Raw genomic sequence first — 56,689 nt, 5'->3', positions numbered from 1 at the left:
CGATTCGACGGCCTGGACGGCGGCGGTGACCACCCGCAGCGCACCCCTGACGACCTGCCGCGGCCCGATCAGCACGAACATGGCGTCTCCCCGGGTCGGCTGCCGCCTTCCTACCGCGTCCGTCCGCGCTGGTCGCGGCCGGGGTTCGCGGGTGTTACGGGTGTGACGGAACGGCTTTCGTGGTGCTGCTGAGGTAGGTCGCGGGCTCGCGGGAGGCGATCAGCGCGGCGAGGATCGTCGTCACCGGGACGGCCGCCACGATGCCGACGCTGCCGGCGAGCGTGCGGACGATCTCCTGCGCGATCTCCTCGCTGCCGAGCAGCGAGCCCAGCCCGACGCCGGAGATCGACGAGTACAGCAGCACCGGCAGCGCGGCCCCGGCGTAGGCCATCACGAGCGTGTTGACCGCCGAGCCGACGTGGTCGCGGCCGATCCGCAGGCCCGAGTGGTACAGCTCGCGCCAGGTCAGCTCCGGGTTCGCGCGGCGCAGCTCCCAGACCGCGCTCGTCTGGGTGACGGTGACGTCGTCGAGCACACCGAGCGCGCCGATCACCACGCCGGCCAGCAGCAGCCCGCGCGAGTCGATGCCGTGGCCGAGCGACCCGATGAGCGTCGACGTGCTGTCGTCGAGCCCGGTCAGCGAGGCCGCGGCGGAGAAGATCGCCGAGAGGACGCCGATGAGGGCGAGGCTGACAAGCGTGCCGAGCACGGCCGCGGACGTTCTCGCGGACAGCCCGTGGGTCATGTACAGGGCGATGAACATGATCGCGCCGGACCCCGCGATGGCCACCACCAGGGGGTTCTCGCCGGCCAGGATGGCCGGGAGGATGAACAGGGCGATCACGACGAACGACAGGCCGAGCGCGACGAGCGCGGCGACGCCCTGCCAGCGGCCGAGCACGAGCACGGCGACGGCGAAGAGCGCGGCGAGCACCAGCAGGGGAGTGCCGCGCTGGAAGTCGACCAGCTGGAAGCTCGCCGGGTCGCCCGCGTTGCCGCCGTTGTAGGCGAGCACGACGGCGTCTCCCGCGGAGAAGCGCGGGGTGCTCGGCTCGATCGGCACGGTCAGCTTCAGCGGCTTCCCGGCGGCCGGGCCGTCGGTCATCGTGAGGTCGACGGTCAGGCAGGGCTTCGCGTTCGGGTCCTGCTGGTCGCCGACCTGGACCTGGCCCTGCGCGAGGCAGGGGCCGGTGTTCGTGGTCTTGATGTCGGCGGCGACCGGGGTGCCCTGCGGGACGACGCTCGTCGGCGACGCCTTGCCCCACGGGTACAGCACGATCATGCCGACGACGGTCGCGACGGCCAGCGGCGCGAGCAGCCAGATCAGGAGGAGCCGGACGCGGCGGGAGGCCGGGGCGGCGGGGCCGTGCCCGTGTCCGTGGCCGTGCCCGTGGCCGGTTTCCGGTTCAGGCTTCTTCGCGGGCCGCTTGACGCCGTTGGCGGGCACGCGCTGCCGCTGGGGTCCGGTGTCGGTCCGCTTGTCCCCGGGGACGCGCTGGGCGCCCGGGACCCGCTGGGGCCCGGTGCCGTCGCGGCGGCGGGCGGGGTCGGCGGCGCGCCGGGCGCCGTCGGCGGGCGGCCGGCGGACAGGCTTGCGGGGCGATCCCGGCGCACCCGGCGTTACGGGCGTTGCGGGCGTTCCGCGGGCCGGAGAAGGGGACACCTCGTCCGTGACCCGGCGAATCGGTCCGGTTTCGTCGTCGGCGAGGTCGGGGCGGTCCACCCGCACATCCTGACAGCGGGTTTTCCCTGGCCGCACGAGGGGCCGCCGACGGCCCGGTTAGTCCGGATGCCCCGTGTCGACCCTCAACGCCCGGTGGTCGTGTGATCGGGGGGTCGACACGCGTGATTGGGGGTCGACACGGTGTCAGCCGTAGGCCTGGCGGACGTGGACGCGGCGGTAGGCCGACGGCGGGGTGTCGAAGTGGTCGAGGAAGGCTTGGCGCAACGTCTCGGTCGAGCCGAAGCCGCAGCGGCGGGCGATCGTGGCGAGGGGGAGGTCCGTGCCGGAGAGCAGGCGGGCCGCGTGCTCGGTGCGGACCGTCCGGACGTACTTGCCCGGTGTCGTGCCGAGGTGGGCGTCGAACAGGCGCGTGAGCTGGCGGGTGCTGATGCCCGCCCGCGCGGCGAGGGCCGGGGTGCCGAGGTCGTCGTCGAGGTGCTCGGCGATGTACGCGGTGAGGTCGCGGACCTCGCGGTGTTCCGGCGGCGGGCCGGCCAGGAACAGGCTGACCTGGGCCTGGTTCCCGGGCCGCTGCAGGTAGGTGACCAGCGCCCGGGCGGCCTCGCGGGCCAGTGACGGGCCGTGGTCGGCCTCCACCAGCGACAGGGTCAGGTCGAGCCCGCTCGTCACGCCCGCCGCGGTGTAGACGTTGCCGTGCCGGACGTACAGCGGCACCGGGTCCACCGTCACCGACGGGTAGTCGCGGGCAAGCCGGGCCGCGTAACGCCAGTGCGTGGTCGCGCGACGGCCGTTGAGCAGCCCGGCGGCGGCGAGCACCTCGGCGCCGGTGCACACCGACGCGACGCGCCGGGCCGACCGGGCGAGCCGCCGGACGTGGGCCAGGACGCGCTCGTCGGCCGCGGCGGCGGTGCTGCCCCAGCCGCCCGCGACGACCAGCGTGTCGAGGTCCCCGGCGACCTGGTCGAGCCGCAGGTGCGGCTGGAGCGTCAGACCCGAGCCGGTGCGGATGCCGTGGCCGTCGACCGACGCCAGCTGGAGGTCGTACGGCGGCCACGCGCCGAGCCGGTTGGCGGCGTCGAACACGTCGGCGGGGCAGGCGATGTCCAGCAGCTCGGCGTCGGCGTATCCGACGATCGTGACCCGTCTGGGTGAGCCTGGCATGATCGCACGCTAACACCCGGCCCGGCGCTCGGACGCGGTTCGCAGGATTTCGGACATCCGGGTCTTCGCCGCGCGCGGCTCCCGCCAGGGTGAGGGCCATGACCGATGAGCAGAAGACGATCGCCTTCGTCGTTTACCCCGGACTGACGCCGCTCGACCTGGTCGGCCCGCTCCAGGTCCTGAGCGGGCTGGCGCAGATGGTGCCGGGCTACCGGACCGTCGTGGTGGGCGCCTCGAAGGACACCGTGGGTACCGACACGCCGCTGAGCGTCGCGCCGAGCCACACGTTCGACGAGGTGCCGTCGCCCTTCGCGGTGCTGGTGCCCGGCGGGACCGTGCCGACGCTGCGGGCGATGTCCGACGAGCGCCTGCTCACCTGGCTGCGCAGCGCGGCCGCCGGCGCCGAGCTCGTGACGTCCGTCTGCACCGGTTCGATGATCCTCGGGGCCGCCGGGCTGCTCGAGGGCAAGCGCGCGACGACGCACTGGATGTTCCGGGACCTGCTGCCCGGGCTGGGCGCGACGCCGGTGGCCGAGCGCTGGGTCGAGGACGGCCGGGTGATCACCGCGGCGGGCGTCTCGGCCGGCATCGACCTGGCGCTGCACCTGGTGGAACGGCTGGCCGGGCGGCAGGTCGCGACGAACGTCCAGTTCGCCATCGAGTACGACCCGGAACCGCCGCAGGGCGGCCTGGACTGGGCGAACCAGCCGTACGGCGACCTCACACCGCTACGGGAGCACACGTTGCGGGAAGGGCTGGCCGCGAACCCGGAGCTCTTGGCGCAGCTGCTCGCGCACGCCTGAACCAACGGCGTCGGCCATCCGGGTGATCGAGGGAAAAGCCCAGCGCGCGGCAGCTAGATTCACCTCGCTCGATCAGGTGATCTCCCGGGTGGGTGAAGCCGTGCGTTTCGATGTCCTCGGTCCGCTGACGGCGTCGGTCCCGCTGCCGTCGGCGGCCCAGCCGCGGCGGCTGCTCGCCGTGCTGCTCGCGCGGGCGGGCCAGTTCGTCGGCCGCGACACGCTGGTCGACGAGCTGTGGCCGGACGGCGCGCCGTCCAGTGCCGCGGCGATCGTGCAGGTCACCGTGTCCAAGCTGCGCAAGACGCTCTCGCCCGGCCTCGGGGCCGCCGAGGCCGGGCAGCGCCTGCGCTCCGGGCCGCGCGGCTACGCGCTGGCCCTCGAACCGGGTGAGCTGGACGCCGACGAGTTCCTGACGCTGCTGTCGTCGGGCGCCGACGACCGCGCGCAACGCCGCCGCGCGCTGGAACGGGCCCTGGCGTGCTGGCGCGGCGACGCGTTCGACGACGTCGCGGGCGGGCCGCTGCTCGAGGCGCACAAGCTGTGGCTGGAGGACCGGCGGTCGGCGGCGCTGCTGCAGCTCGTCGAGCTGGAGCTGGCCGACGGCGACGGCCGCGCCGTCGTCGAGCGGCTCGACCCGGTGGTCGCCGCCCGCCCCGCCGACGAGCGCTTCGCGGCGCGGCTGGCGTCCGCGCTCGGCGCCGTCGGCCACCGCGAGTCGGCCCTGGAGGTGCTTCGCCGGACGCGGCGGGCGCTCTGGGAGGAGGCCGGCGTGTGGCCGGGGGACGACCTCGTCGCGGTGTACCGCCGGATCGCGGGCACCGAGTGGACGACGCCGGGGCCGCCGGCCCAGCTCCCGCCCGCGGTGCCCGACTTCACCGGGCGCGCGGCCGAGCTCGCCGACCTCGGCCGTGCCTTGCGCGGTCCGGCACCGATCGTCCTGCACGGGGCCGCCGGAGCCGGGAAGTCCGCGCTGGCCGTCCAAGCGGCCTGGCGGGCCCGCCGCCGGTTCCCCGACGGCCAGCTGAGCGCTTCCCTGCGGGCGCCGGACGGCGCGCCCGCCGACCCGGCGACCGTGCTGACCGGGTTCCTGCGCCTGCTCGGCGCGGCGCCCGCGGAGCTGGCCGACCGCGCCGGCCTGACCGGGCTTTGGCGCAGCTACACCGCCGACCGGCGGCTGCTCGTGCTGCTGGAGGACGTCACGGCCGAGGCGCAGGTGCGGGCACTGCTGCCGAGCGGGCCCGGGTGCGTCACGCTGGTCACCGCGCGGCGGGAGCTGCCCGGCCTGTGCGGGGCGCGGCCGGTCCCCGTCGCCGCACTGTCCACAAAGGACGCCGAAGCGCTGCTCGCGGCGATCGCGGGGGAGTCGCGGCTGCGAGCGGAACCCGAAGCCACGCACCGGCTTCTCGGCCACTGCGCCGGGCTCGCGCTCGCGGTGCGGATCGCCGGGGCGAAGCTCGCCGCGCGGCCGAGCCTGCGGGTCGCCGAGCTCGCCGTGCGGCTGGCCGACGACCGTCGCCGGCTCGACGAGCTGACCACCGGCGACCTCGGCGTCCGGGCCGTCGTGACGTCGGCGCTGCGCGAGCGGCCCGCGGCCGACCGGTCCCTGCTGCGGCTGCTGGCCGCGTTCGCCGGCCCGGTCCCGGACTGGGGTGCCGCCGCCCTGATGGACCGCCCCCTCGACGAGACCCGCGACCGGCTCGACGCGCTGGCCGGCACCCACCTGCTGGAGCCGGCCGGGACGCAGTGGGTGGTGCCGCCGTTCACCCGGCTCGTGCTGACCGAGGGCCCGGAGCCGGACGCGGTCGCGCTGCGCCGGGCGTGCGAGGTCACCCTCGCCGTCGCCGACCACGCGCGGGGGTGCCTGGCCGAAGGGGCACCCGGCCCCGATCCCGCTGTCCTGCGCCGGATCGCGGCCGACCCGGTCGCCTGGGCGGCCGAAGAGACCGGCCACCTCGCCGCGACGGTCCGGCTGGCCGGGGCGCACGGCTGGCACGAGCTCACCGAACGCCTCGCCGACGCCTGCACCGAACTGGCCGGCACGCCGTGGCTCGGCCACACGGCCCGCGCCGTCTCGGTGCTCGGGCTGGCCGCGGCCCGGCGCCGCCAGGACCCGCGCGCGGAGGCCGAAAAGCTCTACAACCTCGGTTCGGTGCACTGGCAGCACGGCCGCGCGCGGCAGGCGCGGACCTACTTCGTCATGGCGGAGAACCGCTTCCGCCGGCTCGACGACCCGCACGGGACCGGCGCGGCGCTGGCCGCGCTCGCCGACGTCCACCTCGACGGCGGCGACCCGCGGGCCGCCGAGGCCGAGCTGCGGGAAGCCCTCGGCCTGCTGCGCGACTGCGGGGACCGGCGCGGGCAGGCGGCCGCGGCGGCGCAGCTGGGTTCCCTGGCCGAAGACGTCGGCGACGTGCGGCGCGCGGTCGAGAGCTTCGAGGTCAGCATGCTGCTCGCCCAGGAGTGCGACGACGGCCGCTGGCACGACCAGGCCGCGAAGCGCTACGCCGACGTCCTGCGCCGCCACGGCGGGATCGACCAGGCGGCCGACCTGCTCACCGGCGCGCTCGGCGGCGCCGTCCGCACCCGCGAGCGGCACTGGGAGGCGCACGTCCTGCGCAGCCTCGGCGACCTGCACACCGAGGCCGGGGAGCTCGCCGACGGCGAACGCTGCCTGCTCCGGTCGCTGGCGCTGTTCGAGCAGATCGGGCACCGGCACGCCGCCGCTTACACCCACCGCTCCCTCGCCGAGGCCCGCCGCCGCGCGGGCGACCCGGCCGGCGCGCGGTGGCACCTGCGCGCCGCGATGGGCGTGTTCCGGGAGCTGCGCGACCGCCGCGGCGCGGGATACGCCCTGCTCAGCCTGGGGCGGACGCAGGCGGAGGACGGCGCCGGGCCGGAGGCCGCGCGGGTGCTGCGGACGTCGGCCGACCTGTTCCGCGAGCTCGGGTTCCCGCTGTGGGAGCTGCGCGCGCTGCGGGAGCTCAACGCGGTCAGCAGCACGTCGCCCGAGCGCGACCGGACTCGTGAAGTCTTGACGAAGATCAGGACCTGACCCCGGCTCCGGCGCGTCCCGCGGCCGCGGCGTTTGGCGAAGTTATGGCCGCCCCGATTTGGCTGCCGCCGTTCGGATCGTCGCAGGACAAGGAGTCAAGGCATGCCGGGACAACGAATGCTCGCGCGCGTGGCGCTGGGGCTGACGGCTGCGGCCGCGACGGTGGTCTTCGCGACCATCGGCACGGCGTCGGCGAGCGTCGAGGTCACCAAGCTCAGCCAGTCGGCCGCCGCGTCGCAGCTGTCGGCCGCCGGGGTCACGCACTCGTCGAGCGGGAACTGCACCACGCGGTCGAACTCGACCTGCACGTCCTACGAGCAGATCAACCAGAGCACGGTCAGCGGCGTGATCACCCTCAAGCGCGCGAGCGGCTGCGCCATCAACATCACCGGCGGCACCGAGGTCGGCCACGCGTCGGGCACCTACAGCCACTACAACGGCTACAAGGTGGACATCTCGCACAACAGCTGCATCGACGCCTACATCAAGAACAACTTCAGCTACATCGGCCTCCGCGGCGACGGCTACCCGCAGTGGAAGGCCGGCTCCGGCAACCTCTACTGCGACGAAGGCAACCACTGGGACATCACGTACTACACCTGCGGCTGCTGAGGTTCCCGGTCCGGGGCCTGCCCGTCTCGAGGGCTGCGGGCAGGTCCCGGTTACCGGCTGCGACAGCCGGGTACCCCTCCGCGTGGAGGTGACGAGATGACTTCGCACAGCACCCCGGCCGGGCAGCGGACAGCGGTGATCGGCGTCGCCGCCGGACTCGTCCTGCTGGCCGGCCTCTACCTCGTGCTCGCCCCGTGGATCGCCGGCTTCGGCGGGGCGGGCGTGCTCGCCCTGAGCAACACCGTCGTCGGCCTGGTCCTGGTCGCGCTGGCGATCGCCCGCGCCGCCACCCGGCGGATCCGGCTGCTCGGCTGGGTCGTGCCCGTGCTGGGCGCGTGGGCCGCGGTGTCGCCGTGGCTGCTGCGGACCGCGGGGGAGACGCAGCCGTCGACGGCCGCCCTGGTGGGCAACGTCGTCGCCGGCGTGCTGGTCGCCGTCGCGGGTGTCGCCGTGGCGTCCCGGGGCTGAGCACCCTCCGAGTGGACACCCCGGGGCCGGCGCGGAAGGCTGCTCTTCGAGGCCGAAGCGGCCCGGCGAGGGAGGCCCGGTGGACCCCGACGAGATCAAGACGTCCAACCCGGACAAGATCTACTACCCCGAGGCCGGGCTGACCAAGGGCGACGTCGTGGGGCACTACCGGACCGTCGCCGACGTGATGGTGCCGCACCTGCGCGGCCGGCCGCTGACCCTGCGCCGCTACCCCAACGGCATCGCCGGCCAGACCTGGTACCAGAAGGAAGCCAGCCCGAAGCTGCCGTCGTGGATCCGCGTCCAGGCCATCCCGCAGCGCACGACGAGCGACGTGCGGCACGTGCTCTGCGACGACGCCGCGACGCTGGTGTACCTGGCCAACCAGGCGGCCATCGAGTACCACATCTGGTCGTCCACTGTGGACGACCTGGAGCACCCGGACATGGTGATGATCGACATCGACCCGCCCGGCCACGTCACCGTCGCGGACCTGCGCGACATCGCGCGGCTGGTGCGGAAGGTCTACGAAGCCGCCGGGCTCACCGCCTACCTGCAGGCCACCGGCGGGCGCGGCTTCCACGTCGTCGCCCCGATCGAGCCGGCCTACGACTACGAACAGGTCCGCGACCTGGCGAAGGCCGCGGCGGAGGTGCTGGCCCGGCTCGACCCCGACCGGCTGACCACCGCCGTCCGCAAGGCCCAGCGCGGCGACCGCGTCTACCTCGACATCCTCCGCAACGGGTACACCTCGACGTTCGTGGCGCCCTATTCGCTGCGGGCCCGGCCGTCGGCGGGGGTCGCCACGCCGATCGACTGGCACGAGCTCGGCAAGGCCGAGCCGGACGGCTGGACGCCCAAGCGCATCAAGGACCGCTTGGCGCGCAAGGGGGATCCGTGGGCGGACATGGCCGACCACGCGGCCTCCCCCGCGAAGGCGATGAAGCTGCTCGAGACGCTCTGATCACGAACCGGCAGGCAGCGCTCCGTATCCGGTCCCGAGCTGCGCGTGTCCGGGTTCCCGCCGATCCCCAGGATCGCATTCGGGAAGAAATCCCTGTGCAATCCGGAGGAAGGAAGCGGCCCCTCCTTCTTCGTACGGTCGACGCAGACCCACGGACCGCGGAGGATCGCCCGGCACCCCCGGCCGGCTCCGCTCGAAGGAGAGAGCTGTGAACCTCGCCCAAGCAGTCCCCACCTCGGTGGCGTCGGGCCTGGACCCGCGCCGCTGGAAGGCACTGATCCTGTTGTGCACGGCCAACTTCATGGTGATCCTCGACGCCCAGATCGTCATCATGGGGCTGCCGTCGATCTCGGCCGACCTCAAGCTGTCGCCGGTCGCGGCGCAGTGGGCCCTCTCGGCCAACCTGCTGACCTTCGGCGGGCTGCTGCTGCTCGGCGGCCGCTTGGCGGACCTGCTCGGCCGGCGGAAGGTGTTCATCGCCGGCACCGCGTTGTTCCTGGCGGTTTCGCTGCTGTCGGGGCTCGCCTGGAACGCCGAGGTCCTGCTGGTCGCGCGGGCGCTGCACGGCGTCTCGGCTGCGCTGATGGCCCCGACCGCGCTGTCCATCCTGACCAACACCTTCCCCGAAGGCCGTGAGCGCAACAAGGCGTTCGCCGCGTGGTCGGGGATCGCGTCCATCGGTGCCACCGTCGGCCTGCTGCTCGGCGGCACGCTCATCGACTGGCTGGGCTGGCAGTCGATCTTCTTCGTCAACGTGCCGGTCGCGATCGTCATGCTGGTGCTGAGCCCGGTCCTGCTCCGCGAGAGCAAGGACGCGGTCAAGCAGCGGACGTTCGACTTCGCGGGTGCCGTCGTCAGCACGGCCGCGCTGGGCCTGCTCGTCTACGTCCTGGTCGAGGCGCCGACCCGCGGCTGGGTCAGCTTCCACACGATCGGCCTCGGCGTCGTGTTCCTCGCGCTCGTCGCGCTGACGCTGGTGATCGAGAAGCGCTCGGCCGCGCCCCTGGTGCCGCTGCGCCTGTTCCGCTCGCCCGCGCTGGTCGGCGGCAACCTCGTGACGGCGATCGTCGCGATGCTCGCGTTCGGCATGTCGGTCGCGATTTCCCAGTACGCGCTGGGAGTCCTGCACTACACGGCGCTCGAGTTCGGGCTCAGCCAGTCGGCGATGCCGATCGCCGCGGTGTTCAGTGCCTACCTCGCCCAAGCGGTGCTGAACCGGCTCGGCATCCGGGTCGTCGCGGTCACCGGCGTGCTCCTGCTCGGCGCCGGCGTCTTCTTCCTGACCGGCATCTCGGCGACGGCGAACTACTGGGGCGACGTGTTCCCGGGCCTGATCCTGTTCGGCCTGGGCCTCGGCGGCGGCCCGGTCGCCCTCGCGGCGGCGGCCCTCAACGGCATCGCCAAGCGCGACGCGGGCATCGCGTCCGGCTTCAACACGGCGGCGTTCCAGGTCGGCGGCGCGATCGGCGTGGCGATCGTCTCGACGATCATCGCGTCCCACATGGCCCAGGCCGCGACGAACCCGGCCGCGGTGATGGACGGCTTCACGCAGGGCTTCGTGGCGTGCGTGATCTTCGCGGCGGTCGGCCTCGTCCTGGCGGTGGCCTTGCTGCGCAAGCGCGGCGGCGGGCAGCTGCAGGTGGTTCCGGAGCAGCGGACGCCTTCGGCGCACTGACGTCCGGTTCCGCGACGAGCGGCCTTCCCGGTCCGGGGAGGCCGCTTCGTCGTCGTCAGACCGGGATCCGGAGCCAGTCGCCGTCGGCCTTCCCCGGCCGGTAGCCGCTGTCGGCCCGCTTGGCGTAGACGCCGCCGAAGCCGTGCTCCCGCGCCGCCGCCAGCACGGCCTCCCCGTTGCCCCGGAAGTACTGCGGCGCCTGCCAGTTGCCGCCCGAGAGGCCGAGGTCGGTGAGCATGTCGCGGCGCTCGACGTAGGGGAGGTCCAGCGTCGGCCGGCCCTCGAAGTGCAGCAGGTCGTAGGCGAAGAAGAACGCCGGGCAGTGCCGCATCATCCGCTTCGCGTCGTACCCGTCCAGCCGCAGGCGCTGCTCGAGCCCGGCCGGGTCCGGGCGGCCGTCGCGGACCACGACCATCTCGCCGTCCAGCAGGACCTCCGTGGACCCCAGCGTCTCGCCCACCTTGTGCAGCTCCGGCCAGCGGCCGAAGACGTCCGCGCCGGTGCCGTCGTGGGCCGTGACGCGGCCGCCCGACACGCACAGCATCGTCCGGTCGCCGCCCCAGTCGAACTCGTACGCCCAGTCCTCGTCGCGGGTGGCCGGCGGCAGCTCGCCGGGGACCGCCGTCATCGGCTCGAGGAACTCGGGGGCCTCCTCGTGACCCTCGGGGGCCGCGTCGAGGCGCCGGAGCGTCCAGTCGCCTTCGTCCTCCGGGTTGTGGCGGTTGAGGAACAGGTACTTGCCGCTCGCCCGGGCGCCGTGGAAGACCACCTCGACCTTGTGGTTGTTCCAGTGCAGCGTTTCGTAGCGGCCGGTGTCCCAGATCGCCATCCACCCGCCGCCGTACTCGCCGGCCGGGATCTCGCCCTCGAAGTCGAGGTACTCCATGGGGTGGTCTTCGGTGTGCACGGCCAAGCGCGTGACGCCGGGGGAGAGCGGGAGCCCCTTCGGGACCGCCCACGACACCAGCACGCCGTCGCGCTCCAGCCGGAAGTCCCAGTGCAGCCGGCTCGCGTGGTGCTCCTGGATGACGAACAGGTCGTCGTTGCCCGGCTCCGGCGAGCCTTCCGGCCACGGCTCGGGCGTCCGGGAACGGTCACGCTTGCGCCGGTACTCGTCCAGTCGGTCGGCCATCGCGGGACCGGCACCCCCACTTCACGTCGAGACGCACCAGCCTACCCGGGGCCCGGTGCGGCCGGACCTCCCGGCGTGCCAAGCCGAAACGGCCCCGGCGCGTGCTGCGCCGGGGCCGTTTCGGGCGGGGATATCAGTCCGTTTCCGCCATCGCTTCGGCGAACTGCGCCGCGTACAGCCGCGCGTAGGCACCGCCGCTGCCCAGGAGCGTCTCGTGGTCGCCCTGCTCGACGATCTGCCCGTGCTCCATCACCAGGATCACGTCCGCGTCGCGGATCGTCGACAGCCGGTGCGCGATGACGAAGCTCGTGCGGCCGGTGCGCAGCGAGTTCATCGCCCGCTGGATCAGCACCTCCGTGCGGGTGTCGACCGAGCTGGTCGCCTCGTCGAGGATGAGGATGACCGGCTTGGCGAGGAACGCCCGCGCCACCGTGATCAGCTGCTTCTCGCCCGCGCTGACCGTGCCGCCTTCGTCGTCCAGCACGGTTTCGTAGCCGTCCGGCAACGTCCGCACGAAGCGGTCCACGTGCGTCGCCTTCGCCGCTTCGACGATCTCTTCGCGGGTCGGGTTGTCGGCGCCGTAGGCGATGTTCTCCGCGATCGTGCCGCCGAACAGCCACGCGTCCTGCAGCACCATGCCGGTCTGGTCGCGCAGCTCTTCGCGGTTCATCTTCGCGATGTCGACGCCGTCGAGCGTGATCCGGCCGCCGTCCAGCTCGTAGAACCGCATGAGCAGGTTGACCAGCGTCGTCTTGCCGGCGCCGGTCGGGCCCACGATCGCCACCGTCTGACCGGGTTCCACCGTCAGCGACAGGTCGTCGATGAGCGGCTTGTCCGGCAGGTAGCGGAACGAGACGTCCTGGAACTCGACGCGGCCGCGGATCACCGACGGCCGCTCCGGGTGCTCCGGCTCCGGCGCCTGCTCCTCGGCGTCGAGCAGCGCGAACACCCGCTCGGCCGAGGCGACACCGGACTGCAGCAGGTTCGCCATGCTGGCGATCTGCGTGACCGGCTGGCTGAACTGGCGCGAGTACTGGATGAACGCCTGCACCTCGCCCAGCGTCAGGCTGCCCGACGCGACGCGCAGCGCGCCGATGACCGCCACCAGCACGTAGCTCAGGTTGCCGATGAACATCATCGCCGGCTGGATCATCCCGGAGATGAACTGGGCCCGGAAGCTCGCCTGGTACAGCGTTTCGTTCTGCTTGTCGAAGATCGCCGCGGACTCCTCGCGGCGGCCGAACACCTTGACCAGCGAGTGGCCGGTGTACATCTCCTCGACGTGCGCGTTGAGCTTCCCCGTCGTCGACCACTGCTTGATGAAGTTCGGCTGTGCCCGCTTGCCGATCTTCGCCGCCACCACCGCGGAAAGCGGCACGGTGAGCAGCGCGATCACCGCGAGCAGCGGCGAAATCAGGAACATCATGATCAGCACGCCGATCACCGTCAGCAGCGACGAGACGATCTGCGACAGCGTCTGCTGCAGCGACTGCGCCAGGTTGTCGATGTCGTTGGTGACGCGGGAAAGCACCTCACCGCGGGGCTGGCGGTCGAAGTACTTCAGCGGCAGCCGCGCGAACTTGTCCTCGACGTCCTGGCGCAGCCGGTAGACCGCGTGCTGCACCAGCGTCGTCGTCAACCGGGCCTGGACGAGCCCGAAGAACGAGGCGATGACGAACAGCGCCAGCACGACGAGCAGGATCTGCCCGACCTTGTCGAAGTCGATGCCCACGCCGGGCACGAGGTCGACGCGGCCGTAGATGTCGGCGAGCGTGCCGTCGCCGCGGGCACGCAGCCCGGCGACGATCTGCTCCTTGGTGACCCCCGGCGGCACCTGCTTGCCGAGCACGCCCGCGAGGATCGCGTCGGTGGCCTGGCCCAGGATCTTCGGCCCGATCACGGTCAGCGCGACGCTCGCCGCGCTGAGCACGAGCACGCCGATCAGGATGGCCCGCTGGGGCGCCAGCAGCCGCAGCAGCCGCTTGAGCGAGCCCTTGAAGTCGAGGGCCTTCTCCGGCGGCGCGCCGGCGCCCATCCACCGGCCGGGCCCGGCGGTCGCCGCCCCGGTGTTCTTGTGCCGCTCGGCGGTGGGCCGTTCCCCCGCGTCGGTGACGGCGGCCTTCGGCGATTCCGTCGTACTCACGCCGCCTCCTGCTCGGTGAGCTGGGACAGCACGATCTCCCGGTAGGTTTCGTTGCCGTCCATGAGTTCGTGGTGGGTGCCGGTGCCGACGACGCGGCCCTCGTCGAGGACGATGATGCGGTCGGCGTTGCGGATCGTGCTGACGCGCTGCGCGACGATGACGACCGTCGCCTCTGCGGTTTCGGACACCAGCGCGCGGCGCAGGGCCGCGTCGGTCGCGTAGTCCAGCGCCGAGAACGAGTCGTCGAACAGGTAGATCTCCGGCTTGTGCACCAGCATCCGCGCGATCGCGATGCGCTGGCGCTGGCCGCCCGAGACGTTCGTGCCGCCCTGGGCGATCGGCGCGTCGAGACCCTCCGGCATCGCCTGGACGAAGTCCTTGCCCTGCGCCACCTCCAGCGCGTGCCAAAGCTCTTCGTCGGTCGCGTCCGGGTTGCCGTAGCGCAGGTTGCTCGCCACCGTGCCGGCGAACAGGTACGGCTTCTGCGGCACCAGCCCGACCGCCCGGGCGAGCACCGCCGGGTCGAGGTCGCGCACGTCGACGCCGTCGACCTTCACCGTGCCCTGCGTGGCGTCCATCAGCCGCGGGATCAGGTTCAGCAGCGTCGTCTTGCCGGTACCCGTCGACCCGATCACGGCGGTGGTCTCACCCGGCCGCCCGATCAGCGAGATGTCGCACAGCACCGGCTTTTCCGCGCCGGGGTAGCGGAACTCGACGCCGGAAAGCTCCAGGTGGCCGTGCACCGCGCCGGGCCGGACCGGCGACACCGGCGGGCGGACGCTCGACTCGGTGTCGAGCACCTCGCTGATCCGCTCGGCGCTGACCTCCGCGCGCGGCACCATCATGAACATGAACGTGGCCATCATGACGGCCATCAGGATCTGCAGCAGGTAGGACAGGAACGCCGTCATGGCCCCGATCTGCATGCTGCCGGAGTCGATGCGCTGCCCGCCGAACCACAGCACCGCGACGCTCGAGGCGTTCATCACCAGCATGACGATCGGGAACATCAGCGCCATCAGTCGGCCGACGCGCAGCGACACGGTCAGCAGCTGGTCGTTGGCGGCGTCGAAGCGCTCCCGCTCGCGGGAGTCGCGGACGAACGCGCGGATGACCCGGATGCCCATGATCTGCTCGCGCAGCACCTGGTTGATCCGGTCGAGCCGCTCCTGCATCAGCCGGAACGCGGGGCGCATCTTGGCGATGATCGTGCCGACCGCGACCGCCAGCACCGGCACGATCACCAGCAGCAGCGAGGACAGCGGCACGTCGAGGTTCAGCGCCAGGATGATCCCGCCGACGCACATGATCGGCGCGGACACCATCAGCGTCAGCGTCATCACGACGAGCATCTGGATCTGCTGGACGTCGTTGGTGGTGCGGGTGATCAGCGACGGCGTGCCGAACTGGCCGACCTCGCGGGCCGAGAAGTCCTGCACGCGGTGGAAGACGCCGGCACGGATGTCGCGGCCGACGGCCATCGCCGTGCGGGCGCCGTAGTACACCGCGCCGATCGAGCCGGCGATCTGGGCGAGCGTCACGGCGAGCATCACCGCGCCGACGCGCAGGATGTAGCCCATGTCGCCCTTGATGAGCCCGTTGTCGACGATGTCGGCGTTGAGGGTCGGCAGGTAGAGCATGGCGATCGTCTGCACGAGCTGGAGCAGCACGATCACCCACAGCGTGCTCCGGTACGGGCGCAGGTGGCTGCGCAGGAGCTTGACTAGCACAACGGTTCCCCCAGTGGTGTGGACGTGGTGGTGGTCGGTTCGGGTTTCGGTGCGGTGCCGCCGGTCAGCGTCGGCATGCCGGTGGCCAGCTCGTCCAGCAGCCGCTCCAGCGTCGGCAGGAACGGTTCGCCCTCGGTCATGAACCAGTTGACGAAGGCGACGCGGACAGCGCTTTCCACCGTGGAGGCCATCAGCCGGCACAGCAGGTGGTCGGCACCGCCCGCCCGCTTCGCGATGGTCTCGGCGAGGACGCGCTCGACCGCCGCGTGGGCGTTGAGGAACTCGCCGCGCAGCATGAGCTGCCCCATGAGGTCCCGGATACGCGCAACATACGCGCGATCCGGCTCGCCCTCACGCGAATATTGGTGGATCACGGCCTGCTTGACCGACTCCCAGAGCGGCTCGCCCTCGGGCCGGGCGAGCAGGGCTTCGCGCATCCCCTCGTGGCGGTCGACGACGACCGAGCAGACCGCCTGCTCCTTGCTGGAGAAGTAGTTGTTGAATGTGCGGGGCGAGACGCCCACCTCGGTGGCGATGTCCTCGACCCGCACGTTCTCCAGCCCGCGCTCCAGCGTCAGCCGCAATGCGGCCTGCGCGAGGGCGCGGCGTGCCTCGCGCTTCTTGCGTTCGCGCAGCGTGAGCTTCGGGGGCGGTTCCGGCGGCATGAACAGAGTGTAGCGAAAAACTTGCGTGCCCCGCAAAAATTTGCGTGGCACGCAATATTGGGGGCGAACCGGACAGGGCTCCGGTTTTCGGCGTGCGAACCTTCGCTGCCTGCGGTATTGGCGACCGTGCGCGCTCCGTCGCGGGAGGCAAATTGCAAAATTGAGCCGAATGGCCTAGTGCACTGCGCTCACCAGGAGCGACACTTCGCGTACGCGCTCACGAACCGCGCTCGCGCGGGGACGGGTTGTGGACACATAACGAGCCTTTCTGCTTGCATGTCCGTCGTCGCCGCCCGGGGGTCGTCGGCACGTCGCACCGAATCCGCACCTGCGCAAGGAAGAAGAGGGGCCACATGGCGAGCCGGGCCCGGGAACTCCTGGATCGATCACGCGTCCTGCTGGACCGCTCGCGGGTCGCCGCCGCGCAGTTCCTGACGGCGCCGCCGAAGCACCCGGGGTACGCGCCCCCGCCCGGCCCGGCGCTCGCGGAGCTGACCCCGCCCGTCGAACCCGCGGCCGCGCCGCCGGCCGGCGACCCGGTGCTGGCCGAGATCTGCGCCAGCGTCGCCCTGCGCGACCTCAACCTGCTCGACCAGCTCCTGTCCCGGCTGGAAGAGCTGGAGGCGGGGGAGGAGGACCACCACCGCCTCGCCGAGCTGTACCAGCTCGACCACCTCGCGACCCGGCTGCGGCGCAACGCCGAGAACCTGCGCGTCCTGGCCGGTCAGGAGACCGCCGACGACGCGGCCCGCGCGACCTCGGTGCTCGACGTCATGCGCGCGGCGATGTCCTCGATCGACCACTACGCCCGGATCACCATCGGCCGCGTGGTGAACCTCGGCGTCGTCGGCTTCGCCGCGGAGGACCTGGGCCGGGTGCTGGCCGAGCTGTTCGACAACGCCGCCAACCAGTCGTCGCCGAGCTCGCCGGTGAACGTCAGCGCCCACCTGACCGAGCAGGGCAGCGTGCTCGTCCGGATCGAGGACGAGGGCATCGGCATCCCGGCCGACCGCGTCGACGGCCTCAACGCACGGCTGGCCGCCGGCGGCGACCTCGACGACGCGGCCGCGCGCCACATGGGCCTCGCGGTCGTCTCCCGGCTCGCCGCCCGCCACGACGTCACCGTGCGCCTGGACCGGCGCAGCCCGCACGGCACGGTCGCCACCGTGCTGCTGCCCACCGGCATTGTCACCGAGCTGGCCGAGAACGCCTGGTCGGGCACCCGCACGGTGACCGTCGAGCCGGTCAAGGCGGCGGCCGGCGAACCGGTCGGCGTCGGCGGGCTCCCGCGCCGCCGCCCGGGCGCCTTCCCACGGGAGGAGCCGCTCACGCCGGTGCCGCGCAAGCCCAGCCCCCGCCCGCGGCCGATCGAGCAGACCGGCGGCACCACGGCGAACGGCCTGCCGCGCCGGGTGCCCGGCAGCATCCGCGGCGCCGCCCCGGAACCACCCCCGCCGCCGCCGGCGAGCGACGGCGGCTCCGGGCACGACCGGCTGCTGGCCGACCTCGGCGCGTTCGCCGACGGCGAGCGGGCCGCGCGTGCCGAGAACAACCACTCCCAGCACGACGAGACGTCCGGAGGAACCGCCTTGTGAGCGCCCCGCACTCCGCACCGGCGAACTTCGCCTGGCTGCTCGACGACTTCGTCCGCAAGGTCCACGGCGTCAGCCACGCGCTGATCATGAGCGTGGACGGCTTTCCCCTCACCGCGTCCGACTCGGTCGCCGAGGCCGAAGCCGAGCAGCTCGCGGCGATCGCCAGCGGCCTGCTCTCGCTGGCGGGCAACAGCGCGGCGCTGTTCGGGAAGGGCGCCTGCGAGCAGATCATCATCCGGCTCACGCACGGGTACTTCCTCTTCATGGGCATCGGTTCCGGTGCCGGGCTCGCGGTGCTGACCTCGGGCGAGGCGGACATGAAGGTGGTCGCCTACGAGATGACCCAGTTCATCACCAACGCCGGCCACGCGCTCACCCCCGAGGTGCGCGCCGAACTGCGCCAGGTGCTCACCGCGCGCCGCCCCCGGGTGTGATCGGCGTGCCCGAGCAATCTTTCGGGGGGCTGGGTGGCGGGGCCCCCAGCCCGGGGCGAAGCGCCGGAACGCAGGACGAGGATGTGATCCCCGTGTCCACTACGGACACCCCCTTGCCGCGGCGCAGCCGCCGCATCCGGGCGTACGCGCTCACCGGCGGCCGCACCAGCACCCGCCACCAGCTGCTCGTGGAGACGCTGGTTTCGGTGCCCCAGTACGACCCGGCGCTGAGCGACGCGCTCATGCCCGAGTCGCGCTCGCTCTACGAACGCGCCCGCGTGCGGAGTTCGATCGCCGAGCTGTCGGTCGGGCTGGACCTGCCGCTGGGCGTGGTGCGGGTGCTCATCGGCGACCTCGCGTCCCAGGGCGCGGTGTTCGTCCACCCCACGGCGCACGCCTACCACCACGACACCAACGTCCTCGAGAGGATCCTTGATGGGCTCAAGCGGCTCCCCGCCTGAGGGCGAACTGCTGACGATCTCCGCGAAGATCGTCGTCGCCGGGGGCTTCGGTGTCGGCAAGACCACGTTCGTCGGGGCGGTGTCCGAGGTGCCGCCGATGAGCAACGAGGCGTGGATGACCGAAGCCGGCGAAGGCGTGGACGACATCCCGCCCGGCGGCAAGTCGACCACGACCGTCGCGATGGACTTCGGCCGCATCACGCTGCGCCCGGACCTGCTGCTGTACCTGTTCGGCACGCCGGGGCAGGCGCGGTTCTGGTTCCTCTGGGACGATCTGAGCCGCGGTGCGCTCGGCGCGGTCGTGCTGGTCGACACCAGCCGCATCGACGAGTCGTTCGCCGCGATCAACTACTTCGAGAACGACTCGGAGCTGCCGTTCGTGGTGGCGGTCAACCAGTTCGAGGGCAAGCCGGTGCACGACCTCGAGGAGGTGCGCGACGCGCTCGCGCTCGACCCGAGCGTCCCGCTGGTCACCTGCGACGCGCGTGACCGCGCCTCGACGATCGCCACGCTGACCGAGCTGGTCGGCCACACGCTGTCACTGGCGGTGCTGTCGGGTCCGCGCGAGCTGGCCGGCAGCGTCCCGAACACCTGAGAAGGAGAACGAGCTTCATGCGCAGGGTTCTGATCGTCGGCGCCGGGCAGTCCGGCCTGCAGCTGGCCCTCGGGCTGCAGGGCAAGGGCTACGACGTCACGGTGATGTCCGCGCGGACGCCGGACGAGATCCGCGGCGGGCGCGTGATGTCGACGCAGTGCATGTTCCACAACGCGCTGCAGCACGAGCGGGACCTCGGCCTGAACCTCTGGGAAGACGAGACGGTCCGGGTCGGCGGGCTCGGCGTGTCGGTGGCCGGGCCGGACGGCGGCCGCGTCATCGACTGGGTGGGCGAGCTGGACGACTACGCCCAGTCGGTCGACCAGCGCGTGAAGATGGCGGGCTGGCTGGAGCTGTTCGAGGACCGCGGCGGCAAGCTCGTCATCCACGGCGTGATGACGTCCGAACTGGACGCGCTGGCCCGGCTCTACGACCTGGTGATCATCTCGGCCGGCAAGGGCGAGCTGGTCCAGCTGTTCGACCGGGTCCCGGAGCGGTCGCCGTTCACGAAGCCGATGCGCGCGCTTTCGCTGGCTTACGCCCACGGCGTCGGGCCGCGGCCGGAGCACCCGGACATGGCGGCGGTGCGGTTCAACATCGTCCCCGGCGTCGGCGAGCTGTTCATGATCCCGGCCTACACGACCAGCGGGAACTGCGACATCCTGTTCTTCGAGGGCGTCCCCGGCGGGCCGCTGGACTGCTTCGACGACCGCCCGGCCCCGGCCGAGCACTTCGTGCGCATCCTCGACCTGATGCGGCAGTTCGTGCCGTGGGAGTACGAGCGCTGCCGCGACGCCGAGCTGACCGACGGCAAGGCGACGCTGGCCGGCGGGTACACGCCCGTGGTGCGCAACCCGGTCGGGACCTTGCCCGGCGGGGCGACCGTGCTGGGCATGGCCGACGTCGTCGTGGCGAACGACCCGATCACCGGCCAGGGCTCGAACAACGCGAGCCACTGCGCCGCGACCTACCTGGACGCGATCGTCGAGCGCGGTGACCGGCCGTTCGACGCGGAGTGGATGGACGCCACGTTCGAGCGCTACTGGGAGTACGCCCGGCACGTCACCGACTGGACCAACGCGCTGCTCCAGCCGCCGCCCCCGCACGTGCTCCAGTTCCTCGGGGTCGCGGGTGAGAAACCGGCGGTCGCGCGGCGGTTCGTCAACGGTTTCTCGGATCCGACGGACTTCCGGCACTGGTTCATGGATCCGGCACTTTGGGAGAAGTACCTGGCAGAGGTGTAGATCGCACTGTCGCCGGGGGACGATTCGGGCTACGGTGGTCACGTAGCGTGAAGGCGACCTCGGAGGTGCGTGGCATGCGGGCGATGTGGAAGGGCTCCGTGTCGTTCGGGTTGGTCAGCATCCCGATCCAGCTGTACGCGGCCACCGAGAACAAGAACGTCTCCCTGCGCCAGGTGCACGAGGCCGACGGCGGCCGCATCCAGTACAAGCGGTTCTGCACGATCGACGGCGCCGAGGTGCCCTACGCCGAGATCGCGAAGGGCTACGAGCTGCCCGACGGCGAGATGGTCGTCATCACCGATGCGGAGATGGCCGAGCTGCCGCTGCCGACGCAGCGCACGATCGACGTGCTGGAGTTCGTCCCGCTCGAGTCGATCGACCCGATCCAGTACGACCGGACGTACTACCTGGAGCCGCAGAAGAACGCGGTGAAGCCGTACCTCGTGCTGCGGGACGCGCTGCACAAGTCGAGCCAGGTGGCGATCGCCAAGGTCGCCGTGCGGCAGCGGGAGAGCATGGCGGTGCTGCGCGTGCACTCCGACGTCCTGGTGATGACGACGATGCTGTGGCCGGACGAGGTCCGCGAGCCGGACTTCCCGTTCCTGCGCGACGACCCGCCCCAGATCCGCCCCCAGGAACTGACGATGGCCGGCTCGCTGATCGACTCGCTCGCCGAGCCGGTGTTCGAGCCGGAGAAGTACAAGGACCACTACCGCGAGGCCCTCGAGGAGATGATCGAGGCCAAGGTGGCGGGCGACGAGACGACCAAGCCGGCGGCGGTGACGGCCAAGGCCGACGTGGTCGACCTGATGGCGGCCCTGCAGGCGAGCGTGGACGCGGCGAAGAAGTCCCGCGGCGCGGCGAAGTCCGCTTCGGACGACTCCGAAGAGGACGAGAAGCCGGCGGCGAAGAAGAAGCCCGCGACCCGGAAGCGCGCACCGAAGTCCGCCTGAAGCGCGCCTTGCGTGGTCCGCCACGACCTCGGATGGGTGGTCGTGCCGACACGCCGTCGTGCCGGTCCCGCGTTCGCGTGCTTCGCGGTGGTACCAAGGGGTGCGAGCACACCGGACACGATCGCGGAAAGGTGGACCGGTCATGGAGTGCGCCTCCTGTGACGCGGGAATCGACCACTGCCACGGCACGCTGGTGGTGCACCCGGAAGGCGGGTTCACGGAATGCACGGACGCGGCCTGCGCGGACGGTGACCGCGTCCGGCACGCATTGATCGTCGACTGCCAGGCGCTCGGCAGCGGGTGCGGGTGCGCCGCCGCGGCCGCGAAATCCCTGCTGCGCCAAGCTTCCTGAGCCTCCCGCCAGGACCCGTGAAGGCCTTTCCGGCCGGCGTCACCGTCGGCGGGGGAGGCCTTCCCGGGTTAGGAAGAGGTAAGGAGATAACCCGATCGTGTATGCAGCTGTGTACACGGGCAGGGCGATGTGCTAACACTAACGGGGTCCTTCGGCTCTCCCTCCCCCTCGGAGCCGGAGGACCCTTTACGTCCGGTCCGTTGTGGATCGGCCGAACGGCCTGGCGCGAGCGGCATCGCCGTCGCGCCAGGCCGTTCGAGGGTCACGGATCAGTACCAGTGCGCACGCCCGCCGATCCGGCGGCCGGTGCCGCCCAGGATGGCCAGTGCCACGCCGGCCACCGCGAGAATGATGCCGATGGTGTAAAGCACCGGGATTCCGACGATGAACCCGATGATGAGGAGAATTACACCGAGAACGATCACTTTGCACACACTCCTTCGCATGGGACCCGTCCGGCGTGCCGGCCGGGCGGATGCGCTGTCACCCGGAGGATGGCCAGTTTCCCGGGGCTCCAAACTGCGTCAAATGGAGCAACCCTGCGTCAGTACCGGTAGTGATCGAGCTTGTACGGACCTTCGACGTCGACGCCGATGTAGTCCGCCTGGGCCTTCGTCAGCTTCGTGAGCTTCACCCCGAGCGCGGCCAGGTGCAGCCGGGCCACCTTCTCGTCGAGGTGCTTCGGCAGGCGGTGGACGTCGGTGGCGTACTCGCCGGGCTTGGCGAACAGCTCGATCTGGGCGATGGCCTGGTTGGTGAACGAGTTCGACATCACGAACGACGGGTGGCCGGTCGCGTTGCCGAGGTTCATCAGGCGGCCTTCGGAAAGCACGATGATCGCGTGGCCGTCCGGGAACGTCCATTCGTGCACCTGCGGCTTGATTTCCTTCTTCACGATTCCGGGCAGTTTCGCGAGACCGGCCATGTCGATCTCGTTGTCGAAGTGCCCGACGTTCGCGACGATCGCGTTGTGCTTCATCCGGCTCATCTGGTCCGCGGAAATGATCCCGAAGTTCCCGGTCGTGGTGATGAAGATGTCGCCGTGGCCCACGACGTCGTCCAGTTCGACGACGTCCAGGCCGTCCATGGCCGCCTGCAGCGCGCAGATCGGGTCGATCTCGGTGACCGCGACCCGGGCGCCCTGGCCGCGCAGCGCCTCCACCGCACCCTTGCCGACGTCGCCGTAGCCGCAGACGACCACGCGCTTGCCGCCGATCATCACGTCGGTGGCCCGGTTGAGACCGTCCACAAGGGAGTGCCGGATGCCGTACTTGTTGTCGAACTTGGACTTCGTGACGGAGTCGTTGACGTTCATCGCGGGGAAGAGCAGCTCGCCGTCGCGGGCCAGCTTGTAGAGCCGCTTGACGCCGTTGGTCGTCTCTTCGGTGACGCCGCGGATTTCCTTGGCCATGCGGGTGAAGCGGTCACCGTCGGCCGCGAGGCTCGCGCGCAGCGTGTCGAGGATGATCCGGTACTCCTCGGGGTCCTCTTCGGACGGTTGCGGCACCGCGCCGGCCGCCTCGAACTCGGCTCCCTTGTGGACGAGCAGGGTCGCGTCGCCGCCGTCGTCGAGGATCATGTTCGGCGCCTTGCCGCCCGGGAAAGCGAAGAGCTGGTCGGTGCACCACCAGTACTCTTCGAGCGTCTCGCCCTTCCAGGCGAACACGGCGGTACCGGCCGGGGCGTCGACCGTGCCGCCGGGGCCGACGACGACCGCGGCGGCGGCCTCGTCCTGGGTGGAGAAGATGTTGCAGGACACCCAGCGCACTTCGGCGCCGAGCGCGACGAGCGTCTCGATGAGCACGGCGGTCTGCACGGTCATGTGCAGCGATCCGGCGACGCGCGCGCCCTTGAGCGGCTGCGCGGCGGCGTACTCCTCGCGGATCGCCATCAGGCCGGGCATCTCGTGCTCGGCCAGCCGCAGCTGGGTGCGGCCGGCCTCGGCCAGGGACAGGTCGGCGACGGCGAAGTCCAGACCGTTGCGGGTCTGCAGTTTGTCACTCATTCCTCGAGCTCTTTCCTGACTGCTGGGTTGCGGAACGCTCGGGAGGTGTCGCACGAACCAAAAAGGGCACCTCCCTCGCGGGAGGCGCCCTTGGAGTCGTGGTCCGGGCCGAGCGTGGCGGAATCGAATTCCGTCGCAGCGCCTCTCGGCCCGGAACCAGAATGGCAAAGCCGCCGGGAAGCTGTCAAGCGAGCGAGCGGGCCATGAGAACGTCGTCGACGTCCTCGCCGTCGACGTGGAATTCCCCGCGCAGCACGCCTTCCACGACGAACCCGCAGCGCTCGTAGACGCGGCGCGCCGCGGTGTTGTGACCGAGCACGCGCAGCGTCAGCTTGCGGGCACCGCGCCGCCGCGCCTCGGTCACCGCGGCGTCCACGAGCCGGCGGCCGAGGCCGAGCCCGCGCCGGTCCGGGTCGACGGCGAGCCCGCCGACCACGCGGACGTGCCGGTGCGCCGGGATGCCGAACCCCTCCTCGAGCCAGACGTAGCCGGCGACCACGCCGTCGTGCTCGGCGACGAGGACGTCTTCGGGCCGGGTGCCCTCGTCGAAGAACGGGGTGCCGGGCCGGGGCGGGGGAGCGGGTGAGGACGCCGAGGTCCAGGTGCGCTCGTCGAGCTTGGCGAGCGCGGCTTCGTCGTCGGCGCGGGCCGGGCGGACCGCCGTCATGCGAGCTCCTGCGGGTCGCGGTTGCCTTCGGTACCCATGCTCCGCACCGTAACGGTCAGGCCGGGTCCGCTGCGCCGGTGACGACCGGGCGCGAGCAGCGGCGGGCGCACGGGGGTGGAGTCCTGCGGGAAGCCGTCGGTCACAGGGGAATCGTGGCGCAGCCCGGAACGTCCCGGGAAGGGATTTAGGCCGTCAGTGGCTCAGACGAGGTGCGCGCGCCGCCAGATGGCTTCGGAGCGTCCGCCGATCAGTCCCGCTTCGCGCAGGAACGGCACGATCTTCTCGGCCATCCAGCGCCGGGTCTCGTGGAAGTGCGGGTTGGCCAGCGCCGCGGCCCGGCCTTCGCGCGGGTCGATCCCGACGCTGCGGTACACCCGCGGGTCGATCATGCTGTCGATGACGCCGAACGCGACGAGCGCGGTCCGCACCCGGTGCCGCTGCAGGGCCGCCTTCGACAGCTTCGGCGTCTCCCGCAGCACCTCCTCCTTGGCGAACCGGACGTGCCGGGCCTCCTCGACCACGTGGATGCGGTTGACCGAGCGGATCAGCGGCTGGATGCCGTCGTCGTCCATCATCGAACGCTGCAGCCGGTCGGTGGTCTCCTCGGCGACCAGCACGCTGGCGAACATCGACGGCCCGGCGGCCGTCGCGCCGAACACCTTCGCGGCGCGGTGCACGACCTTCGGGACGCCGTAGCGCGGCACGCCGAGGCGTTCGGCGGTGCGGGCGAACATCACGGAGTGGCGCGTCTCGTCGCCGATCTCCGTCATGGCGTACTGGGCGTGTTCGGTGCGCGCGTCGAGGTCGAAGACGTAGCGGGCGAGCAGCTGCATCAGGACGATCTCGAACCACAGGCCGACGCTCATGATGCTGGCGATCTCGTGCTTGGACAGCTCGATCCGCTGCTCGGGCGTCAGCCGCGCCCAGAGGTCGGTGCCGTGGAGGGAGACGCGCTCCAGCGGCATGTACGCCTTGCCGTCGGCGAGCGGCGCGGCCCAGTCGATGTCGACGTACGGGTCGTAGGAGTTCTTCGCGGAGCTTTTGAGCAGGCGAGCCGCGGTGACGTCCCGGTCCTGGGCTTCGACGCCCATGGCGACCTCCGAAAGTAGGGGGTACGCGGTGTACTAGTTACTTGCGGCGAGCGTACACCCGCGCACGGGTCTTGAGTAGGCTTCCGGGGTGACCAAGGTCGACGGACGGGCGACGCGCTGGGCGGGCCAGCAGGAACGGCGCCGCGCGGAGTTCGTCGACGCGGCGCTGGCGGCGATCGCCGAGCACGGCCCGGACGTCTCGACCGAGCAGATCGCCGAACGCGCCGGCGTCGCGCGCACCCGTCTCTACAAGCACTTCGACGACGCGGCCGACCTCCAGCGGGCGATCGCCGGGCGCGCGGCCGAGCTGGTCACCGCCGAGCTCCAGCCGCTCTGGCACCCCTCGGGCTCGCCGAACGAGATGATCTCGACCGTGATCTCGACCCACCTGCGCTGGCTGACCGAGCACGTCCACCTGCACCGCTACCTGGCCCGCGCGGCGCCGGGCCCGACGGACGTCCGCGGCACGATCGCCCGCCACCTGAGCCGGCTGTTCTCGGGCTACCTGACGGCGTTCGGGCTCGACCCGGCCCCGGCCGACACCGTCGCGTTCGGCCTGGTCGGCTACGTCGAATCGGCGACGACCCGCTGGCTCGACCACCCGGGCACGCTCAGCCTCGAGCAGCTGACCGCGCAGCTCAGCGGGTCGATCTGGGCGATGCTGGACCACACGCTGCGCGCGGGCGGGGTGAAGCTGGACCCCGACCGGCCGTTGCCGCTGCCCGACGGGCTCTAGTCTTCGCGCGAGAATTCGGCCCGCACGCCCAGCAGCCGCACCGCGCGGGTCAGCTCGAACATGCCGAGCACCTCCTGCGCGGCCCGGTCGATCTCGTCGGCGTCCGACGTCGGCGCCGGCAAGGTGATGCTGTGGGTGTGGGTCAGGAACGGCACGAACCGGACCTTGACCGCGACCCGCGCCGCCGGGCGGCCTTCGTCGAGCACGTCCTGCGAGACGCGCTTCGCGAGTGCCGACACCTCGGCCGCCATCTCCGCGGGGTCCGTGAGGTCGCGCTGGAACGTCGTCTCGCGGCTGCGTGAGCGGGCCACCCAGGGGGTCGCGCTGACCTCCGCGTCGCTGATGCCGCCGCCGAGCAGCCGCAGCCACGGGCCGGTCTTGGGGCCGAACCGCGCCGCGAGCTCCGCCGCGTCCGCGCCGGCCAGGTCGAGGACCGTGTGGACCCCGAGCTCGGCGAGCTTCTTCGCCGTCTTCCCGCCGATGCCCCACAGCGCGTCGGTCGGGCGCGCGGCCATGACCTCCCACCAGTTCGCCTGCGTCAGCCGGAAGATCCCGCCCGGCTTGCCGAACCCGGTGGCGAGCTTGGCCCGCAGCTTGTTGTCCCCGATCCCGACCGCGCACGACAACCCGGTCTCGCGGGCCACCGCCTCCTTGATCGCGGCCGCCAGGGCCTCCGGGTCGTCGGCCTCCGCCCCGACGAACGCCTCGTCCCAGCCGAGCACCTCCACCACGACCGGGAACTCCCGCACCACGGCCATCACGTGCTCGGACACCTCGAGGTAGGCCGGCGGGTCGCTCGGCAGGAAGACGGCGTCCGGGCAGCGCTTGGCGGCGATCCGCAGCGGCATGCCGGACTGGACCCCGAACTCGCGGGCCTCGTAGGACGCGGTCGCCACGACGGCGCGTTCCGCAGGGTCGCCGTTGCCGCCGACCACGACGGGCCGCCCGCGCAGCTCCGGGCGGCGGGCGATCTCGACCGCGGCGATGAACTGGTCGAGGTCGACGTGCAGGACCCACTTCACGGGCCCAGTCTGCCTCAGAACGTCAGACGCGGTGGCGTGCCACGTGGGTCCAGACGGTGCCGGTCAGGGCGACGATCCCGCAGAGCGTCACCCCGGGGTCGGGCAAGACCAGGCCGAGGACCAGGAGAGACACGGCGACGACGTCGAAGCCGATCAGCAGGGCGCTCCGGAGGGCGCGCGACTTCGGGCGCTTGCCGTCGCGCAGCGCGGCGGCCAGGTCGGGGTCACTGAGCTCGAGGTTCCGCTCGATCTTCTCGAGCTCGGTGCGATCGTGGTGGCTGAGCATCGGGGTACTCCTTCGGCGCCGAACCCGCCGTATCGCCAGAGCGAATACCCAATAGTCCCCCCGGCGAACCGCCAATCGCCTTCTCATTTCGTGCTTTTTGCTGCTCCGACCGGGTGATCCGCGCTCCGTGACCGGTCCCGGTCACGCTAGGTTCGCCGTGCACGAGCCGGTCAGGCCGGCTTCGCGCCGGGACGTGGCCGGTCAGGACCTTCAAAAAGCGGAGGACTCGATGACCCTGCCCACCGAGCCGATCGGCAGCATCCCGCGTCCGGACTACCTCGTCGAGGGGCTCGGCGAGTTCGCGGGCGGCCGGATCGACGCCGCGGCGCTCACCGAGCTGGAGAGCCGCGCGCTGGCCGACACGATCAAGCGCTTCGAGGAGACCGGCTCGCCGGTGCTCACCGACGGCGAACAGGGAAAGCCGAGCTTCGCGACGTACCCGCTGGCCGGGCTCGAGGCCCTGGCCCCGGACGGCGTCGTCATCCCGTTCGCCGACGGGCACACCCGGCAGCTGCCGCGCCTCACGGCGGGCCCGTTCCGCTACGCGACCCACGCCGATTCCTATCTGACGCGCGCGAAAACCCTCACGGACAAACCGGTCAAGCAGGCCGTGATCGCCGCGTCGGCGATCTCCCTGATCTACCCGGGCGACGGCATCGAGGGCTACTCGCAGGAGCAGTTCGTCGCCGACCTCGTCGACGAGGCCGAAGCGGACATCCGCCGCAGCCTGGACGCGGGCGCGGCCAGTGTGCAGATCGACTTCACCGAAGGCCGGCTGTCGCTGAAGCTCGACCCGTCGGGCGGGCTGCTGCGGCAGTTCGTCGATCTGAACAACGCCGTGCTCGACCGGTTCACGGCCGAGGAGCGCGCGAAGATCGGCGTCCACACCTGCCCGGGCGGTGACCAGGATTCGGTGCACAGCCTCGATGTCGACTACGCGGGCCTGCTGCCGACGCTGTTCCAGCTCAAGGCGGGCACCTTCTACGTCCAGCTCGCGAGCGAGGCCGAGCCGACCCGCGCCCTGCAGGTGATCGCCGACCACCTCCAGGCGGACCAGCGGATCTTCGTCGGCGTCATCGACCCGATCGACCCGCGCGTCGAGACGCCGGAAGAGGTCCGCGACCGCGTGCTCACCGCGGCGAAGTACCTGCCGGCCGACCGGCTCGGCACGTGCGACGACTGCGGGTTCTCGCCGTTCGCCGACGACACGTCGACGTCGCGCGACATCGCGTTCGCCAAGATCAAGGCGCGCGTCGAGGGCACGCGGCTGGCGGCGGACCAGCTCTGACGGCCGGGGCCCCTCACGCCGTTTCGGCAGCGACCTTGAGGCCGAGCGCCACGAGGACGCTGCCGAGCACGGCGTCGAGGGCCCGCCGGACGCGGCCGTCGCTGAAGAACCGCCGCAACGCGCCGACCACGACGGCGAGCGCGCAGAACCACAGCACCGTGCCGACGGTGGCGATGGCGGCCAGCTCGAGCGTCTGCAGGGTGGAGCCGTCGGCGGGCAGGAACTGGGGGAGCAGCGCCAGGAAGTACACGGCGACCTTGGGGTTGAGCAGGTTGGTGAAGAGCCCCTGCCGGAAGGCGGCGCCGGCCTTGAGCGGCTTGGCGTCCCGGGCGGCCCCGAGGTCCCGGTAGTCACAGCGCCGCACGGCGAGCCACGCCTTGACGCCGAGGAACACGAGGTAGGCGGCCCCGACGAGCTTCACGACGCTGAAGGCGACGGCGGACGCGGTGAGCACGGCGGCGACCCCGAGCGCGATGGCGACGACCCAGGCGAAGACCCCGAGCGCGATCCCGGCCCCGGCGGCGATCCCGGCCCGCCGACCCCCGCTGAGCGACGTCCGCGTCACGACGACGAAGTCCGGCCCGGGCGACATCGCCCCGAGCACGACGACGAGCAGGAACGAAGCGGCGGTGGCACCGGGGATCATGGCCCGAGGATACGAGACGGGCGCCACCGGTTTTCCGTCGTGAGGCACCGGACACCCGCGTCCGGGAAGAAGCCGCGCGCCCGCTGTGTTCGATCAAGTGACGTGCGACCCGGTCGGCGGTGTCCGATGTGCACCTTCGGTAGGGTCGATTCCGGTGACGGAGGGCAGGAGACGGCATGACGGTGGCTGAGGTGCGGACGCGGGTGCGGATCCCGCTGCGGCTCGGCGGGGTCGCCGTCGATGCCGAGGCCGTCACCTTCCGCGGTCTCGCCGACGACGGTGAGCACCTCGCCTTCGTGCTGGGGACGCCCGGTGCCGTGCCGCTCGTGCGGCCGCACTCCGAATGCCTGACCGGGGACGTCTTCGGGTCCGCGCGCTGCGACTGCGGGCCGCAGCTGGCCGAGGCGGTCGAGAAGATCTCCGAAACCGGCGGCTACCTGCTCTACCTGCGCCAGGAAGGCCGGGGGATCGGGCTGTACAACAAGCTCGACGCCTACGCCCTGCAGGACGGCGGCCTCGACACCTACGCCGCCAACGCCGCGCTCGGCCTGCCCGAGGACGCGCGCGACTACACCGTCGCCGCGCAGATGCTCGAGGCGCTGGGCGTCGGCGAGGTCGATCTGCTGTCCAACAACCCGGACAAGGCGGCGCAGCTCGAAGCCGCCGGGATCGTGGTGCGCGACCGGGTCCCGACCGGCGTTTTCGCCACCGAGAACAACGTCCGCTACCTGCGGGCCAAGGCCGAGCAGACCGGGCACACCCTGCCGGGGCTGGCCAGCTAGGCCAGCCGCTGGGCCGCCGCCGCGGCGGGGCCCGTCGTCAGCTTCTCCAGCAGTCCGATCAGGACGGTCTGCTCGTCCGCCGTCAGCGAGGCCGCCCAGGCGCGCTCGCGCGTGTTGTGCGCCTGGTAGGCGTCCGTCACGGCCGTGTGGCCCGCTTCCGTCAGCGTCAGCCGGACCGCGCGGCGGTCTTCGGGCACCTGGGTGCGCGTCACCAGGCCGTCCCGCTCCAGGGTCTTGACCAGCGCCGACACCGCCGCGCGGCTCATCCCCGCCAGCCGGGCCGCGTGCCGGGACTCGAGCGGGCCCGCGAGCCACAGCACGAACAGCACCCGGAAGCCGCCCCAGCTCAGGCCGCGCGGGCGGTGCACCGTCGACTCCCAGTCGTAGACCAGCGCGCCGGCCAGCCGGTGCAGCGTGAGCCCGAGGCGCATCGCGACGGGGTCGGTGTCCGGCAGTTCCGCCTTCGTCTTCCCGATCGCGTAGTCGACGAACGAGAGGTAGTCGAGGTCTTCGGCCGGTCGGTCGGTCATGCGGCCCAGATTAGGCGAAGGGGTTCCGCGCGCCGCCCCGGCGGGCTAGGGTGACCCGCGAGATAGTCAAACCTTTGACGATCAGAAGGAGCGCTCGCCGTGACGAAGAAAGCCTTCGCCTCTTCGGCCGACCTGGCGGAGAAAGCGCAAACCCTCGAAGTGCTCGCCGACGGCGTGTACGCGCTCACCGCCGAAGGCGACCCCAACATCGGCGCGATCGAGGGCGAGGACTTCCTCGTCTGCTTCGAAGCGCTGGCCACGCCGGTCGCCGCGGCCGAATGGCTCGAGAAACTCCGCGAGCACACCGACAAACCCGTGCGCTACCTGGTGCTGAGCCACTACCACGCGGTGCGCGTGCTCGGCGCGTCCGCCTTCGACGCCGACGTGATCGTCGCGCACGAGAACACCCGGGCCCTGGTCGCCGAACGCGGCAAAGAGGACTGGGAGAGCGAATTCGGCCGGATGCCGCGCCTGGCCAAGGCCGCCGACTCGGTGCCGGGTCTGACCTGGCCGACGCTGACCTTCTCCGACCGCCTCACCATCGACCTCGGCGGCGACCGCGGCGACCTCGTCCTGCAGTACTGCGGGCGCGGCCACACCGAAGGCGACATCGTGGCGTGGCTGCCGCGCCAGAAGATCCTCTACGCCGGCGACCTCGTCGAAGCCGAAGCGGCGCTCTACACGGGTGACGCGTTCCACCGCGAATGGGCGTCGTCCACTTTGGACCGCGTCGGCGCGTTCGGGGCGGAGACGCTGATCGGCGGCCGCGGCGGGGTGAGCCGCGGGGCCGGAGCGGTCGACGCCGCCATCGCGCAGACCCGGCACTTCCTGGCCACGATGATCCGCGAGGTCGGCGCGGTCCGCGACGCCGGCGGCACGCTCAAGGAAGCCTTCGAACGCACCCACGCGGCACTCGCCGGCCAGTACGGGCAGTGGCCGATCTTCGAGCACTGCCTGCCCTTCGACGTCTCGCGGCTGTGGGACGAGCTGGGCGGCATCGAACGGCCAGTGGTGTGGACCGCCGAACGCGACCGCGAAGTCTGGGACCAGCTGCAGGGCTAGATCGATGACAGTTGCGGTCCTCGGCAGCGGCCCGGTCGGCCAGACGGCCGCGCTGCTGCTCGCGCGCTGGGGCGTGCCGGTGGTGCTCGTCGACGAGCACGAGGTGCGCGACCCCGTGGGGTCCAAGGCCATCTGCCAGCAACGGGACACTTTGGACGTCTGGGCCTCCCTCGGCGCGGGCCGCCTCGCCGAGGAGGGCCTCACCTGGACGACCGCGCGGACGTTCCACCGCGAAGCCGAGCTGTTCTCGCTGAAGCTGCCCGACGGCGGGTCCGCGCTGCCGCCGTTCGTCAACCTCTCGCAGGCACGCGTCGAGGAGGTCCTCGACGAGCTGATCGCCGAGCAGCCGCTGATCGACGTCCGCCGCGGCCACCGCGTCACCGGGCTGACCCAGCCCGGCCGGGTGGTGGTCGAGTGCGCGACCGCGAACGGGCCGCGCACGATCGAAGCCGACTACGCGATCGCGTGCGCCGGCGCGCGCGGCGACACCGTGCGGCGGGCCCTCGGACAGCACCTCCGAGGCGTGTCCTTCCGGGACCTGTTCCTGATCTGCGACATCCGGGCCGACCTGCCGGGCTGGGCGGCCGAGCGGCGGTTCTACTTCGACCCGCCGTGGAACCCGGGCCGCCAGGTGCTGATCCACCCGTGCCCGGGCTCGGAGTTCCGGATCGACTGGCAGGTCCCGGAGGACTACGACCTGGCGGCCGAGGAATCGGGCGGAGCGCTGGAAAAGCGGATCCGGGCGATCATCGGCCCGGCGCCGTACGAGGTCGTCTGGCGCTCGGTCTACCGCTTCCACACCCGGCTCGTCGAACGGATGCGCGTCGGGCGGGTGCTGCTGGCCGGCGACTGCGCGCACCTCGTCGCGCCGTTCGGGGCCCGCGGCCTCAACTCCGGGGTGGCCGACGCGGAAAACGCGGCCTGGAAGCTGGCCTGGGTGCTCCGCGGCGACGCGGGGGAGGACCTGCTGGAGAGCTACCACACCGAGCGGCACGCGGCGGCGGAGGAGAACGCGGCGGTCACCACGGCCACGATGGACTTCCTGGTGCCGCAGGACGACGGTCAGCGCGAACGCCGGCTGGACGTCCTCACGCGCGCGGCGCACGACCCGGCCGCCTGCGAGCAGGTGGATTCGGGGCGGCTGGCCGAGCCGTACTGGTACGCGGATTCGCCGTTGACGACCCCGGACCCGGCCCGCCCGTTCGCCGGACGGCCGCCGCGCGGGGCCTTGCCGCCGCCCGGCCCCGGCGTGCTGCTGCCGGACGTGACCGTCGCGAGTGGACGGTTGCGTGACCTGGCCCGCCAGGGGTTCCTGCTGCTGACGACGCCGGGGGTCGAGGCCGGGATGCGGTCGGCCGGGATCCCGGTGGGTGGCGCGCTGGGTGCGCGTCCGGGCGAGGCCTGGCTGGTCCGCCCGGACGCGTACGTCGCCGCGGTGTTACGGGTAGGCGACCAGCGGGCTGACCTGGTGCCCGGTGTTCGCGGCGTCACCGGCGTCGTTGATCACGCGGGCGATCGTGCCCACGCCGCCGAGTGACACCGACACGAGGTCGTGGAACCGGACCCCGGAGGTGTTCGGCACCTCGAAGGAGTGACTGGCCACAATGGACGGGTTGGTGTTGAAGAAGCAGTAGCTGCCCAGGCCCCAGCCTTCGTGGCTGGTCACCGAGTCGGCCACCTTGTACGCCGCCCAGCCCTGCCGGCCGCCCCCGCTGGACCAGGACGCCTGGTCCGGCGGGTCGTACGGCATCTCGTTCTGGAAGAAGTACGTCCGCCCGCCGTTGCCGTTCCAGAGCACCTCGTACTGCTGGTAGTGCTCGACGAACAGGCCGTACATCGTCACGTTCGCGCCGTTGACGACCAGGCCGTTCGCCGCGGTGTTGACGTTCCAGCCGACGCCGTTCGAGTGGTCGCCGCGCCACAGCCACATGTGGTCGCCGATGACGTTGTTCGAGTTCACCACCAGCGTCTGCGTGGCCTTCCCGACGGCCGCGCCGCCGATCCTGAAGAACACGTCGTGCAGCGACGTCGGGTCGGCCGCGTGGCCGGCGGCCGAGCCCGGCTGGCCGACCTGCACGAGCACCGGCGAGTTCACCGCGCCGGCGTCGATCAGCAGGCCCGCGATCTTCACGCCGTCCACATCGGACGTCGTGATGGCCGCGTTCCCGTTGGTGGGCATCAGCGTCGCGAGGCCGAGGCCGAGCACCACGGTGTCCGGGCGCGTGACGTTCAGCGCCTGGTCGAGGTGGTAGACACCCGGCGTCACCAGCAGGTTCTTGCCCGCGGCCAGGGCGGCGTTGAGCGTCGCGGCCGAGTCGGACGGGTGCGCGACGTAGAACTCGCTCAGCGAGATCGACTGCCCGGCCGGGGTGCCGTGGCCCCAGCTGGTGCCCTGCGAGTTCTGCCGCAGGGCCGGGACGAACACGTTGTAGCTGCCCGAGCCGTCGACGTAGAGGAACGGCTTCTCCCGGATCACCGGGGTCTGGCCGACGACCGTCTCGGGCGGGTTCGGGAACGACTGCGCCGGTGTGCCGGTCGAGCCGACGAACACCATGTTCCAGACGCCGCCCTGCCAGCCGCCCAGCTCGCTGTTGCGGGTCAGGAACTGCTGCTGCGAACCGGAAACCGCGACGCCGTCGATCTTGCTGTCGGCGATCAGGCCGCCGCTGGCCCAGCCGTCACCGCCGTTCCACAGCTGGATCTGGCTGCCCTTGAGGTGCATCCGGCGGTAGGGTGCGGCTTGCGCGACGGCCCAGCGTTCGACCTGGCCCGCCGGCAGGGTCACCGACAGGTTTTCGGCGGAGCGCCAGAAGTTCTGCGTCGCGTTGCCCTTGTTGTTCGGGTTGTCGCCCTGCTGCAGCCAGTCCGCCTCGACGCGGACGTGGCCGTTGAGGTTGACGTCGTCGGGGGACAGGCCCAGACCCGCGACCTGCTCGTAGAAGCCGAGGTTGACGTCGGCGTCGTAACTGCCCGGCTTGAACAGCACGGCGTAGCGCTCGTTGCCGAACTGGTTGGTGTGCTGCTGGTCCGCGATCTGCGTCAGCCGGTTCTGGATCGTCGCGGCCGGGGTCGACGGGTCGAACACCGACACGTTCGGCCCGAGGTCCGGGTTGCGCGGGTCGGTCGGCGGGATGGTCGTCCCGCCGCCGGTGCCGTGCACGGCGACCTCCCAGAGGGAGTAGCCGTAGCCGGTCGCCCGCTGGGTGCCGTAGACGCGCAGGTAGCGCGCGGTGCCGGAAAGGGACACCGTCTGCGTGCCGCCGGTGCCGGTGGTGGTCGAGTACGCCGTCGTCCAGGTGCTCGCGTCCGGGGACAGCTGCACGGTGAACGCTTTCGCGTAAGCGGTTTCCCAGGTGAGCACCACGTCGCAGAGCGACTGGGCGGAACCCAGGTCGACCTGCAACCACTGCGGGTCGCTGAACGCGCTGGACCAGCGCGTCCCGGTGTTGCCGTCGACCGCGGCGGACGCGGGAGTGCCGCCGTTTTCGGTCGAGGACGCGGTCGCGGGGTGGCCCTGCGCGAGGTTGGTGGTGCCGCACGCGGCGGCCTGCGCCGGTGCGGAGCCGACCACCATCGCGGTGGTCAGCCCGGTGACGAGGGAAGTCGCGAGGACGAGGAAACGGGAGAACGTCGTTGATCTCATCGGCCTGCCTGCTGATCGGGGGGAAGACGTGCGAAGCGGGCCGGGCGAGCCCCACAGCTCGCGCCGGCTCGGGTGGTGCGGCGGGTCCGCGGCCGGGCACCCGCCCGGCGCCGTGAGCCGGAGGAGCGGTACCGGGTGGTGCGAGGCGTGCGAACCAGTCAGCCCGAAAGTGTGCGTGTGACGGGGAACCGGGTCCGGGTGGCGGTCACGGAACCGGTTCCAGCGGCTCGAAGTCAACACCGCGGGGTTCGGCGGAGTCAAGGTTCCGGCGCGGATTCGTTCTCCCGGACCAGTCCGCGGCGTGGTCCGCGACCGTCCGGCGCAGCGTCGTTGACATTTTCCGACTCTTTATTTATATCCTGAACTAAGAGCGTGCCGCCGAGCGGGACCCACACCCGCGCGGCCGACCACGTGAGCCGATCCGCGCCGGGGCAAGGCCGCTCCGGTGCCGGTTCGCCGTGGAGGTGCCCATGCAACGCCGCATGCCGAGAACCCGGGTTCTCGCCGTCCTCGTCCTGACCCTGGCCGCGCTCTTCACCGCGCCGGTGGCCCAGGCCGCCCCCGTCCTGCTCTCGCAAGGCCGTCCGGTGACGGCGTCCTCGACCGAGTCCGTCGCGTTCCCGGCGTCCGCCGCGGTCGACGGCGACACCGGGACGCGCTGGTCCAGCGCCTTCAGCGACCCGCAGTGGCTGCAGGTCGACCTCGGCTCCACCCAGCAGCTGTCCCAGGTCGTCCTGAACTGGGAAACCGCCTACGCCAAGGCGTTCACGATCCAGGCGTCCGCCGACGGCGCGACCTGGAGCACCCTCTACTCGACCACCACCGCGACCGGCGGCACCCAGACCCTGTCCGTCGCCGGCAGCGGCCGGTACGTCCGGCTCACCGGCACCCAGCGCGCGACGCAGTACGGCTACTCGCTCTGGGAGTTCCAGGTCTACGGCGGAGGCGGCACCACGCAGCCCGGCGACGTCCTGCTCTCCTACGGCAAGTCCGGCAGCGCGTCCTCGTACCAGGACGACGGCGCCTGCCCGGGCTGCGTCCCGGCGAAGGCGTTCGACCACGACCCGGCGACGCGCTGGGCGACCAGCGCGACCACCGGCTGGGTCGACCCGGGCTGGATCAGCGTCGACCTCGGCGCCACCGCGGCCGTCCACCAGGTGGTTCTCCAGTGGGACCCGGCGTACGCGGTCGCGTACCAGATCCAGGTGTCCAACGACGGCGTGAACTGGACGTCGATCTACTCGACCACGACCGGCAAGGGGTTCAAGGAGACGCTGACCGTCAACGGCTCCGGCCGGTACGTCCGGATGTACGGCACGGCCCGGTCCAACGGCTACGGCTACTCGCTGTGGGGCTTCGACGTCTACGGCACCGGCGGCAACCCGACGACCCCGCCGCCCGCGCCGCCGGCCCCGCACTTCCCGGGCACCCTGGTCTGGAGTGACGAGTTCAACGGCGCCGCGGGTGCGGCCCCCGACGCGAGCAAGTGGACCGCCGAGACCGGCCCCGGCGTCAACAACGAGCTCGAGTACTACACGAACAACAACAACGCCAAGCAGGACGGCCACGGCAACCTCGTCATCCAGGTCCGCCGCGAAGCGACGCCGGGCAGCGCGTGCCCGGTCGACCCGGTCAGCGGCAGCGGCACCTGCCAGTACACCTCCGGCCGGATCAACACCGCGGGCAAGTTCAGCTTCACCTACGGGCACGTCGAGGCGAACATCAAGGTGTCCGGCACGCAGGGGCTCTGGCCCGCGTTCTGGTTGCTGGGCGCCAACTTCTTCAGCGGCACGCCGTGGCCCAACTGCGGCGAGATCGACATCATGGAGCACGTCGGGAAGTCGCCGAACCTCGCCTACTCGACCATCCACGCGCCCGCGTACAACGGCGCCGGCGGCATCGGGGCGCCCTTCGATCTCGGCCAGGACGTCTCGGCGGGCTTCCACAAGTTCGGGCTCGACTGGGACGCGAACCACATGACCTTCTCCGTCGACGGCACCGCGTTCGAGACGATCAACCGCGACACCGTCGAGTCGACGCGGGGGCCGTGGGTGTACGACCACCCGTTCTTCCTGATCCTCAACAACGCCATCGGCGGCGACTTCCCCGGCCCGCCGGGTGCCGGGACCGTGCTGCCGCAGGACATGGTGATCGACTACGTGCGGGTCTACCAGTGAGGCGGCTCGCGCTCGGCGTGGTGGTCACCGTCGCGCTCGTCATGCCGGTGCCCACCGCTCAGGCGGCTCCGACGCTGCTCTCGCAAGGACACGCCGTGACCGCGTCCTCGACCGAGAACGCCGCGTTCCCGGCGTCGGCGGCGGTCGACGGCGACCCCGGCACCCGCTGGTCCAGCCAGGCGGCCGACCCGCAGACGCTGCAGGTCGACCTCGGCGCCTCGCGCACGCTCGACCAGGTCGTCCTCCAGTGGGAGGCGGCCTACGCGACGGCGTTCACGATCCAAGCCTCGGCCGACGGTAGCCAGTGGTCCACTGTGTACTCGACGACGACCGGCACCGGCGGCACGCAGACGCTGCCGGTGTCCGGCACCGGCCGGTACGTCCGCCTGACCACCACCCACCGCGCGACCCAGTGGGGCGTGTCGCTCTGGGAGTTCCAGGTCTACGGCGACGGTGCGTCGCAGGCCTGCGGCAGCGCGAACGCGGCGCTGCGGCAACCGGCGACGGCGTCCAGCGTGCAGTCCGGCGCCTTCCCGGCAAGCGCGGCCTTCGACGGCGACGGCGGGACTCGCTGGTCGAGCCTGGCCGCGGACCCGCAGTGGATCCAGGTCGACCTCGGCAGCGCACGCCCGGTCTGCGGCGTCGACCTGACCTGGGAGACGGCGTACGCCGGCGCGTACACGATCCAGCTCTCCACCGACGGGACGTCCTGGACCACGGCGGCCACCGTGACCGGCGCGGGCGGCACCGAGCACCCCGCGGTGTCCGGGACCGCCCGCTACGTCCGCATGAACGCGACCGCGCGGGCCACCCAGTGGGGCGTGTCGCTGTGGGAGTTCGCGGTGCACACGTCCGACAGCGCCCCGCCGGCCACCGGGTGCCCGTGGGTGGGTTCGACCGCGCCGGTGGCGGACCGCGTCACCCAGCTCATGGCCGCGATGTCCCCGCAGCAGAAGGTGACGGTGCTGCACGGCAACGGCGCGACCGGGCCGTACATCGGCAACACCGACGCCGTGCCGGAGCTGTGCATCCCGGCACTCGGCCTGCAGGACGGCCCCGCCGGGGTCGGCGACGGCCTCGACGGCGTCACCCAGTTCCCGGCGCCGGTGTCCGCGGCCGCGACCTGGGACACGGCGCTGATGAACCGCTACGGCAGCGCGATGGGTGCCGAGTTCGCGGGCAAGGGCGTCGACATCGCGCTCGGCCCGACGATCAACCTGGTCCGCGACCCGCGCTGGGGCCGCGACTTCGAGACCTACGCCGAGGACCCCTACCTCGCGGGCGCGGCCGGGACGGCGACGATCCAGGGCATCCAGAGCCAGGGCGTGATGGCGCAGGCCAAGCACGCGGCCGCGTACAACGTCGAGGCCGGGGCGTCGCGCGGGACGCCGTCGGACAACGTGATCGTCGACGACCGGACCCTGCACGAGCTGTACCTGCCGGCGTTCCAGCAGGTGGCGAGCCAGGGCCAGGTCGCGTCGATGATGTGCGCCTACAACCGGATCAACGGCGTCCCGGCGTGCCAGAGCGCCGGCGTGCTCACCCAGGCGATCAAGCAGGACGCGAACTGGGGCGGGTTCGTCGGCTCCGACTGGGGTTCGGCGACCGGCGGCGCCCGGCAGCTGGCCGACGGCGGGCTCGACATGGAGATGCCCGGCGGCGCGTTCTTCGGCCAGGGCCTGCTCGACGCCGTCTCGCGCGGCGAGGTCACACAGGCGCGCGTGGACGACATGGTCCGGCGGGTGCTGACGCAGATGGTCAAGTTCGGCGTGTTCGACCGGGCCCGGCGGGGGACGCCCCAGTCGGTCGTGACGAACGCGGCGAACGTGACGACCGCGCGGGACGTCGCGGCGGCCGGGTCGGTGCTGCTGAAGAACAACGGCGTGCTGCCGCTGACCGCGTCGACGAAGTCGATCGCCCTGTCCGGCGGGGACGGCATCGACCCGCAGAACATCGGCGGCGGCAGCGCGAAGGTCAACCCGTCGCCGGCGTCGGTGAACCCGATCGACGGCATCAAGGCGCGGGCCGGCTCCGGCGTCACGGTGTCCTATGTGGACGGGGCGGGTGAGCACGTCCGGACGCCGGACATCCCGGCGGCGGTGGCGGCCGCTCGCACGGCCGACGTCGCGGTCGTGTTCGCCAGCTACGGCGAATCCGAGACCCAGGACCTCGACACGATCGACCTGCAGTTCCAGCAGAACGATCTGATCGACGCGGTCGCTTCGGCCAACCCGCGCACGGTCGTCGTGCTGAACACGGGGTCGGCGGTCACGATGCCGTGGCTGTCGAAGGTCGCCGCGGTCATCGAGGGCTGGTACCCGGGGCAGGAGAACGGCAACGCGCTCGCGTCGCTGCTCTACGGCGACGTCAACCCGTCGGGAAAGCTGCCGGTCAGCTTCCCGAAGCAGGTCGCCGACCTGCCGACGGCGAACGTCCAGCAGTTCCCCGGCGCGAACGACCGGATCGAGTACTCCGAAGGCCTCAACGTCGGGTACCGGTGGTACGACAGCCAGAACCTCGAGCCGCTGTTCCCGTTCGGCTTCGGCCTGTCGTACACGACGTTCGGGTTCTCGAACCTGGTCGTCACGCCGCAGGGCACCAACGGCACGGCCACCGTGACGGCGACGGTGACCAACACCGGCACCCGCGCGGGCGCCGACGTCGTCCAGCTCTACGTCGGCCAGCCCGCGGGCAACGGCGAGCCGCCCAAACAACTGAAGGGGTTCAAGAAGGTGCAGCTCAACCCGGGGCAGAGCGCCCAGGTGTCGTTCCCGCTGACGCCGCGGGACCTCGCCCACTGGACCGGTGCGTGGACGACGAACGCGGGCCAGTACCGCGTCTACGTCGGTGATTCCTCGCGCACCGTCCCGCTTTCGGCGGCGCTGACCGTCTCCTGAGTCGACTCCCGGATCACCAGGGAAGTCGGGACGATCAGCGGCTCGTCCGGCCGAGGTGCCCCACCCAGCAGGGCGAGCAGCTGCCGGGCCGCCGTCTCGCCCATCTGCCGCAGCGGCTGGCGGACGGTGGTCAGCGGGGGCTGGGTGTGCGCGGCCAGGGGGATGTCGTCGAAGCCGACCACGGCGACGTCCGCCGGCACCGCACGCCCGGCCTTCCGCAGCCCGGCCAGCACGCCGGCCGCGGTGAGGTCGTTGTGGGCGAAGACGGCGTCGAACGGCGGCCCGGTCGCCAGCAGCTGGAGGATCGCGGCCTCGCCGCTTTCGCTCGTGAAGTCGCCTTCGATGATCAGGTTCGGGTCCAGCACGAGACCGGCTTCGCGGATCACGTCGCGGAATCCGGTGAGCCGGTCGGTCGTGCAGCCGAAATCGCGGGGCCCGGTGACCGTCGCGAGCCGGGTGCGGCCGGTGCCGAGCAGGTGCCGGGCCGCGGCCGCGCCGCCGTCGCGGTTGCTCGTGCCCACCGACGGGAACGCGGGCCGGCGGCCGCGGTCGTCGATCACCACCACCGGCAGCCCGGAGTCGTGCAGCACGCGCAGGTGCCGCACGGCGTCCGGGGGCTCGACGAGCAGCAGCCCGTCGAACGCCTTCGCCGACACCTGCCGCGAGAACTCGTCGAGGGAGTCGGCGCCGCGGTTGGCCGTGGACAGCAGCAGGCCGTAGCCCTTCGCCTCCACGACGTCGGCGACGCCCTGCAGCACCTCGCCCATCCACGGCCAGGTCAGCCCGGGGACGAGCATGCCGACCGTGCGGGTCACGCCGCGGGCCAGCCCGACCGCGCCGGCGCTCGGGATGTACCCGGTCGCCGCGATCACCTCGCGCACCCGGATCGCGGTCGCCGCGTCCACATCGGCCTTGTTGTTGAGCACCCTCGACACGGTCGTCTTGCTCACCCGCGCGCGGCGGGCGACCTCGGCGATCGTGACGCGCATCCGTCCTCCCGGGGGCCCTGTGCTGCAAAGGTACTCGCCCTCGGGGCCACCTCGAGCGGTGCGAGATCGATCAAGTCCGGACGGAAATCCGCGCGAGGCCCGCATCGCCGGGCCGCCAGCCCGTCCGGACCGCCACGTACCGGGCCGGACCGGTGTTCGCCTTCCGGTAGGTGGCGCCATCGACGCTGGTCTCGACGGTCGTCGCGGGACGGCGTCCGGGCGTCCAGGCCAGTTCCACCGCGGAAACCGCCGTCACCGCCCCGAGATCGACGACCATCCGGCCGTCCGGGCCGGGCTGCCACGCCGTCCCCGGGTCGTCGTCGACGGCCGCCGAGGGACTCGACATCCCCGGCGGCAGCGGCTCCGCGGGGAAGGTGGTCCGGCCGAGCGCGGCGTCGGCCAGCGGGTAGGGACGGACGTCGCCGAACACGACGGGCACGGTCCGGCGCGGCGGCAGCACCACCTGGCGCGGGCGGCCACCGTCCGGGGCCACCGTGACCACGACCGGGAGCAGCCCGGACGGCGCCGTGAGGTCGACGCGGCTCGCGTCGCGGACGACCGCCTCGAGCCCGGCCGGGCCCCGCACGGTGAACCGCGGGGGTTCGATCCGGCCTTCCGCCGCGGCGAGTGCGTAGGAGACGTCGGTGCCCGTCTTCGTGATCGTCTGCTCACCGCGGTACAGCCGGTACGTGCCGCTGTCCTGGGGGAGGTGCGCCGTGCCGCCGGCCGCGGCGCCGGAAAGGTTGAGCAGCACGAGGAAGCCGTCGGCGACGGTCGCGCGGACCGCGTTCGTGGTGGTGACGCGCGGGCCCCCCGGTTTCCGGGGCGCCGGGTACAGCTCGGCCAGCAGCGGCGCGGCGGGCCCGTCGGAAAGGGTGACGCGGTCGCCGGTGACGGTGAGCGGGTTCGGGCCGTCGACCAGGATCCCGGCCCGGCCGTCGATGTCCAGCCAGCCGCCGGTGCTGGTCAGGGCGGGCACCGGGTAGGTCACGACGGACGTCCAGGTCACGCCGTCCGATGATGTTTCGATGCGGTACTTCCGCCCGGCGGCCGCCTCCCAGCTCAGCGTCACGCGGTCGAACGCCGCCGGCGCGCCGAGGTCGATCGCGAGCCAGCTGTCGGCCCGTGGCCGGTCCGATGTGGACACTGCCCAGCGCGTGGTGGCGTCGCCGTCGTTGGCGTACTTGGCTTCCTTGCCGGAGCTGGCCGAAGACGCCGACGCGGTTCCCGCTCGCGCGAGGTCCGGGCTGTCGCCGTGGTGGACCTCGAAGGCCCACAGGGAATAGCCGTACTGCGGGTCGGGCTGGACGCCGAGCATGCGGACGTACCGGGCGGTCACGGCGGCGAAGGTCAGGTCGTCGACGCGGGCGCCGGTGGGCGCGGCCTGGGCCTTCACCGTCACCGAGCCTTCGGCCGCTCGGTACGTGCGGTCGCCGTCGAGACCGGGCACGCCCGGCATGACGAGGTTGTAGACGTTCAGCACGCCTTCGCCCGCGGCGACGCCGGTGCTGGCGTAGACCGCGGCGCCGGTCGGGAGGGTGGCGAGCGCGGCGTACCCGGCGTCGAACCGCAGGACGCCGACGGTGCCGTCGAAGCCGTCGCGGAACTTCTCGTAGGTCGTGGCGTGCCGTTCCTTCACGGGCACGTTCGTCGCGGGCAGCAACATCGGGTTCGCGCCCCCGAGCACGAACAGCCAGTCGTCGTGGTGCGGCTGCCAGGCGAACTTCACGAAGCCGGGCTTGGTCACGGTCGCCGCCCAGGCGCCGGGGGAGCGGTGGGCGAGCAGGCCCGGCCCGGTGCCGAAGTCGGCGACCCCGGCGGCGTGCGCGTCGAAGTCCGCCTTGCTCGCGGGGGTGACCGGACCTCGCCCGGCGCGCCATTCGTGCAGCAGGTAGCTGATGGCGAGTTCGGCACGGGCCTCCGGCTCGTACTTCGGCTCGCCGGAGAACTTCGTGATCCGGTCGACGGGCTCGTACGCCTGGTACGGCTCGAGCCGCGCGGCGAGGTCGGCCTCGGCGCGGGCGGCGTAGCGGTCGCCGAGCACCTGGGCGCGGAAGGCGAGCGGGATGACGTCGCGGCCGTAGAGGTGCTCGCGGTCGGCGACCATCGGCATCAGCGGCTCGCCGGCGTCGCTGGTCATCAGCAGCATGGTGCGCCAGAGCAGTTCGCCGTTGGGCTGCGCGGTCAGGACTTCGGGCAACGGTGTCCCGGCCGCGAGGAAGTGCATCGAGTTCCGACCGGACGTCCGCCACAGCTCTTCCTGGTAGTGCGGGCCGAAGGAACCGTGGTTCTCGACGAGGAAGGTGTCGTAGAGGTTGGTGGCGGTGTTGGCGCTGATGGGCACACCGTCGACGAGCCGCGGGTTCGCCAGGTCGGCGGCCGGCAGCCCGCCTTCGTTGCGGCTCCACGCGCCGAAGGCGTCACGCCACGCCTGCGCGCGCGGATCGTTCGGCGCCCACGCGAGCGCGGGGGCCAGCGACTGCGCGTAGACGCCCATCTCCTCGAGCTTGGTGTCGCCGACGTAGCCGCCCTTCCGGCCGTTCGGCGTCCAGGTGCCCGACGCCGGGTCGTCCCGGTCGCCGAGCGCGGTGGTGTAGGCGGCCTGCTCTGTCGCGATGCGCTCGACGTTCCGCCTCGTGGTGTCGTCGAGGTCCGTCCACAGGAGACGGGCGGCGAGCAGGAAGTACGACTGGAACGTGGTGTCGAAGAACAGCTTCCGGCCCCACTCGGTGCCCCCGGTGAGCAGGTTCGACGCGGCGAAGTGCCGGATGGTGGCGAGGGTGTGGTCCTTGAGCGTGGCCTGATCCACGCCGGCGGTGCCGGCGTCGTAACCGTCGCGGGTGAGCAGCAGGGCGTTGCCGAGGACGACGGCGAAGGTGAAGTCCTTCGCGGGGTAGATCCCGGCGGTCTTGTCGAACTGTTGCTCGGCCCAGCGCGTGTGGCGGAGCAGCACCCGCAGGTAGGTGGCGGCGACGGCGTCCGGCGGGCCGGCCTGGGTCCGCGGCGGTGCGGCCTGCGCGACGCCGGGTACCAGTCCCGAGGCCAGGAGGGCCGCGACGCCGCCCGCGCCCAGGAGGGCCTTTCGCCGGTTCAACTCAGCCATGGTCCGCACTCCGCTCGGTGACAACCTTGTCAGCGCGGATTCTGGGACGCCCCGCGCCACCGGGGCAAGCCCGCTGCCGGATCCCGTCCGGTTTCGGACAAGACATCGCTAATTCGTATAACGACCTATACCGTCGGCCGCCCGTGCCGCTGCGCCGTCGCCGTGGTGGACTGACAACGTGATCACCGACCCCGGCGTCCTCCTCCTGCTCGTCCTCGCCGGTGTCGGCGCCGGCCTGACCGGGGCCGTCGCCGGGCTCGCGTCGCTCGTCTCGTATCCGGCTCTGCTCGCCGCCGGCCTGCCGCCGGTGACCGCCAACATCACCAACACCGTCGCCATGCTCGGCACGACCGCCGGGGGCGCCGCCGGGGCCCGGCCCGAGCTCGCCGGGCAGCGGCGGAAGCTCGTCCCGCTGTGCGTCATCACCACCGTCGGCGGGGCGTGCGGCGGGCTCGTCCTGCTGCTGACCCCGTCCGACGCCTTCACCGCGATCGTGCCGTGGCTGATCGGCGCCGCCTCGATCGTCCTCATGGCGGGCCCGCGCCTGCGCCGCTTGGCCGAAGGCGCCGAGCACCACGGCCTCAGCCCGGCCACCGGCGTGGCCGCGTTCTTCATCGGCGTCTACGGCGGCTACTTCGGTGCGGCGGCGGGCGTCCTGATGCTCGCGCTCCTCGTCTCCGTCTGGAGCCAGCCGCTCGCCCGGACGAACGCGGCGAAGAACCTGGTCACCGGCTCGGCCAACCTGCTCGCCGCGATCGTCTTCGCCGTCACCGGCAAGGTCGTCTGGCCCGCCGCGCTCGCCGTCTGCCTCGGTTCCCTCGGCGGCGCGTGGCTCGGCTCGACGCTCGTGCGCCACCTGCCCGCGACGCCGTTGCGCATCGGGATCGGAATCGCCGGGCTCGGGCTCGCGGTGGTGCTGGCGATCTCCTGAAAAGACAGGGCATGATCGGCGGGGTAACGGCGAGCAGGAGACCAGATGAGCATTGTCGGGACCAGGGTGGTCCGCCAGGAAGATCAGAACCTGATCACCGCCGGCGGCACCTACGTGGACGACCTGCGGGAGGAAGCGCTTTCCGGCGCCGCGCATGCGGCGTTCGTGCGCAGTCCCGTCGCGCACGCGCGGATCGAAGGCATTGACGTCAGCGAGGCGAAGGCGGCACCGGGCGTGCTGGGGGTGTTCACCGCCGCCGACCTCGGCCTCGACCCGCACGCCGCGGGACCGGTGAAGGAACCGTGGCTGGCCGACGGCGTGGTGCGCTACGTCGGCGAGCCCGTCGCGCTGGTCGTCACCGAAGAGCGGTACCAGCTGGCCGACGCGGCCGAGCTGGTCGACATCGACTACGACCCCCTCGACGCCGTCGCGAGCATCGACGCCGCGCTGGCGGGCGACACGGTGCTGTACCCCGAGACCGGCAGCAACATCGTGCAGGTCAACGGTGCGGCGGAGTTCGACGACGGGATCTTCGCGGACTGCGAGGTGGTCGTCACGACGACCATCCTCAACCAGCGCGTCGCACCCGCGCCCCTCGAAGTGCGCGGCGCGTCGTGCGCCTGGGGCGAGGACGGCCGCCTCACGGTGTGGCTTTCCACCCAGAACGCCCAGATCGCCCGGACTCAGCTGGCCGCGAGCCTCGGCGTCGGCGAGGAAAAGGTGCGCGTCATCGCCCCGGACGTCGGCGGCGGCTTCGGCGCGAAGATCGGCGCCGACCCCGAAGCGACCGTCCTGGGCTGGGCCGCCAGGGAACTCGGCCGCGGCGTGCGCTGGGTCGAGTCGCGCAGCGAGAACCTCACCGCGATGACGCACGGCCGCGCGCAGCAGAACACCGTCACAATAGGCGGCCGGCGCGACGGCACCGTCCTCGCGTACCGCCTCGACGTCATCCAGGACGCCGGCGCGTACCCGCGGACCCTGTTCCTGCCGACGCTGACCGAGCTGATGGCCGTCGGCGTGTACCGGTTCCCGAAGGTGGAGACGCGCAGCCGCGCGGTCGTCACGAACACCACGCCCATCGCGGCCTACCGCGGGGCCGGCCGCCCGGAGGCGACCGCCGCGGTCGAGCGGGCCATGGACCGGTTCGCCGCGGAGATCGGGCTCGACCCGGCCGAAGTCCGCCGGGTCAACTTCATCCGGCCGGAGGAGTTCCCGTACACGACGCCGACGGGCGCGTCCTACGACACGGGGGAGTACGCCGCGGCGCTGGACAAGGTCCTCGAATCCGCCGGCTACACCGAACTGCGCGCCGAGCAGCGACGGCGGCGGGACGCGGGCGAGCCGGTCGAGCTCGGCCTCGGCATCGCCGCGTACGTCGAGATCACCGGTGGCGACGCCGGCGGCGAGAGCGGCCGCGTCGACCTCCACCCGGACGGTTCGGTCGTCGCCTGGACCGGCAGCTCCCCGCACGGCCAGGGGCTCGGGACGTCGCTGGCGATGCTCCTGTCCGACCAGCTCGGCGTGCCGCTGGAGAAGATCACCGTCAAGCACGGCGACACCGACGAGGTGCCCAAGGCCGTCGGCACCTTCGGCTCCCGGTCGCTGCAGCTGGGCGGCTCGGCGATCCGCCAGGCCGCCGACGAGGTCATCGCGCAGGCGCGCGAGCTCGCGGCCGAACTCCTCGAAGCCGCGCCGGAGGACCTCGAACTGGACGTCGAGCGCGGCGTCTGGCAGGTCCGCGGCGCGCCGTCGAGCACCGTGCTCAGCTGGGCGCAGGTCGCCGAGACGGCGTCCGGGGGCAAGCTCACCGCCGACGTCTGGTTCGGCGGCGGCAAGCCGACGTTCCCGTTCGGCGCGCACCTCGCCGTGGTCGAGGTCGACACCGAGACCGGCAAGGTCGAGCTGCGGCGGATCGTCGCCGTCGACGACGCCGGCCCGATCGTCAACCCGCTGACCTTCCGCGGTCAGCGCCACGGCGGGCTCGGCCAGGGCGCCGCGCAGGCGCTGCTGGAGGTCGTCACCTACGACGAGGACGGCAACCCGACGACCGCGACGCTGGCGGACTACTCGTTCGTCACCGCGGCCGAGCTGCCGGACTTCGAGCTGGTCGACATGGCCACCCCGACCGACCGGAACCTGCTGGGCGTCAAGGGGATCGGCGAGGCCGCGACGATCGGTTCGACACCCGCCGTGCACAACGCCGTGGTGGACGCGCTTTCCGCCCGCGGCGTCAAGCACCTGGACATGCCCACGACCCCGATCCGGGTCTGGGCCGCACTTTCGAAGGGAAACGCGCGGTGAAGGTTTCGATCGAGGTCAACGGGCAGCCGGTGGCCGAGGAGGTACCGGACCGGACGCTGCTGGTGCACTTCCTGCGGGACACCGCCGGGCTGACCGGCACGAACATCGGCTGCGACACGACGTCCTGCGGCGCCTGCACGGTGCTGCTCGACGGCGAGTCGGTCAAGTCCTGCACGGTGCTCGCCGCGCAGGCCGACGGCCACGCCGTCACGACGGTCGAGGGTCTGTCCTCTTCGGACGGTTCGCTGCACCCGGTGCAGCGCGCGTTCCGCGAGCAGCACGGCCTGCAGTGCGGGTTCTGCACACCGGGGATGATCATGGCGTCGGTGTCGCTGCTGGCCGACAACCCGAAGCCGACGCGCGACGAGGTGCGGGCCGGCCTCGAGGGGAACCTCTGCCGCTGCACGGGCTACCACAACATCGTGAGCGCCGTGATCGACGCGTCCGGCCAGGAGGTGGACCGGTGATCCCGGCTTCGTTCGAGTACCAGCGAGCGTCCACGGTGGACGAAGCGCTGGCCTTGCTGACCACACACGGCGAAGACGCGAAGGTCCTCGCCGGCGGGCATTCCCTGCTGCCGCTGATGAAACTGCGGCTGGCCGCGCCGGAGTACCTGGTGGACATCGCACCGCTCGACGAGCTCCGCTACGTCCGGCTCGACGGCGAAGACGTCGTGATCGGTGCGTTGTCCCGCTACAGCGACCTCGCACGCGACCCGGTGCTGCTGGAGCACGCGCCGCTGCTGGCCCACGTGTCGGCTTCGGTGGGTGACCGGCAGGTTCGCCACCGCGGCACGATCGGCGGCTCGCTGGTGCACGCGGACTCCGCGGCCGACCTGCCCGCGGCCGTCCTGGCCTCGGACGCGGTCCTGGTCGCGCGCGGGCCGGCGGGGGAGCGCCGGATCCCGGCGTCGGAGTTCTTCCTCGGACCGTTCACGACGCCGTTGGAGCCGTCCGAGCTGCTGGTGGAGATCCGCCTGCCGCGTCAGACGGGCCAGGGCTGGGGCTTCGAGAAGTTCACGCGGCGCGCGATCGACTGGGCGATGGTGGGTGTGGCCGTCGTCGGCGGCCGCGTGGGCCTGGTGAACATGGGCGGCGTCCCGTTGCGCGCGTCGGCCACGGAAGCCGCGCTCGCGTCGGGTTCGTCCATCGCGGACGCCGCGAATTTGGCCGCGGACGGGACGTCGCCGCCGGACGAGCCGCACGCCACCGCCGAGTACCGGCGTCACCTGGCGCGGGTGCTCACCCGCCGTGCGCTGACACAGGCGAACTGACGCGCCGTGGCGATCACCGGAGCTGCCCCGCTCCGGTGATCGCCACGGCCGATTTCCGCCAGCGCCGGGTTCGGCCGCGGCGGCAGGATCGTTCCTGTGACTCCTACGCACACTTCCATCGAGCCCGGCATCCTGTACTTCGGCACCCCGGTCGTGCTTATCTCCAGTGAGAACGAGGACGGCTCGGCCAACCTGGCGCCGATGTCGTCCGCCTTCTGGCTCGGCTGGCGGGCCATGCTCGGGCTTGGTGCCCGGTCCAAGACCACCCAGAACCTGTTGCGCACTCGCGAATGCGTGCTCAATCTGCCTTCGGACGCGCTTGCCCCCGCCGTTGACCGGCTCGCGTTGACCACCGGTTCGGATCCCGTTCCGCCTGGGAAGGTCAAGCGTGGGTACTTCCACGTTTCCGAGAAGTTCGCTCGTGCTGGGTTGACTCCTGCTGCGTCCGAGACCGTGTCTCCTCCTCGGGTGGCCGAGTGTCCCGTTGCCATGGAAGCTGTTGTCGAGGCTGTTCATCCCATTGCCGATGATGATTCGCAGCAGCGGGGTGGGGTTGTGGCCATTGAAGTTCGGGTTCAGCGGGTTTTCGTGCATGACTCCATTCGGGTTCCGGGGACCGATGATCACATCGATCCTGATGCCTGGCGGCCTTTGATCATGAGTTTTCAGAAGTTGTACGGGTTGGGTTCTCAGGTTCATCCGTCTACTCTTGCCCGGATTCCTGAACGGCTTTATCGTGGGCCTGATATTGAGCGGGCTCGGACTCTTGTGGCTGGTTCTTGAAGATTCGGCTTCGCCGTGGCATGGGAAATCGGCGCGCTTCGTGTTCTTGTTCTGGGGCCGGAAATCTTGTTGTGTGGACGGCAGAGCGGTGTGGCAAGCGGATGCGGCGGCCCTGGCCGACCGCATCTCCACCCTGCTCACCGTCGTGCGGATCGCCGAAGCCGAAATCGGGTCACTGCTGGGGCGTTGAATCCCGGCCGCGCCCTCGACGGCACGCCCACCTCGGCGTTGGCTCCCGCGACGGCTGCGGCCGCCCTCGCCACCCACCGCGGGTCACACCCACGTGCTCAGGTGGCGTCGAGCTGGGTCAGCAACGGTGCCAGCGTCTTGATCCCCGCGGTCACCGCCGCGCGTCCCTTCGCCGAACTGACCAAGGGCTGCTGCGTCATCAACACCACCACATACCGGCCACCCACCACGCCCGTCGTGTTCAGCACCAGGGCGGTGCGCAGGATCATCCACCCCTGCTTGATCTGCCAGGACCGGCCCGGCAGGGCGTCCGGGATGCCGAAGTACTGGTCCCAGCCGTCGTCGGCCGGGTTGCGGGCGTTGCCCAGCGCCGCCAGCAACGGCGCCGCCACCTCGTCCGGGATCACGTCCAGCAGGTACTCGTACGTCGCCAGCACGTCCGATGCGCTCGTCTTCGCCATTCCCCACTGGGTCGGGTCCGTCGGCGGGGTCGTCTGCGTGAGCCCGATCAACGCCGCTGTGCGCGTGATGATCGCACTGCCGCCGTTGCGCTCCCAGAACTCGGAGGCGATCGCGTCGTTGCTGCCCTCCAGCATGGTCGTCAGGTCGTCCACCGCGTCGGTGTCCGGGAGGGTCCAGGCGCCCGTCGAGTCGTCGCGGACCTCGTCGATCGCGATCAGCAGCTTCACCACCGAGGCCGTGTAGTACGGCCGGTCGGCGTTGAGGGACGCCAGCTCCTTGCCCGACTCCCGGTCGTACAGGACGAACCCGACGCCCGTGCCGTGCGAGGCCGCCGTCACCGCGTCTTCCACGTCCTGCGCCACCGACGACAGGTCCGGGTACGGGACCTCCGGCGTCGACGCCACCGGGCTCGGGCTGATCGCCGTGTCGTCCGGGGGAGCCGGCGGGTCCGCCGTCGACGCCACCGGGGTCACTCGCTCGCCGCCCACCGCCACCAGCGCCGCGGCGACCAAACCCGCGCCCGCCAGCATCCACCCGATGCGTCTTCCCATGCCGGGCCAACGGCCGGGACACCCCGGATGACCTGTCGTTTCGCTGTGTCTTGCTGTGGAAACGCTGTGGTTCGCAGAGTGGGACGCCCGCCGCGGAGGCGTAGCGTCGCGTCGTGAGCGACTTGAAGATTCTGGTGGTCGGGGCCGGCGCGACCGGCGGGTACTTCGGCGGCCGGCTGCAGCAGGCGGGCCGGGACGTCACCTTCCTCGTGCGGCCCGGCCGCGCGAAACTGCTGCGGGACCGCGGGCTGCGGATCGTCGGACTCGGCGAGGACACCGTGCTCGCACCGGCGCTCGTCGAGATCGGCACCCTCGACGAGACCTACGACCTCGTGCTCGTCGCGGTCAAAGCGACCGGCCTCGCCGACGCCATCGACGATTTCGCCCCCGCCGTCGGCCCGGACACGCTGATCCTGCCGTTCCTCAACGGGCTCGCGCACCTCGACGCCCTCGACGCGCGGTTCGGCCGGGACGCGGTGCTCGGCGGCGTCGCCAAGGTGCAGACCACCCTCGACGACGACGGCGCGATCCGGCGGCTCGGACCCCTGCAGAGCCTCGACTACGGCGCCCGCACCGACCCCGCTCCCGCGCGGCTGGCCGACGTCGACGCCGCGCTGCGCGACGCAGGGTTCCCCGCCACGCTCGACGTGCGGATCACCGAAGCCATGTGGGCGAAATGGGTGTTCATCGCCGCGATCGGCGCCGTCAACAGCCTGATGCGCGGCACCATCGGCGACGTCGTCGCGGTGCCCGGCGGGACGGAGTTCGCCGAGGCGGTCGTCGCGGAAGCGGCCGCCGTCGCCGAGGCGGCCGGGTACCCGGTGCCCGCCGCGGACCTCGCGGCGACGCGCAAAACGGTCACCGACCCGGGGATGGGCGGGTCTTCGCTGTACCGCGACCTGCTCGGCGGGCACCCGGTCGAGGGGGAGCAGATCTTCGGCGACCTCACCGCGCGGGCCCGGGCTCTGGGGGTCGCCGTTCCGCTGCTTGACCTGGTCACCTTGCAGCTGCGCGTGCATCAGCACCGGATCGGGTGAACCGCAGGCCCAGGCCGCTTTTGCCCCCCGAGTCCCGGGGATAGTGGTCTTTCGGGCACCCGCGTGGCGGTGCTGACGCAGGGTGACCCGGCACTGATAGCCTTCGGCAGGAAAGTTGCTTGAGGGTTTGACGGCTTGAGTTTGCAGCACACAGAGCAGCGAGGGGAAATGGCGGACAGGTTCGAGTTCGTCCTCGAGGTCGTCGAAGCCCTCGTCGTCGGCCAGGCGACCGGCGGCGACGTGCGGCGTTACCCGTTGCGCGCCGGGAACCTCCCGGCCGACCCGGTGCGGTTCGTCCGGGTCGCGCGCCAGGTGTACGACGCCTTGGAAGAGCGGCGGCTTTCGGTTTCGGGCGAACTGCACCCCGGGGTGCGGACGGCGTTCGAACTGCTGGCCGAGCCGCGCGTTTCGGTTGCGGTGAGCGGGATCGACGGCCTCGGCGCCGACGTCGCCGTGCTGGTGGTCACCGACGGCGCGCAGGCGCTCGGCATCACGCAGGCACCGGACAACGACGAGCTGCTGTTTTCGCTCTTCGCCGACGAGGAGCTGGTCGAGGTCGTCACGGGCGTGCTGCCCCTGGCCCCGGCGGCGACCACCGGGCGGCACGTCGTGCACCGCGCGGCCGGCCGTGAGGTCTCGGCGATGACGGCCAAGCGGATCGCGGACGCGGAGTTCGACGAGGAAGAGACCGACGCCTTCGGGATGATCGAGGTCAAGGCCGTGGTGCGGCCGGGCCGGCGGCCGCCGGCGCCGAAGCCGACCGACGTCGCCGTGCTCGAGCGGGTCCTGGCCGAGCCGCGGCTCGGCGGCGGGCACATCGCCGTCACCGCGCAGGGCCGGCGCGGCGAGCGGCTCGCGGGCGAACCGCTGAGCTGGCTCGACACCGCCGACGGCCGCTACCTCGTGCACACGAAGACCGGCGAGGCCGGCGAACTCACGGCGGAGTACGTACCGGCCGGCCGGGCCGACCTCGCCCGAGCGATCCGCGACGCGATCGCGGCGGTCTACTGACCGGGAAGGATCACCTCTGATGACGGAACAGACCGAGGCGGCCGTCCAGGCGCTCCAGGCGACGGCGCAGCTGCAGGCCGCGACGACCCCCGAGACGAAGGCGCTGGCGGCGGTCCGCGTCGGCTTGGCCGGTGCCCAGCTGAAGCGGCTCGCCCAGACCGGCGGCTTCGCGATCGACGACACCACGGGCAACCAGCTGATCGAGGCCCTCGAAGGCGTCCTCGAGACGCTCGAGTCGCGCTGGTCGGCGCTGCAGCGCCTGCACGACGCGCCGGCGATGAGCCGGACCGCGACCGGGCAGTGGGTCTCCGCGCACATGCAGAACACCGCCGGTGACGAGCACGGGCTGCTCACCCAGCTCCAGGCCGCGCGGCAGGAGTTCCCGACCTACATCGAGGCCATCAAGCTGGCCAAGAAGAACTACAAGACCCGGGAAGAGACCACGCGCTCGACGCTGACCTCGCTCCCGACCGCCGACCAGAGCTGAGGGAGACCGTGGCACCCACCGCCGAGTCCGTGTCGGACCCGTCGTCCCCGGACTACAACCCGCGCAGCCCGCTCTACGACGTGACGGCCGATTCGTCGTCCAAGTACTACGTCGGGCCGCTGACCGCGGACAACTCGCCCTCGGGCGACGAGATCCGCGAGATGGCGACCAAGCAGGTCGACGACGAGATCCGGCGCGGCTGGCTCGGCCCGGTCGTCGACCCGGTACTGCGCGACAGGAAGATCCAGGAGCTCTACGAGCAGCACCTCGACGACGCCAAGCACGGCCTCGACGAGGGCCTCACCATGCGGGAGAACGGCGGCGCGCCGCGCACCCTGTGGAGCAACGCGACGCACGAGCAGATGAACCAGGCCATCACGACGGACGCCGACTCGGCGACCGTCGCGGAGACCTCCGAGGAGTGGGTGCGGGTCGGCAACGACCTGGGCACGCACCAGAAGACCCTGGGCGACGCGATCAACGCGAGCACCAGCAACTGGCAGGGCGACGCCGGTGACGCCGTCCGCGAGCACCTCGCCGGCGTCGGCAAGTGGCTGGGCGCGACCGCGCAGGGCTCGACGCTCGCGGGCCGGCAGCAGGAGATCCACTCCCAGGCGCTCAACGAGACCCAGCGGCAGATGGCGGCGAACCCGCCGGTGCAGTTCGACCTGCAGAGCACCAACCAGCGCCTGATGTCGATGACCGACCCGGTGCAGTACGCGGCGGCGGCCGGCGAGGCCATGCAGACCTACCGGGCGCAGCAGGCCGCGCAGGGGCACGCCGCGCAGATCATGACGACCTACGACGAGACCATCGGCGCCGCGGTCGCGACGCCCCGGTTCCCGGCCCCGCCGAAGCTCCCGTCGGCCACGGCGACCGCGCGCACGGCCGGCACGCCGGCGTCGGGCGGCGCCGGCGCGGGCGGCGCCCAGCCGCTGATGGCGCGGACCGCGACGGACCAGGCTTCGCCGCGGATCCCGGGGGAGGGCACGACCGGGGGCCTGGACGGCGTGAACGGCCCCGGCGGCTCGGGCGCGGGCGTGCCCGGCTCGGGCATCCCCGGTGGCGGCCCGGGTGGTTCGGGCATTCCCGGTGGTGGCTCGGGTGGTTCGGGCTTCTCCGGCGGTGGCATCCCCGGTGGCGGTGGTCCGGGCTCGGGTCCCGGTGGCTCCGGCTTCTCCGGCGCGGGCATCCCGGCCGCGTCCGGGGGCGGCGGTGGCGGCGGGGGCTACACCCCGCCGAACTTCGAGACGCCCGACATCCCCGGTGGCGGCAGCTTCACCGGCGCCGGCATCCCCGGCTCGTCGATCCCGCACTCCGGTGATTCGACGACGACGTCCGGCTTCTCGCCGTCCGGCATCCCGACGGGTGGCGGCCCCGGCGGCACCGGCTACACACCGCCGTCGATCCCGAACATCCCGGACATCTCCGGGGGCGGTGGCCCGCGTGGCGGCAGCCCGATCCCCGGGTTCACCCCGCCCGGCATCGACCCGATCACCGGCCTGCCCACGGGCGGTATCCCCGGCGGCGGTACCGGGCCCGGCGGCGTCAAGATGCCGACCATCGGCCGCGGCGGCGGGATCAACGGCGAGAGCATCGCGAGCCGGCTCGGCGGTATCGGTGGCGGCAGCGGCGGTGGGTCCCTGGGCGGGATCGGCGGCGGCGGTGCGGGCGCGGGTGCCGGTGGCGCGGGCGTGCGCGGTGCGGGCAACCTCAGCGGAGGGGCCGCGTCGGGCGCGGCCGCGGAGGCCGAAGCGGCCGCCGCGCGGAACGCGGGCATGGCCGGCAAGGCCGGGGCCGCGGGCAGCCCGGGCATGGGCGGCATGGGTGCCGGTGCCCGCGGCGGCAAGAAGGAAGACGACAAGGAACACAAGTCGGCCGACTACCTCGAGAGCGACGACCCGAACTTCTTCGCGGGCGAAGAAGCGGTCGCGCCTCCGGTGATCGGTGACTGGAAGAACCAGGATTGGAAGTGAGCGCATGACCGCCGCCGGGTTCGAGGTCGAACCGGACGACCTGGTCGCGCACGCGAGCCACGTCGAAAGCCTCGTGGACCGCCTCAACACGGCGGCCTCCGCGGCCGACACGGCGATGTCCGACCACGCCTACGGGCTGCTGTGCGCGTTCCTCCCGCCGATCATCCGGCCGACGGGTGAGCAGGCCAAGGACGCGCTGAACGCGTCGTCCGAAGGCGTGCGGGGGCTGGCGGACAACGTCAAGACCGCCGCGCAGTCCTATCGCGACGGTGAAGAGGGCAACGCGCAGCCGTTCGAGCGGCAGCTCACCGCCTCGCCGCGCACCGCCGAAGTGAAGGTGAAGGCATGACGGGCCCGAACAACGGCCTGGGCGACCTGATGCGGGACCCGGAGGAGACCATCCGCCGCATGGACGACTGGGCCGCCGGGTTCGCCGCGAAGGCGGAGCGGTACCAGGCGGCGCAGGCCGAGACCGAGGGCCTTCGGCTCACCGCGAGCAGCGGCGACGGCGCCGTCAACGTCACCGTCGGCGCCGACGGCACGGTCACGGACCTGACTTTCAGCAACAAGATCAAGTCGTTCCCCCTGGAAGAGCTGTCGCGGACGATCCTGGCGACGATGCGCAAGGCCCAGGCCGGCATCGCCGACAAGGTGGCGGGCGTGATGACCGCGCACCTCGGCGACGAGGACCAGGAGACCCGCACGGCGCTGCTGGACAACCTGCGCGGGCGGTTCCCGGACCCGGAGGAACCCGACGAACAACCGCCCGCGGACGTGCCACCGACGCCGCCCACGCCACCGCCTGCCGGTGGCGCCGCGGCACCGCCGGGCTCGACGCCGCGGCGCGGCGGTCCGGTCGACCCGGACGAGCAGGACAACAACCCCTGGTGATCCGGCCCCCTGAGGCCGGCAGGAAGGCTTTGCTGTGAGCAACCCGCTGGTCGCGGAGACGAAGGATTCGACGAAGGCGTATTCGGGGATTTCGCTGTTGGAGTCGGCGAATGATCTGAAGTCGGCGATCGAGAGTGGTGACTGGGCGTC

Annotated in this window: 51 protein-coding genes and 1 riboswitch (1 of these 52 cut by a window edge); of the genes, 31 read left to right on the top strand and 20 right to left on the bottom strand. The window is 72.0% G+C overall.

The window, feature by feature from the left end:
- The 3 genes from ACWEN0_RS46680 to ACWEN0_RS46670 all read right to left on the bottom strand — a co-directional run.
- On the bottom strand, nt 1-81 hold the start of the coding sequence (locus tag ACWEN0_RS46680) for a hypothetical protein (RefSeq protein WP_451988054.1). Its footprint begins 168 nt before the window's first position; the window shows 81 of its 249 coding nt (coding positions 1-81); its start codon is at nt 79-81; its stop codon lies beyond the left edge, outside the window.
- Nucleotides 82-154: 73 nt separating this feature from the next.
- On the bottom strand, nt 155-1,723 hold the full coding sequence (locus ACWEN0_RS46675) for a YibE/F family protein (RefSeq protein ID WP_451988052.1): 1,569 nt from the start codon (nt 1,721-1,723) through the stop codon (nt 155-157).
- Between the two features lie 144 nt (nt 1,724-1,867).
- Nucleotides 1,868-2,845, bottom strand: coding sequence for a GlxA family transcriptional regulator (locus tag ACWEN0_RS46670; protein ID WP_451988050.1), 978 nt, complete (start codon nt 2,843-2,845; stop codon nt 1,868-1,870).
- A gap of 98 nt (nt 2,846-2,943) precedes the next feature.
- On the opposite strand from ACWEN0_RS46670, the gene ACWEN0_RS46665 reads away from it, so the two are divergent.
- The 6 genes from ACWEN0_RS46665 to ACWEN0_RS46640 all read left to right on the top strand — a co-directional run bounded on the left by ACWEN0_RS46665 (nt 2,944) and on the right by ACWEN0_RS46640 (nt 10,419).
- Entirely contained in the window at nt 2,944-3,648 is a 705-nt protein-coding gene (locus tag ACWEN0_RS46665) for a DJ-1/PfpI family protein (RefSeq protein WP_451988048.1), read from the top strand.
- Nucleotides 3,649-3,748: 100 nt separating this feature from the next.
- Complete coding sequence (locus ACWEN0_RS46660; RefSeq protein WP_451988046.1) at nt 3,749-6,700, top strand: BTAD domain-containing putative transcriptional regulator; 2,952 nt, start codon at nt 3,749-3,751, stop codon at nt 6,698-6,700.
- A 102-nt stretch (nt 6,701-6,802) separates the two neighbouring features.
- Nucleotides 6,803-7,312: a hypothetical protein gene (locus ACWEN0_RS46655; protein WP_451988044.1), complete on the top strand. Its 510-nt coding sequence runs from the start codon at nt 6,803-6,805 to the stop codon at nt 7,310-7,312.
- A gap of 96 nt (nt 7,313-7,408) precedes the next feature.
- The gene (locus ACWEN0_RS46650) at nt 7,409-7,780 is read left to right on the top strand and encodes an SPW repeat protein (RefSeq protein ID WP_451988042.1); all 372 of its coding nucleotides are present in this window, start codon (nt 7,409-7,411) and stop codon (nt 7,778-7,780) included.
- A gap of 79 nt (nt 7,781-7,859) precedes the next feature.
- Complete coding sequence (ligD, locus tag ACWEN0_RS46645) at nt 7,860-8,744, top strand: non-homologous end-joining DNA ligase (protein WP_451988040.1); 885 nt, start codon at nt 7,860-7,862, stop codon at nt 8,742-8,744.
- 208 nt (nt 8,745-8,952) lie between these two features.
- On the top strand, nt 8,953-10,419 hold the full coding sequence (locus tag ACWEN0_RS46640; protein ID WP_451988038.1) for an MFS transporter: 1,467 nt from the start codon (nt 8,953-8,955) through the stop codon (nt 10,417-10,419).
- Nucleotides 10,420-10,474: 55 nt separating this feature from the next.
- Here the strand turns inward: ACWEN0_RS46640 and ACWEN0_RS46635 are convergent, their stop codons facing one another.
- The 4 genes from ACWEN0_RS46635 to ACWEN0_RS46620 form a co-directional block, all read right to left on the bottom strand.
- Nucleotides 10,475-11,551, bottom strand: coding sequence for a DNA polymerase ligase N-terminal domain-containing protein (locus ACWEN0_RS46635; protein WP_451988036.1), 1,077 nt, complete (start codon nt 11,549-11,551; stop codon nt 10,475-10,477).
- 133 nt (nt 11,552-11,684) lie between these two features.
- A complete protein-coding gene (locus ACWEN0_RS46630; protein ID WP_451988034.1) occupies nt 11,685-13,694 on the bottom strand; it encodes an ABC transporter ATP-binding protein in 2,010 nt (669 codons plus the stop codon).
- Nucleotides 13,691-15,424 carry an ABC transporter ATP-binding protein gene (locus ACWEN0_RS46625; RefSeq protein WP_451988032.1) on the bottom strand — a complete coding sequence of 578 codons (1,734 nt, stop codon included), beginning with the start codon at nt 15,422-15,424 and terminating at the stop codon, nt 13,691-13,693. Before ACWEN0_RS46625 ends, ACWEN0_RS46630 begins: the two co-directional genes overlap by 4 nt.
- Nucleotides 15,418-16,089, bottom strand: a complete 672-nt coding sequence (locus ACWEN0_RS46620) for a TetR/AcrR family transcriptional regulator (RefSeq protein WP_451988030.1) — start codon at nt 16,087-16,089, stop codon at nt 15,418-15,420. The genes ACWEN0_RS46625 and ACWEN0_RS46620 overlap by 7 nt, the downstream gene beginning before the upstream one ends.
- 353 nt (nt 16,090-16,442) lie before the next feature.
- On the opposite strand from ACWEN0_RS46620, the gene ACWEN0_RS46615 reads away from it, so the two are divergent.
- The 7 genes from ACWEN0_RS46615 (at nt 16,443) to ACWEN0_RS46585 (ending at nt 21,723) form a co-directional block, all read left to right on the top strand.
- Nucleotides 16,443-17,684, top strand: coding sequence for a sensor histidine kinase (locus ACWEN0_RS46615; RefSeq protein WP_451988028.1), 1,242 nt, complete (start codon nt 16,443-16,445; stop codon nt 17,682-17,684).
- Nucleotides 17,681-18,118: a roadblock/LC7 domain-containing protein gene (locus tag ACWEN0_RS46610; RefSeq protein WP_451988026.1), complete on the top strand. Its 438-nt coding sequence runs from the start codon at nt 17,681-17,683 to the stop codon at nt 18,116-18,118. The genes ACWEN0_RS46615 and ACWEN0_RS46610 overlap by 4 nt, the downstream gene beginning before the upstream one ends.
- A gap of 92 nt (nt 18,119-18,210) precedes the next feature.
- Entirely contained in the window at nt 18,211-18,579 is a 369-nt protein-coding gene (locus ACWEN0_RS46605; RefSeq protein ID WP_451988024.1) for a DUF742 domain-containing protein, read from the top strand.
- Nucleotides 18,554-19,174, top strand: a complete 621-nt coding sequence (locus ACWEN0_RS46600; RefSeq protein ID WP_451988022.1) for a GTP-binding protein — start codon at nt 18,554-18,556, stop codon at nt 19,172-19,174. The genes ACWEN0_RS46605 and ACWEN0_RS46600 overlap by 26 nt, the downstream gene beginning before the upstream one ends.
- Nucleotides 19,175-19,191: 17 nt before the next feature.
- Nucleotides 19,192-20,418 carry a styrene monooxygenase/indole monooxygenase family protein gene (locus tag ACWEN0_RS46595; RefSeq protein ID WP_451988020.1) on the top strand — a complete coding sequence of 409 codons (1,227 nt, stop codon included), beginning with the start codon at nt 19,192-19,194 and terminating at the stop codon, nt 20,416-20,418.
- A gap of 74 nt (nt 20,419-20,492) precedes the next feature.
- Nucleotides 20,493-21,371 (top strand): non-homologous end joining protein Ku, encoded by an 879-nt coding sequence (ku, locus tag ACWEN0_RS46590; RefSeq protein WP_451988018.1) that lies wholly within the window; start codon nt 20,493-20,495, stop codon nt 21,369-21,371.
- Nucleotides 21,372-21,513: 142 nt separating this feature from the next.
- Nucleotides 21,514-21,723: a hypothetical protein gene (locus tag ACWEN0_RS46585; RefSeq protein ID WP_451988016.1), complete on the top strand. Its 210-nt coding sequence runs from the start codon at nt 21,514-21,516 to the stop codon at nt 21,721-21,723.
- 269 nt (nt 21,724-21,992) lie between these two features.
- Here ACWEN0_RS46585 and ACWEN0_RS46580 read toward each other — a convergent pair whose 3' ends face one another.
- The 5 genes from ACWEN0_RS46580 to ACWEN0_RS46560 form a co-directional block, all read right to left on the bottom strand.
- Nucleotides 21,993-22,148 (bottom strand): hypothetical protein, encoded by a 156-nt coding sequence (locus ACWEN0_RS46580; RefSeq protein WP_086678182.1) that lies wholly within the window; start codon nt 22,146-22,148, stop codon nt 21,993-21,995.
- Nucleotides 22,149-22,267: 119 nt separating this feature from the next.
- Nucleotides 22,268-23,728 carry an adenosylhomocysteinase gene (gene ahcY, locus ACWEN0_RS46575; protein WP_451988014.1) on the bottom strand — a complete coding sequence of 487 codons (1,461 nt, stop codon included), beginning with the start codon at nt 23,726-23,728 and terminating at the stop codon, nt 22,268-22,270.
- A 75-nt stretch (nt 23,729-23,803) separates the two neighbouring features.
- A riboswitch (S-adenosyl-L-homocysteine riboswitch) is annotated at nt 23,804-23,881 on the bottom strand.
- 31 nt (nt 23,882-23,912) lie between these two features.
- Nucleotides 23,913-24,395 carry an N-acetyltransferase family protein gene (locus tag ACWEN0_RS46570; protein WP_451988012.1) on the bottom strand — a complete coding sequence of 161 codons (483 nt, stop codon included), beginning with the start codon at nt 24,393-24,395 and terminating at the stop codon, nt 23,913-23,915.
- Nucleotides 24,392-24,538 carry a hypothetical protein gene (locus tag ACWEN0_RS46565; protein WP_451988010.1) on the bottom strand — a complete coding sequence of 49 codons (147 nt, stop codon included), beginning with the start codon at nt 24,536-24,538 and terminating at the stop codon, nt 24,392-24,394. Before ACWEN0_RS46565 ends, ACWEN0_RS46570 begins: the two co-directional genes overlap by 4 nt.
- A 57-nt stretch (nt 24,539-24,595) precedes the next feature.
- Entirely contained in the window at nt 24,596-25,486 is an 891-nt protein-coding gene (locus ACWEN0_RS46560; protein ID WP_451988008.1) for an AurF N-oxygenase family protein, read from the bottom strand.
- Nucleotides 25,487-25,574: 88 nt separating this feature from the next.
- On the opposite strand from ACWEN0_RS46560, the gene ACWEN0_RS46555 reads away from it, so the two are divergent.
- A complete protein-coding gene (locus tag ACWEN0_RS46555; RefSeq protein ID WP_451988006.1) occupies nt 25,575-26,222 on the top strand; it encodes a TetR/AcrR family transcriptional regulator in 648 nt (215 codons plus the stop codon).
- On the opposite strand, the gene ACWEN0_RS46550 is transcribed toward ACWEN0_RS46555, so the two are convergent.
- Nucleotides 26,219-27,244 (bottom strand): DNA polymerase IV, encoded by a 1,026-nt coding sequence (locus ACWEN0_RS46550; RefSeq protein WP_451988004.1) that lies wholly within the window; start codon nt 27,242-27,244, stop codon nt 26,219-26,221. The genes ACWEN0_RS46555 and ACWEN0_RS46550 overlap by 4 nt on opposite strands.
- A 22-nt stretch (nt 27,245-27,266) precedes the next feature.
- Nucleotides 27,267-27,530, bottom strand: a complete 264-nt coding sequence (locus tag ACWEN0_RS46545; protein ID WP_451988002.1) for a DUF3040 domain-containing protein — start codon at nt 27,528-27,530, stop codon at nt 27,267-27,269.
- Nucleotides 27,531-27,759: 229 nt separating this feature from the next.
- Between ACWEN0_RS46545 and ACWEN0_RS46540 the strand changes: the two genes are divergently transcribed.
- A complete protein-coding gene (locus ACWEN0_RS46540; protein WP_451988000.1) occupies nt 27,760-28,818 on the top strand; it encodes a cobalamin-independent methionine synthase II family protein in 1,059 nt (352 codons plus the stop codon).
- Nucleotides 28,819-28,831: 13 nt separating this feature from the next.
- On the opposite strand, the gene ACWEN0_RS46535 is transcribed toward ACWEN0_RS46540, so the two are convergent.
- Complete coding sequence (locus ACWEN0_RS46535) at nt 28,832-29,464, bottom strand: LysE family translocator (RefSeq protein WP_451987998.1); 633 nt, start codon at nt 29,462-29,464, stop codon at nt 28,832-28,834.
- A gap of 176 nt (nt 29,465-29,640) precedes the next feature.
- Here ACWEN0_RS46535 and ACWEN0_RS46530 point away from each other — a divergent pair, with 176 nt between their 5' ends.
- Nucleotides 29,641-30,246 carry a GTP cyclohydrolase II gene (locus ACWEN0_RS46530; RefSeq protein WP_451987996.1) on the top strand — a complete coding sequence of 202 codons (606 nt, stop codon included), beginning with the start codon at nt 29,641-29,643 and terminating at the stop codon, nt 30,244-30,246.
- Here ACWEN0_RS46530 and ACWEN0_RS46525 read toward each other — a convergent pair.
- The gene (locus ACWEN0_RS46525; RefSeq protein ID WP_451987994.1) at nt 30,243-30,776 is read right to left on the bottom strand and encodes a MarR family winged helix-turn-helix transcriptional regulator; all 534 of its coding nucleotides are present in this window, start codon (nt 30,774-30,776) and stop codon (nt 30,243-30,245) included. The two genes, ACWEN0_RS46530 and ACWEN0_RS46525, sit on opposite strands and share 4 nt — an antisense overlap.
- 99 nt (nt 30,777-30,875) lie before the next feature.
- Between ACWEN0_RS46525 and ACWEN0_RS46520 the strand changes: the two genes are divergently transcribed.
- Both ACWEN0_RS46520 and ACWEN0_RS46515 read left to right on the top strand, forming a co-directional pair.
- Entirely contained in the window at nt 30,876-31,838 is a 963-nt protein-coding gene (locus ACWEN0_RS46520) for an MBL fold metallo-hydrolase (protein WP_451987992.1), read from the top strand.
- Nucleotides 31,839-31,842: 4 nt separating this feature from the next.
- A complete protein-coding gene (locus ACWEN0_RS46515) occupies nt 31,843-33,375 on the top strand; it encodes an FAD-dependent monooxygenase (RefSeq protein WP_451987990.1) in 1,533 nt (510 codons plus the stop codon).
- Here the strand turns inward: ACWEN0_RS46515 and ACWEN0_RS46510 are convergent.
- Nucleotides 33,277-35,481: a discoidin domain-containing protein gene (locus tag ACWEN0_RS46510; RefSeq protein ID WP_451987988.1), complete on the bottom strand. Its 2,205-nt coding sequence runs from the start codon at nt 35,479-35,481 to the stop codon at nt 33,277-33,279. The two genes, ACWEN0_RS46515 and ACWEN0_RS46510, sit on opposite strands and share 99 nt — an antisense overlap.
- A 482-nt stretch (nt 35,482-35,963) precedes the next feature.
- Between ACWEN0_RS46510 and ACWEN0_RS46505 the strand changes: the two genes are divergently transcribed.
- Entirely contained in the window at nt 35,964-37,658 is a 1,695-nt protein-coding gene (locus tag ACWEN0_RS46505) for a discoidin domain-containing protein (RefSeq protein WP_451987986.1), read from the top strand.
- 41 nt (nt 37,659-37,699) lie between these two features.
- Nucleotides 37,700-40,555, top strand: coding sequence for a glycoside hydrolase family 3 C-terminal domain-containing protein (locus tag ACWEN0_RS46500; RefSeq protein ID WP_451988080.1), 2,856 nt, complete (start codon nt 37,700-37,702; stop codon nt 40,553-40,555).
- Here the strand turns inward: ACWEN0_RS46500 and ACWEN0_RS46495 are convergent.
- Both ACWEN0_RS46495 and ACWEN0_RS46490 read right to left on the bottom strand, forming a co-directional pair.
- Nucleotides 40,498-41,544, bottom strand: a complete 1,047-nt coding sequence (locus tag ACWEN0_RS46495; protein WP_451987984.1) for a LacI family DNA-binding transcriptional regulator — start codon at nt 41,542-41,544, stop codon at nt 40,498-40,500. The genes ACWEN0_RS46500 and ACWEN0_RS46495 overlap by 58 nt on opposite strands.
- Nucleotides 41,545-41,614: 70 nt before the next feature.
- On the bottom strand, nt 41,615-44,647 hold the full coding sequence (locus ACWEN0_RS46490) for a discoidin domain-containing protein (RefSeq protein WP_451987982.1): 3,033 nt from the start codon (nt 44,645-44,647) through the stop codon (nt 41,615-41,617).
- Between the two features lie 178 nt (nt 44,648-44,825).
- Between ACWEN0_RS46490 and ACWEN0_RS46485 the strand changes: the two genes are divergently transcribed.
- From ACWEN0_RS46485 to ACWEN0_RS46465, 5 genes are all read left to right on the top strand, one after another.
- On the top strand, nt 44,826-45,578 hold the full coding sequence (locus ACWEN0_RS46485; RefSeq protein ID WP_451987980.1) for a sulfite exporter TauE/SafE family protein: 753 nt from the start codon (nt 44,826-44,828) through the stop codon (nt 45,576-45,578).
- A gap of 45 nt (nt 45,579-45,623) precedes the next feature.
- Nucleotides 45,624-47,879 carry a xanthine dehydrogenase family protein molybdopterin-binding subunit gene (locus tag ACWEN0_RS46480; protein ID WP_451987978.1) on the top strand — a complete coding sequence of 752 codons (2,256 nt, stop codon included), beginning with the start codon at nt 45,624-45,626 and terminating at the stop codon, nt 47,877-47,879.
- Complete coding sequence (locus tag ACWEN0_RS46475) at nt 47,876-48,346, top strand: (2Fe-2S)-binding protein (protein ID WP_451987976.1); 471 nt, start codon at nt 47,876-47,878, stop codon at nt 48,344-48,346. The genes ACWEN0_RS46480 and ACWEN0_RS46475 overlap by 4 nt, the downstream gene beginning before the upstream one ends.
- Nucleotides 48,343-49,152, top strand: a complete 810-nt coding sequence (locus ACWEN0_RS46470; RefSeq protein WP_451987974.1) for an FAD binding domain-containing protein — start codon at nt 48,343-48,345, stop codon at nt 49,150-49,152. Before ACWEN0_RS46475 ends, ACWEN0_RS46470 begins: the two co-directional genes overlap by 4 nt.
- A gap of 96 nt (nt 49,153-49,248) precedes the next feature.
- Nucleotides 49,249-49,935 carry a flavin reductase family protein gene (locus ACWEN0_RS46465; RefSeq protein WP_451987972.1) on the top strand — a complete coding sequence of 229 codons (687 nt, stop codon included), beginning with the start codon at nt 49,249-49,251 and terminating at the stop codon, nt 49,933-49,935.
- 287 nt (nt 49,936-50,222) lie between these two features.
- On the opposite strand, the gene ACWEN0_RS46460 is transcribed toward ACWEN0_RS46465, so the two are convergent.
- Nucleotides 50,223-51,137, bottom strand: coding sequence for a hypothetical protein (locus ACWEN0_RS46460; RefSeq protein ID WP_451987970.1), 915 nt, complete (start codon nt 51,135-51,137; stop codon nt 50,223-50,225).
- A 113-nt stretch (nt 51,138-51,250) separates the two neighbouring features.
- Between ACWEN0_RS46460 and ACWEN0_RS46455 the strand changes: the two genes are divergently transcribed.
- The 6 genes from ACWEN0_RS46455 (at nt 51,251) to ACWEN0_RS46430 (ending at nt 56,539) form a co-directional block, all read left to right on the top strand.
- Nucleotides 51,251-52,174 (top strand): 2-dehydropantoate 2-reductase, encoded by a 924-nt coding sequence (locus tag ACWEN0_RS46455; RefSeq protein ID WP_451987968.1) that lies wholly within the window; start codon nt 51,251-51,253, stop codon nt 52,172-52,174.
- 168 nt (nt 52,175-52,342) lie between these two features.
- Nucleotides 52,343-53,185, top strand: a complete 843-nt coding sequence (locus ACWEN0_RS46450; protein ID WP_451987966.1) for an ESX secretion-associated protein EspG — start codon at nt 52,343-52,345, stop codon at nt 53,183-53,185.
- Nucleotides 53,186-53,204: 19 nt separating this feature from the next.
- Nucleotides 53,205-53,672 (top strand): hypothetical protein, encoded by a 468-nt coding sequence (locus ACWEN0_RS46445; protein WP_451987964.1) that lies wholly within the window; start codon nt 53,205-53,207, stop codon nt 53,670-53,672.
- Between the two features lie 8 nt (nt 53,673-53,680).
- A complete protein-coding gene (locus ACWEN0_RS46440) occupies nt 53,681-55,648 on the top strand; it encodes a hypothetical protein (protein ID WP_451987962.1) in 1,968 nt (655 codons plus the stop codon).
- Between the two features lie 4 nt (nt 55,649-55,652).
- A complete protein-coding gene (locus tag ACWEN0_RS46435) occupies nt 55,653-55,997 on the top strand; it encodes a type VII secretion target (RefSeq protein ID WP_451987960.1) in 345 nt (114 codons plus the stop codon).
- Complete coding sequence (locus ACWEN0_RS46430; protein ID WP_451987958.1) at nt 55,994-56,539, top strand: YbaB/EbfC family nucleoid-associated protein; 546 nt, start codon at nt 55,994-55,996, stop codon at nt 56,537-56,539. Before ACWEN0_RS46435 ends, ACWEN0_RS46430 begins: the two co-directional genes overlap by 4 nt.
- The last annotated feature ends 150 nt before the right edge of the window (nt 56,540-56,689 follow it).

This window comes from Amycolatopsis sp. NPDC004378 (assembly GCF_053602455.1).
This window is presented reverse-complemented; position numbering and strand designations above follow the sequence as displayed.

What these genes read in the sequence shown, in the direction of transcription:
- ACWEN0_RS46515 (WP_451987990.1), top strand. Translation starts at nt 31,843, where the DNA reads ATGACAGTTGCGGTCCTCGGCAGCGGCCCGGTCGGCCAGACGGCCGCG.
- ACWEN0_RS46570 (WP_451988012.1), bottom strand. Translation starts at nt 24,395, where the DNA reads ATGACGGCGGTCCGCCCGGCCCGCGCCGACGACGAAGCCGCGCTCGCC.
- ACWEN0_RS46495 (WP_451987984.1), bottom strand. Translation starts at nt 41,544, where the DNA reads ATGCGCGTCACGATCGCCGAGGTCGCCCGCCGCGCGCGGGTGAGCAAG.
- ACWEN0_RS46525 (WP_451987994.1), bottom strand. Translation starts at nt 30,776, where the DNA reads ATGACCGACCGACCGGCCGAAGACCTCGACTACCTCTCGTTCGTCGAC.
- ACWEN0_RS46600 (WP_451988022.1), top strand. Translation starts at nt 18,554, where the DNA reads ATGGGCTCAAGCGGCTCCCCGCCTGAGGGCGAACTGCTGACGATCTCC.
- ACWEN0_RS46655 (WP_451988044.1), top strand. Translation starts at nt 6,803, where the DNA reads ATGCCGGGACAACGAATGCTCGCGCGCGTGGCGCTGGGGCTGACGGCT.
- ACWEN0_RS46430 (WP_451987958.1), top strand. Translation starts at nt 55,994, where the DNA reads ATGACGGGCCCGAACAACGGCCTGGGCGACCTGATGCGGGACCCGGAG.
- ACWEN0_RS46435 (WP_451987960.1), top strand. Translation starts at nt 55,653, where the DNA reads ATGACCGCCGCCGGGTTCGAGGTCGAACCGGACGACCTGGTCGCGCAC.
- ACWEN0_RS46500 (WP_451988080.1), top strand. Translation starts at nt 37,700, where the DNA reads ATGCCGGTGCCCACCGCTCAGGCGGCTCCGACGCTGCTCTCGCAAGGA.
- ACWEN0_RS46620 (WP_451988030.1), bottom strand. Translation starts at nt 16,089, where the DNA reads ATGCCGCCGGAACCGCCCCCGAAGCTCACGCTGCGCGAACGCAAGAAG.
- ACWEN0_RS46460 (WP_451987970.1), bottom strand. Translation starts at nt 51,137, where the DNA reads ATGGGAAGACGCATCGGGTGGATGCTGGCGGGCGCGGGTTTGGTCGCC.
- ahcY (WP_451988014.1), bottom strand. Translation starts at nt 23,728, where the DNA reads ATGAGTGACAAACTGCAGACCCGCAACGGTCTGGACTTCGCCGTCGCC.
- ACWEN0_RS46450 (WP_451987966.1), top strand. Translation starts at nt 52,343, where the DNA reads ATGGCGGACAGGTTCGAGTTCGTCCTCGAGGTCGTCGAAGCCCTCGTC.
- ACWEN0_RS46505 (WP_451987986.1), top strand. Translation starts at nt 35,964, where the DNA reads ATGCCGAGAACCCGGGTTCTCGCCGTCCTCGTCCTGACCCTGGCCGCG.
- ACWEN0_RS46665 (WP_451988048.1), top strand. Translation starts at nt 2,944, where the DNA reads ATGACCGATGAGCAGAAGACGATCGCCTTCGTCGTTTACCCCGGACTG.
- ACWEN0_RS46585 (WP_451988016.1), top strand. Translation starts at nt 21,514, where the DNA reads ATGGAGTGCGCCTCCTGTGACGCGGGAATCGACCACTGCCACGGCACG.
- ACWEN0_RS46530 (WP_451987996.1), top strand. Translation starts at nt 29,641, where the DNA reads ATGACGGTGGCTGAGGTGCGGACGCGGGTGCGGATCCCGCTGCGGCTC.
- ACWEN0_RS46670 (WP_451988050.1), bottom strand. Translation starts at nt 2,845, where the DNA reads ATGCCAGGCTCACCCAGACGGGTCACGATCGTCGGATACGCCGACGCC.
- ACWEN0_RS46595 (WP_451988020.1), top strand. Translation starts at nt 19,192, where the DNA reads ATGCGCAGGGTTCTGATCGTCGGCGCCGGGCAGTCCGGCCTGCAGCTG.
- ACWEN0_RS46535 (WP_451987998.1), bottom strand. Translation starts at nt 29,464, where the DNA reads ATGATCCCCGGTGCCACCGCCGCTTCGTTCCTGCTCGTCGTCGTGCTC.
- ACWEN0_RS46490 (WP_451987982.1), bottom strand. Translation starts at nt 44,647, where the DNA reads ATGGCTGAGTTGAACCGGCGAAAGGCCCTCCTGGGCGCGGGCGGCGTC.
- ACWEN0_RS46615 (WP_451988028.1), top strand. Translation starts at nt 16,443, where the DNA reads ATGGCGAGCCGGGCCCGGGAACTCCTGGATCGATCACGCGTCCTGCTG.
- ACWEN0_RS46650 (WP_451988042.1), top strand. Translation starts at nt 7,409, where the DNA reads ATGACTTCGCACAGCACCCCGGCCGGGCAGCGGACAGCGGTGATCGGC.
- ACWEN0_RS46540 (WP_451988000.1), top strand. Translation starts at nt 27,760, where the DNA reads ATGACCCTGCCCACCGAGCCGATCGGCAGCATCCCGCGTCCGGACTAC.
- ku (WP_451988018.1), top strand. Translation starts at nt 20,493, where the DNA reads ATGCGGGCGATGTGGAAGGGCTCCGTGTCGTTCGGGTTGGTCAGCATC.
- ACWEN0_RS46445 (WP_451987964.1), top strand. Translation starts at nt 53,205, where the DNA reads ATGACGGAACAGACCGAGGCGGCCGTCCAGGCGCTCCAGGCGACGGCG.
- ACWEN0_RS46545 (WP_451988002.1), bottom strand. Translation starts at nt 27,530, where the DNA reads ATGCTCAGCCACCACGATCGCACCGAGCTCGAGAAGATCGAGCGGAAC.
- ACWEN0_RS46510 (WP_451987988.1), bottom strand. Translation starts at nt 35,481, where the DNA reads ATGAGATCAACGACGTTCTCCCGTTTCCTCGTCCTCGCGACTTCCCTC.
- ACWEN0_RS46635 (WP_451988036.1), bottom strand. Translation starts at nt 11,551, where the DNA reads ATGGCCGACCGACTGGACGAGTACCGGCGCAAGCGTGACCGTTCCCGG.
- ACWEN0_RS46560 (WP_451988008.1), bottom strand. Translation starts at nt 25,486, where the DNA reads ATGGGCGTCGAAGCCCAGGACCGGGACGTCACCGCGGCTCGCCTGCTC.
- ACWEN0_RS46480 (WP_451987978.1), top strand. Translation starts at nt 45,624, where the DNA reads ATGAGCATTGTCGGGACCAGGGTGGTCCGCCAGGAAGATCAGAACCTG.